The sequence below is a fragment of the Lentzea sp. NPDC004789 genome, from assembly GCF_053601075.1.
In genome coordinates this window covers 112,261-169,931 of the sequence record NZ_JBSGBE010000020.1, presented here as the reverse complement: position 1 = coordinate 169,931, position 57,671 = coordinate 112,261, and the positions used below count along the sequence as shown (strand labels likewise).

The window sequence follows — 57,671 nt, the reverse complement described above, 5'->3', positions numbered from 1 at the left end:
ATGCCGGAATTGACCCGACCGGTGGCAATCGCAACGCCCTCCGCGAGTTTCAGCGAGTCGTTCAGACAGTACCCGAGGACGGTGGCAGCGTGCCCGAGTCGTCGCGCAGCAATTGTGCACAGCGGGTCGACCGGATTCGTCGCGATCACCAGCACTCCCGACCACCCCTGCGGCAGCTCGGAGAGCACGGCGTCGAGCAGCGCGACGTTCTCGGCGAAGAACACCATCCGCTCGACGCCGTCACGATGGCGGACGGACGCCGCGAAAACGATCAGATCCGCCTTCGCGGCCTCCGCTGGGTCACCGACGCGGACTCTCACTCCCGAGCCGGCCAGCGCCGATCTGAGACTCAGGTCCATCTCCAGCACGGCCAGGCGGGCGCTGTCCGTGTCGACCAGGACGAGCTCGTCAACGAACGTCCGCCCGACCAGTTCGGCCGCGCTGGCCGAGCCGACTGCTCCCGCCGCACCGATTACACAGATCCGCATCGTTCACCCGGCCACATCGGACGTGGACATCGGAAAGCGACCGCGAGCCGGAGTACTCAGCTCGTGGTTCAACGCGGCGATGAGCGCCCGCGCCTTGACCCTTGTCTCCTCGATCTCCTCCTCGACGTCGGACTGGGCCACGATGGCACCGCCGACCCCCAGAGTGACCTTCCCCGGCTGCACCACCATCGTCCGAATCACGATGCTCATGTCGACGCTGCCGTTCAGCGACAGGTAACCGAGGGAGCCCGAGTAGACGCCGCGCGCCCCTCCCTCGAGGTCGTCGATGATCTGCATGGTCCGCTTCTTCGGCGCCCCGGTCATGGAGCCACCGGGGAACGCGGCGCGGATGCAGTCGATCGGCGACGAAGCCGGCGAGAGCTTCGAGCGCACCGTGCTGACCAACTGGTGCACGGTGCGGTACGACTCGACGTCGAAGATCTTCGGCACATGCACACTGCCGGTGACCGCGGTGCGGCCGAGGTCATTGCGCACCAGGTCCACGATCATGAGGTTCTCCGCCCGGTCCTTCTCGGCGAACCGCAAACTGTCCCGCAGCCTGGTGTCCTCGTCCGGCTCGTCCGAGCGAGGACGTGTTCCCTTGATCGGTTTCGACTCCACCACGCCGTCCCGGTCGATGGTGAGAAACCGTTCCGGCGACGAGCTGAGCACCGCGAAATCGCCGAAGTTCAGGTACGCGGCGTACGGTGCCGGGTTGAACGAGCGCAGTGTGCGATAGGTGCTCAACGGGTCGACATCAGCCTGTACGGACATCATGTTCGTCAGGCAGATCTCGTAACTCTCTCCGTCGCGGATCGCATCGAGACACGCCATGATCCGCTTGGCGTACTCGTCGAAACTGTGCCGCAGCTCCGGATGTGTCTGCACGGCACCGGGCGAGGGCGAGCTGCGGCCGTGACCGCCGGCACCGTGCAGCTGGTCGACCTCCGCGCGCATTCCCGCGATCCACCACCGCGCCTTGTCCTCGGTCTCCGCGGTGGCCAGCGCCAGCGCCCAGCACCGGCGCTCGACGTGATCGAACACCAGCGCCCGGTCGCTGAACGAGAAGCTCGCGTCGGGCGTGTCCGACCGGTGCACGGCGTCACCACCGGCCTCGGCCTTGAGCTCGTAACCCAGATAACCGACGTAGCCGAGGTTGAACTCGAACGGCAGGCCGGCATCACGGATCCGGCGTTCCCGCAACGAGGACCCGAGATAGTCGAAGATCGAGACCTGGTGGCGTTCCTGCTGTCCGGATGCTGGGTGGAAGACCGTCAAGGTGCGCTGCGGCAGGTCGTACGTGAGCACCTCGCCGTGCGGCCCGCTCGCCGCGCCCATGATCGAATATCGCGAAAGCCCTTCCGCGACATAGCTGCTGTCTAACCAGAACTCGCCCGGCTGGCCCGCGAACAGCCGGAGATAGGTCTCCTCGGTGTCGGGAAACCCAGGAAGCAGCTCCGCCGACAACCGGTACACACCGCCGGTGCCCGCGAACGCGGACCCCTGCACGTCACGGTTGCGCCCCAGGCCGTGTTCGCGGGCGAGCTCCAGGAAGTTCGCCATGAGGGTCCGGCCGTGCTCGGTGCAGATCGACTCGGGGTGGAACTGCACGCCCCAGTGCGGGCGATCCAGGTTGCGGACTGCCATCGGAAGCCCGTCGTCGGTCTTCGCGATCACCCGCAGGTGCTCGGGGAACCGATCGACGATCAGCGAGTGGTAGCGCACCACCGAGAAGGTTTCCGGGATTCCCCGGAAGAGATCGTCACCTGTGTGCTCGACCAGACTCACGCGGCCGTGCCGCGGCTCCGGGGCGTGCACGACCTCCGCGCCCGCGGCATGACACATGCCCTGGTACCCGAGGCAGACACCGAGCAGCGGAATCTCCTCCTGCGTCACGGCCCACCTGCTCAGCCCGAAGTCGGCCGGCCGCTCCGGCCTCCCCGGCCCCGGTGACACCACGATCGCGTCGATCGCGTTCGGGTCGAGCCGCGCCCAGGCTTCCATGTCGTCGTTGGTCATCACCTGGGGCGGCGTGTCGTTCACCTCGGCCAGCAACTGGTAGAGGTTGTAGGTGAACGAGTCGTAGTTATCTATCAGCAGAACGTGCACGATGCCCCCACACTGTCGAGCTGTCACAGATTTCGGTCAACGACCGCCGACGAAGACCTCCGCGGCCCTGAGCAACGGCTGCAGCTTCGGCAGACCGCCGTGGTGATCCGGTAGGTGCACACCGCCGAGCCGATGAGCGCCCTCATATCGATCGAAATGCGAAGCCACGCGGTCGAACGACACGGCGGTTTCGCCTGCCTCCAGCACGACGATCCACGCCACCGGCAGGCCGCGGTGGTCTGCGAGTTCGCCGAGCACCGGCTGGCCGAGCAGCGATTGCCCGCGGCAGCGGAAGACGACCTCACCGTCCGCGCTCCGGCTCGCGAGCAACGCCCGTAGGCCGGACCGCCAGTGGCGGTCGAGTGCGTCCGGGAGATCCACGACCACCGGGGCAGGCCTCGCGCGTGCCAGGAACGCGGGAAGATCAGGCACCGAGGAGATCCTCTCCGGCGACCACACGATCGAGTCGGGCTTGTCCCACCCGGTGTTCCGGCGCGAATGCGGTCGTTCGCTCGAACCTGGCGTGGTCAGGCTGAGGAAGCCGTCGAGCAGGCCCTCCGACTCGCCGGGGTCGCTGATCGCCTCGACGAACCTGCACGCTCGGGCCAGTTCGGTGAGGAGAGCGCTCTCCGGTTCGCGTTCGAGCAGCGCCTGCGTGAGACCGACCGCCCCGCGCATCCAGTTGCCGGTGGAGAACAGCTTCAACCACGCGAGGCGCACATCCCGGCCGGTGTGCCTCGGCTCGATCCAGGTGACCGGGAGGCCGCAGGCGAAACGCGCGATGAGCACGGCCTGGGCCACAGCTTCGATCCACTCCCGGGAAGTGTCGTGCCCGGCGGCCGGACGCCGCGGTCCGGCCCCGAGCAGGAACCGCGTTCCGCGCGCGACCTGTGCGGTGATCGATCGGGTCCACGCCACCGTCTGCGGCGGCCCCGGCGAGTCGTCCGCGCGCTGATTCGCCCCCACCTCCGTCAACCGGACCGACGGCCGCCCGGCCAGCAAGTGCTCCATGCCGGCTACTTCGAACCGCTCGGCCGCGAAAACCGGCCGGTTTCGTCGCACGCGCCCATCAGGACGATCAAAGTCGCCATCACCATCCCCCTGGAAACTCTCGCTGAAAACGTCGAAGCTGACCCGGTTGAAGTGCTCGGTCCCGTCAGACAGCGGAGGCCTGTTCGGTCACCAAGCTCCCGGACAGCAGATCATCGATCTTGGTGAGGACCTCGTCCCCGAGGGTGTCCGCCACGTCCAGCGCGGCGAGCTGAGCCGCCAGCTGGGACGGCCGCGACGCCCCGCAGATGGCGGTGTCCACCGCCGGGTTCCGCAGGACCCAGGCCAGTGCCAGCGTCGCCGGGTGCAGGCCCAGCTCCCCGGCCAGCGCGTTGACCGCGCGAACCCTGGCGAGCACGCCGGTCTCGTCCTGCCCGAAGACCGTCTCCCGCAACCACCCGTACGCCGGATCGCTGAGCCTGGCGTCCTCCGGGAACGAGTCGTCGTAGCGGCCCGCCAGCAACCCGTACGCCAGGGGCGACCAGGTGGTGATGCCCAGACCGAGCCGTTGCCGAACGCCCGCGAAGTCCTGCTCGACCCGGCGGCGTTCGAGGAGGTTGTACTGCAGCTGCTCCACCACGGGCGGCGCCTCACCGCGCTCCGTGGCGAGCCGGTGTGCCTCTTCGACCAGGGACGCCGGCCACTCCGAGGTGCCCCAGTAGAGCACCTTGCCCTGCCGCACCAGGTCGGACATGGCCGACACGGTCTCGGCGAGCGGTGTGCCGGGATCGTGCCGGTGGCACAGGTACAGATCCAGGTGGTCGACCTGCAGGCGGCGCAGCGAGGCATGACAGCCCTCGACGACGTGCTTGCGGCTCAGACCCCATGTGTTGGGCCGTTTGCCGTGCACACCCCAGAAAACCTTGCCGGACACCAGGTAGGTCTCTCGCGGCAGGCCGAGTTGCCGCAGAACGGCGCCGAGCATGCTTTCGGCACCGCCGTCGGCGTAGGTCTCCGCGCTGTCGAAGAAGTTGATGCCCTGCTGGAAAGCCACGTCCACCAGCGCGACGCTCTGTGGCAGGTCGAGCCGCTCGCCGATGGTCCCCCAGCTCCCCAGCGACAGCGCGCTGACCTGCAACCCGGTCGCGCCCAGCCTGCGGTAGCGCATGGTCGTCATCGCTCGCCCCCTGCCGGAGGGAGATAACCGACCTTGACTCCGTGCTCGACGAAACGCGCGACGTACTCCCGGTCCACGACCGGATAGGCCACGCCCAAGCGGTCCAGCCACCGGCTCGTCCACTCGTAATCCAGCCGAACGGCTCGGCCTGTGCGAGGCTCGATCATCGGCAGCATCCGCCCGACGTCCTCGGCCAGATCCGGATCATCGCCGCGCCCCAGGACCGCCTCCGCGAAGCGCTCGGGCTCGACGAGCCGGACCTGATGACCGAGTTCGATCAGCGTCCTGGCCAGGTCGCCGTGCGTGATGCTGTGCGGAGTCTGCACGTGGAAGGTGGCGCCTTCCGCGGCCTCCCGGCCGCTGAGGGCGAACAGCACGTCCGCCATGGCGTCAGCCGGAATGAGGGAGAGCCGCCGGTCCGGCCAGTCCGTTCCCACCCCGAGCGACATGACGGCCCGCAGGTACCGGCTGAAGAAGTGCGTGTCGATGTCGCGCTGGAACCGTCCGCTGACGAAGTGGGGAGCGACGGTGCCGACCCGCAGCACCACCGTGCGGCCGCCCGCCGCGCCGTACGCCCGCACCAGTCGTTCGGCCGCTATCTTGCTCGCCGAGTAAGCCTCGGTGGGCTCCTGGCCGATCTCCAACAGGTCCTCGGTCAGCACGGCTTCCTCGCCATCGGGCATCCGTCCCGCGACACCGATCGTCGAGACGTGGCAGAACAGCGGCGAACCCGTTGCACCGCACAGGTCCAGCAACCGCTGGGTGCCCTCGACGTTCGTGGCGTGAACATCGTCGGAGGCGGCGACGTGCCGGACGTCCGCAGCCGTGTGCACCACCGCGTCGCATCCGCCGGTCACGGTCCTCCGGCCTGATGGGGTCAGTCCCAGGCCGTCGACCCGCAGATCAGCCGCGTGTGCGCGGACGCGGTCGCTGAACTCGTCCTGGGAGATTCGGGAGTCCGGGAAGTACCACCTGTGCTGCTCGGCCAGACGGCGCTGCGCCGCAGTGTCGTCCTCGGCTCGCACCAGGCAGCTGATCGACAGGTCCGGGTACCGGTGCAGTGCCGCGTCGAGCACGTGCACCCCGAGCATGCCGGTCGCACCGGTCAGCAGCACGCGGCCGGTGGTCTCCCACCGGTCCGGGCCGACTAGAGGCACCTCCCGTTCCGGAGTGCTCTCCGGCACCCGCGGCGCCGTGCGCACGGGACCGCGCACCTCCGGGGCTTCGACCTCCTGCTGCTGATCAAGCCATCGGGCCAGCCGTTCGACCGTCGTCAACTCGAAGACCCGCTGCGGTGGCATGGGCAAGCCCCGCCTGCGCAACGCAACGACAAGCCGAATCGCGAGCAGCGACGTACCGCCGACGGTGAAGAAGTCGTCCTCGGCCGACGGGACGTCCCCGCCGAGCACCTCGGCCCAGGCCGCGGTGACCGCCTTCTCCGTCGCGCCCTTCGGCGGGCGTCCGGTCGGATCGGGCACGGTCAAGAGTGCCAGCGCGGCGCGGTCCACCTTGCCGTTGGGGGTGAGCGGAAGCGCATCGAGCACCACGACCGCCGCGGGCATGAGGTAGCCGGCGAGCCGTCCAGCGAGCCATTCGCGGATCTCCACCGCCATCTCGCGCGAGCGGGACAAGCGCGACGGCTCGTGCGAGGTCGGCGCACCCGTGCTCGCGGGACGCGGCCAGTCCGGGTGGGGACGCTGTCCTGGCCGGTGCAGCACCGCGTCGAAGCTGCCGTCTGCACGAGCGGACGCCCAGCTCACCGCGACCTCGAGGCCCGCGCCAGCGGCGATCTCCCGCAGACCCAGCGGGGTGACGGCGGTGGGGTCGTCACTCACCATCGCGTTCGGCACGCCGGTCAGTGCGAGCCGATCCCACGCTGCGGCGGCGAGACCGCCCCGAAGCACGTCCGCGGACCACCCGCCCTCAGTCCAGGACCGCCACTCCAGACGGGTCTCGGTACGAGCGGTCGTGCGCCAAAGCACCACGTTGTAGCGGAACCGCGTCAGCTCGTTGCGCGCCAACTGGAGCCGGGGTTCGATCTCCACCTCGCCGATCTCGCGGTGCCCGGCCGCGTAGTCGCTGAAGTACACCGGGCTGAGCACCAGCTCGTCCTCCCCCGCCAGAGCCGCGGCAGCGCGTGCCCGCACCTGGTCGGGGGTGGCCATGGGATCGCGTGCGGCCGCCACCGAGCTGTGGAACATCTCCAGCAGCGCGAGATTGCGGACGTCGCCGACGAACACCAGACCACCGTCCCTGGTGCGTTGCAGCGCCTGGTCCAGAACACGGGTCAGGTACCGCTCGCCGGGGAAGTACTGGCTCACGGAGTTGATCAGCACGAGATCGAAGTCACCGACGTCCGGCAGTGCATCGGCCTCGGCGAGGTGCAGCTCGACGTGTGCGAGCCCTGCCTCCCGCACCCGCTCTGTCAGGCCGCCGAGTGCCGCTGACGAGAAGTCGGTGCCGACGTAGCGGCCGGCCTCGCTGGCCAGCTCGGTCAGCAACAGTCCTGTGCCACAGCCGATTTCGAGGATGTGCGGGGAGGGCCGGCCGGCCAGTCGGGCACGCACCGCGGCCACGGTGGCGTCCACCCACTCGTCCATCTCGGCGCGCGGCAACGGCGCACCGTCGTAGCTGCTGTTCCAGCCGGTGAAGTCCCGGCCACCGACCTGGGGACCGCTGTGGGTCTGGTCGAACAGCTCCCGCCACGCGGACACCGTGTCCCCGGACGGAGCTTCATCGGATTGCTGGTCCTCCGGCACCACGTACGCGACCAACCGGCGGTCGCTCGGGCTGTCTCCGACGGGCAGCACCACTCCGTGCCGCACGCCGGGTGCCTGAGCCAGCACGGTCTCGACCTCACCGAGCTCGATGCGGAAACCGCGCACCTTGACCTGGGAGTCCGCGCGGCCGAGGAACTCCAGACGGCCGTTCCGCAGCCGCGCGCGGTCACCGCTGCGGTAGAAGCGCGCACCGCCGATGTCCGCGAACCGCGCCGCGTTCTCGTCGGGCCGGTTCAGGTAACCGCGGGCGACGCCGTGCCCGCCGATCCAGATCTCGCCGGCCACTCCGGAGGGCAACGGCCGGCCGTGCTCGTCAGCGACGCGGATCTCCACCCCGGCCAGTGGCGTCCCGATGGGATGTCCACCGAGATCCTCGCCGCGGGCGAACGTGTGGCCCGTGGCGAAGATCGCCGTCTCGGTCGGGCCGTAGGTGACGGAGACGTCGGCGCGCGGGAAGACTTCGTGCAGCGTCTCGATCAGTGCTCCCGGCACCACGTCACCGCCGGTCACGACGACGCGCACGCCGGGCAGCGAACCGGTCCGCGTCTCCTGCAGCGAACCGAGCAGGTGCTCCATCAGGCCCGGTACCGCCTGGAACGCCGTGGCCTCGTTCAGCAGGGCGGACACCCGCGCCGGCTCGAACGTCTCGGCCTTGGTGACCAGGACGCTGCGGCCGCCCGCGAACATCGTCGAGAAGAGCTCGTAGTAGAAGACGTCGAACGTGCTCGGCGCCAGGACGAGTCCCACGTCGTCGGGCCCGAAGCCGAAGCGTCCCTGGCACGCCAGCAGGGTGTTGGCGATGTTGCGGTGCTCGACCGCCACGCCCTTGGGGCGCCCGGTGGTGCCGGAGGTGTAGAGCACGTAGGCGAGGTCGTCCGGTTCCACCGCGACATCGGGAGCCGGATCACCCGCCGAGGCGACAGCGGCGATCGGCAGCGCGACAGTCCGGTCGCTGGTCAGGAGATCCACGTCGTCGGTCAGGACCGCCGCCGCGCCAGAGTCCTCGATCAGGAACCGGCGCCGATCCGCCGGATCCTCCGGGTTGACCGGCACGAACGCCGCTCCTGCCAGCGACACACCCAATGTGGCGACGACGAGGTCAGCCGTGCGGGCGGAGCACACCGCGACCACGTCACCCCTGCCGATGCCCATCCGGAGCAGACGAGCGGCGACCGAACCCGCGCACTCCCAGAGGGCGGCGAACGTCAGCTCACTACCTCCCGCGCTCAGCGCCGTCCGCTCCGGCCACCTCTTCGCGGCCTCGGTGAAGAGGCCGACCAGCGTGCGGGGTCCGCCTGCGGGTGCCGGCGCGCTCAGCACCCCTGCCGCCAGCGCGGCGTCGTCGAAGACGGCCAAGCTGCTCAGCGGGACGTCCGGCGTGTCGGCCATGCGTTCCAGCAAGCGCTCGTAGGCGGCCAGCATGCCGCCCGCGGTCTCCTGGTCGAACATCGAGACGCGGTAGTTGATCCTGACCCGGATCCCACTTGGACGGCGCCACAGCGTGAACTCCAGGTCGAACCGCGCGACGTCGAGATCAGCGGGCATCGGTTCGCCGGGCACCCCGCCCAGGGCGAGCTGATCACTGTCGGCGGTCTGCAGTGCGAACATCACCTGGAACAGCGGGTTCTGGCTGAGCGACCGCTCCGGCTGCAGTTCAGCGACCACCTGCTCGAAGGGGGTGCTCTGGTGCTCCAGCGCGGCCAGCGCGGCACCGCGCACCCTGCTCAACAAGCCTGCCGTACTTGGGTCACCGGTGAGGTCCGTGCGCAGCACCACGCTGTTGACGAGCAGGCCGATGGTGCCGACCAGTCCGGGGTCCTCGCGGTTCGCCACCGGTGATCCCAGCGCGATGTCGGTCTGCCCGGAGTACCGGTGCAGGAGCGCGGCGAGCGCCGCGGCCAGCACCATGTACAGCGACGCCCCGTGCTGCTTGCCCAGCTGTTCGAGCCGGGCGGCGAGGTCCTCGGTGAGATGTGCCTCCAGCCGGCCGCCCGCCGAACTCGCCGTGGCCGCTCGCCTTCCCGCCATCGGCAGCTCGACCTGGGGCAGGTCAGCCAGCTGGCTGCGCCAGTAGGCCAGGCCCAGGTTCCCCTCCTGCCCGGCGGCTGCCGCCTCCGCAGCGGCGAACGCGTCGAAGGTCATGGAGGGCAACGGCAATTGGTGATCCGCACCGGCGCGGTACAGCTCGGCGAGCTCGCGGTGGATGACGCCCAGCGACCACCCGTCGGCGATCAGGTGGTGGACGCTGAGAGCCAGCCGGTGGTCCGACTCGCCGAGCCGTACCAGGAGCAACCGGAACAGCGGAGCGTCGGTGACGTCGAAGGGGCGCCGCAGGTGTGCCCGCACCGCCTCGTCGGCAGCCGTCTGCTGATCGCCCACCGGCAGGTCGCTGACGTCCAGCACGGTCACCGGCGGCACCACCGAAGCCCGGACGTCCCGCACCGGCAGTCCGTCCGGACCGGCGGGGAACCGCGACCGGAGCATGTCGTGCCGTTCGGTGAGCAGGCGCACCGCGGTCTGCAGCCGGTCGGCGTCCACCGGCCCGGACAGCCGCGCGGCGCTGCTGATCTGGTACGCGGGACTGTCCGGTTCCACGGTGTGCAGGAACCACATCCGCTCCTGCGCGGAGGAAAGCCGCCCAGCACCCTCCGTCACCCGAGGAGCGGGCTCGGCGATCCCGGTTGCGGCGCGCCGCAACCTGGTGGCGAGCAGGCGCTCGGCCAGCTCTCGCCGACTGGCGTCACCGGCCTCCGGCCGGGGGTCGATCGACATCCACGTTCTCCTCGAATGCGGAAGGCTGCTGAACAGGACCGGATCGAAGGTCAGTAGACGTCCTCGCGCTCCATGGCGGTGAACAGCTCACGGATGTTGTCGTCGTTGAAGCCCTTGTTCGTCGTGCGGGTGACGAACTCCAGCTGAGTGCCCGCGTTCGGTTCGCGCCTGGTGAAGGACTGGTCCAGCCCAGGGGAATGGATGAGACCGGTCAGCATGTCGGCACCTCGCTCACGCAGTTCCTCGATGAGCTCACCCTGCCCGCGCACGGAGATGGCGATGTGCTGCACGCCCGGCCCGTAGTGCTCGATGTAGCGCGACACATTGGACTTCGGGGAGTCACCCTGGCACAGCACGAAGGTCACGTTGCCGACCCGCAGGGTCGCCGTGTCCATCCCGCTGATCTCACCCTGGATGGTGCGGCGTTCGATCACGCTGAAGCCGTACACGTCCCGGAACAGCCGGATGGCCTCCTGGAGGTCGCGAACGGCGATGGCGACGTGGTCGATGCGCAGCGCACGAGAGGCCAATGCCTCGGTCGGGGTGTCGCCGATGATCTCGCCTTCGATCCGGCAGCTCTCCACCGTGATGGCGTCGTAGACATCGGTGACGAAGTCGACGTCGAGCTCGTTCTCCTGAGCGAACGCGCGAGCCTTCTCGAACACACCGTCGAGCCGGTCCTGGGCCATCATCGCCACACCGTTCGCGGCCTTGTACTCGGCGATCTCACGGCAGATCCGCATCCGGCGGCTCAGCAACTCGAGGAGCTGCGCGTCGGTGCTGTCGATCTCGGTTCGCAACGACTCCAGCCGGTTCGACTCGGTCGTGACGCTCATGGTCTACCTCCTGACGGTCCCGGCCGCCTGCCGGGAGATGGGGTGGTGTCACACGCGGGTATCCGGCATCGCCGCCTCCAAGAGGCGTTGAGGACGAAGCGGGCCCCGGTTCACGCGGAAATGTTTCCGCGAACCGGATTCATTGCGCCGAAGTGAGGGCGAACTCGTTGTCTTCGACGCTAATGCCGGGCGCCGGGTCCCGACAAGGCGAATCCGGAGTTCTGTTGATATTCACTAATGCCGGGCATCGAGGACGCCACGCGCTCCCGTCCGCCTGCCCTGATCCGTTGGAGCAGAAAGGGATTCCAGCGTCTTCAGGCGACGCGGCGAACCCCGATGTCTCGGCGGTGAGGCGAATTTGATTTCTCTCCGATCCGGGACGGTCCCGCCCCGTGCTCACCAGTCCAGTGAGGTCACCCCGTGCGTGATGTCCCGGAAGTCGGCGAGCAGGGTACGGAAGAGATCGGACTCCGAGCCGCTGAACACGTGGTCGTCGATCGACGCGACATCGCGCACCTCCAGCAGTGTCGCCGCGATGAAGGCACCGGAGAAGGACGGGATCTCCTCTGGCCGGACATCGCGCTCGACGACCGGGATGCCGCGCTTCGCCGCGAGAGCCGACACGATGGACCGGGTGATCCCGGGAAACACGTCAGCTTCGAGCGAAGGAGTGACCAGCCCGCCGTTCGAGATGAAGAAGATGTTCGACGTGCACGCCTCGGAGATCCGTCCCCGGCCGTCGAGCATGACGGCCGTGTCGAAGCCGCGTTCGTAGGCATCGTACTGAGCGATCATGCTGTTGGCGTAGGCGCCGGACACCTTCCACCGCACGGGAATCGCGGAACTGGACACCCTGCGCCACGGTGAGAGACAGCAGCGCAGGGGCCGGTCCACGTCCCGCTCGGCACTCACCGCGATCACCACCACGTCGGCCGGCGCGTCGAGCGCGCTGACGTCGTAGAGCTCCGGAGCACGGCGCAGCGCCAGCGGGCGGATGTAGTGGTTGTCCTCGGGAAGCACGCCCAGCAGCTCGACGATGCCGGACTGGAGCTCGGTGACGTCGTGCCGGATCGGCAGGTGCATCCGCCTGGTACCGGCGCGGAACCGTTCGAGGTGCGGAACGACCGCGTGCAGCAGATACCCGGTGTCATTCCAGTAGGCCATGATGCCGTCGAACACGCCGGTTCCCAGGTGCAGGTTGTTGCTGGCGACCGAAGGCGCAGCGACCTCTCTCGGCACGATCTCGCCGTTGAGCCAGGCGACGTCACGGGCGGTGCTCATCAAGTCTCCTCAGTCCTTGACACTCGCGGTCAGCAGGCGTTCCAGCAGACCGGCCTGCTCGCTCAGCGTCGGGTGGTCGAAGATGTCCGAAACCTGCACGGCCACGCCCATGTCCCGGCGCAGCGCCGCGGCCAGCACGATCGCGTGCAGCGAATGTCCGCCGAGCTCGAAGAAGTCGTCGGCGACGTCTTCCGGCGCGGTGCCGAGCCGCTGTTGCCACAACGCGGCGAGCTCGTTCTCCAGCAGACCGGTCGGTGGCCGTGCGGTCGTGCGGCGCGGAGCCTCCGGTGCGGGCAGAGCCGATTGGTCGATCTTTCCGGATGACAGGCGTGGCCAGTCGTCCACCGTGACCAGCACGTCCGGCACTGCCGCCGAAGGCAGTCGCTTCAGCAAGAATGCCCGCAGGTCCCGCACCCCGACGGCGGCACCCCGCGTGCGCACGTACCCTGCGAGCACATCGCCCGTGTCGCGCGAGACCTGCCGCACGAGCGCCTCGGTGACGTCCGGGTGCGAGGTCAGCGCCGCTTCCACCTCCGCCGGCTCAACGCGCACGCCGCGGACCTTGATCTGCCGATCGACGCGGCCCAGCAACGTGATCGTGCCGTCCTCGGTGCGCACGGCGAGATCTCCGGTGCGGTAGATGCGTTCGACACCGCGAGGCGCGGGGACGAAGCGTCGCGCGGTCGCCACCGGGTCGGCGAAGTAGCCCGTCGCGAGGCCGCGCCCACCGATCGCGAGCTCGCCCGCGATGCCGTCCGGTACGAGCCCGCCGCCGGGGTGCAGCACGTACGTGGTGAGGCCGGGCAACGGCAAACCGACCGGCACAAGTGCGGGTTCGTCGGCCGAGACCAAGTGCACGGTGGCATCCGCGCACACCTCAGTCGAACCGTAAAGGTTGTACACCGTGACGTGTGGCAACTTCCGCAGCAACGCGCGAACCAGCTCACCTCGCAGCGGTTCACCGCTGAGATGCCAGCAGCGCACCGACTCCAGCCCGCGGAGATCACCGAGGCGCAGGATCTCGGCGAGAAGTGCGGGCACCATCGTCACCTTGGTGATCCGCGCCTGCGCCATCGCGCTGACGATCTCGGCGGGATCCCGTACTTCATCCGGCAGGATCTCGGTTGTGACGCCACGTAGCAGGCCGTCGAAGAGCTCAGCGACCGAGTCCACGAAACCGATCGGCGTCCGCAACAGGAAGACGTCATCAGGCTGCGCGGGCTCGTGGATTGCCGACCAGTTCAGGCGATTCGCCACCGCGGCGTGCGACAACACGACGCCCTTCGGTGCTCCGGTACTACCCGAGGTGAACACCACCACCGCCGCGGCTTCCGAATCGGTCTGCACGTCAACCGGCACCTCATCGGCGACGACGTCGAACGTCACGGCGATTCGCGTTTGCCCCTGTGGCAACGGTTCTTCATCCGCAGGACCGGTCAGCACCACGTGGCTGCCGACCGCCGTGAGGAGGTCGTGCCGCCTCAGCAACGGTTGCGCCGGGTCAACAGGCGCGTACGCGGCACCCAACCGCAGCACGGCGAGCACGGCCGCCACGTAGGCCAGGGATCTCTCAAGGCACAGCGGTACCACAGATCCCGGCCCCACGTCGTGCGCGGACAGGCGCGCTGACAGAGCTCGTGCGGCGACGGCGAGCTCGGCGTAGGTGACGGACTTGCCTCGGTGGCGCAGAGCTGGGGCGTCTGGTGTGCGGGTGGCCTGTGCGGCGAACCGCGCGAACAGGTTTTCCCCGGAGATGGGCGCAGCAGCGTCCGCTACGGCGGGCGTCACGTCCGGCATCAGCCGATCCAACGGCGTGATCGGCTCGTCTGGTGCTTCTGCGAGCCTGCGCAGCGCTTCGCCGTAGTAGCCGGTGATCTGGTTCATCTGCTCGTCGGTGAGACCGGCGTCGGAGAACTCGAGGAACAGGCCGATCTCGCCGCTCAGCACGTCCTGCCGGAACTGCGCGGTGAGCGGGTGGTATGTCTGGTCGGTGGCGCGCAACGACATCAACGTCAGCCGGCTGTCGTCGGCGAGGTCGCGGTACGGCCGGAAGTGCGTGTAGTTGAACGTTGTGCGCAACGGCGAAGCGATCCCGCTGTCGCGCAACATTTGCGCGTACGGGTACGCACGGTGAGCCAGCGCGTCCGCCTCGGTTGAGTGCACCGCGGTCACCAACTCACGGCCCGAGCCCAAGTCGACATCTACGCGGATCGGCGTGGTGTTGAGGAACATTCCGACAGCGGCGGCACCGTCCACGGTTTCCGGCCTGCTGTTCGCCATCAACCCGGTGAGCACGTCGCAGCTGCCGGTGAGCAGGGCGACAACCTGCACGTGCGCCGCCAGGAGCACGGATTTCACCGGCACGGCGAGCGCGTCGGCAAGCTCCAGCAGCCTGCGCGAGACCTTCTCCGCGATGTCGACGGTTCGGACCTCGTACCCAGGTTTCTCGGCTCCGGGGAGCTTGCCAGGTGGAGGATCCGCGAGCACTCGGCGCCAGTGGTCTCGGGCTCCGGGGTCAGCCAGCGCTCGCTCTTCCTGACGCAGGAACTCGGCCTGTACCTGCACCTCGGGACCTGAGCTGCCGGACGATTCCCGGTAGTAGGTCAGCAGTTCGTTCATCGCCAGCGTGACGCTCCAGCCGTCCAGGAACGGCTCGGTCAACGTCAGCTGGAACTCGTCGTCGGTCATCCGGTGGGCCGTCAGCGCGAGTAGAGGTGGTGCAGCCCAATCGAAGCGCCGGTTGCGCTCGGCGTGGAACCACTCGTCGAACGCGCTCTGCCCTACTGTCCCGAGCGGCCTCAGGTCCACAACGGACAGCGGATCGGGCACGTTCCGATGCACCAGTTGAACCGCCTGGCCGAACGTGTCGAGGTCGACCGAGCTGCGCAGGAACGGATGCCGGTCGAGCAGCAACCGCACCGCGTGCCTGAGTCGCGGCTCGTCGAACTCGCCGCGCAGTCGCAGCGAGGTCGTGTAGACCCGGTAGTCGGGGTTGGTGCGTGATTCGTAGAAGAGACCGGAAAGCAAGCGGGACAACGGAAAAGCGTCCTGCACCCCGGTCGGCAGCAGTTGCCTGGTGTGAGCTGGGACGAGGCAGAAGGGACCGTCGTCGGCCTGTTCGGCCGCGTCGTGCGGCACGGCAACCGCGGCGAGCCCACGCGGAGTCGGATTCTGGAAGATCTTCTCGACGGTCAGCGCGAGCCCGCGGGCACGGGCGGCCACGACGAGCTCAATGCTGCGGATCGAATCCCCGCCGGAGAGGAAGAAGTCGTCCATCGGCGTCGCGGGCCGGGTCCCCAGGGTCGCCTGCCACACATCGCCGATGAGCCGCTCGGTCGCGGTCCACGACTGGTCGCTGGCGGTGGCGACAGGCTGGTGCGGCCGGGGCAGGCGCGTGCGATCCACCTTGCCGGAGGGCAGGAGCGGCAGCTCGTCCAGAAGGGTCCACAGCCGCGGCACCATGTACTCGGGCAGCCGGCGTGTGAGCGCGTTCCGCACGTCGTCCAGCACGTCCGGGTGCTCACAGGTGAGGTACGCGGCGAGCGCGGTAGTACCGGACCCGTCATCCCACAGGACGACAACGGACTGGCTGACACCGTCGACGCCGTTGATCGCCGCCTCGATCTCGCCGAGCTCGATGCGGAAGCCGCGGAGCTTGACCTGGTCGTCGTTGCGCCCCAGGTACTCGATCCGACCGTCGGCGAGCCTGCGCCCCAGATCGCCGGTGCGGTAGAGCCGTTCCCCCGGGCTGATCGGTGAAGGCACGAACCGTTGCGCGGTGAGCGCCGGCCTTCCCGCGTAGCCGCGGGCGAGCCCGACGCCACCGATGTACAGCTCACCCACGACACCGGGCGGCACGGCGGCGCCTGCGGCGTCGAGCACGTGCACCTGGATCCCGGTGATGGGCCTTCCGATCGGCACCACGTCCCGGTGCACCGACTCCGGTGCGAGGTCCTCGGCGGTGACGTCGATTGCCGCCTCGGTCGGGCCGTACAGGTTGTGCAGTTGCGCGGAAGACGACGCGAGGACCGCATCACGCAGCTCAGGGGTGAGCGCCTCACCGCTGCACACCAGGTGGCGAAGGGTGGTGCAGCCGGCCAGCTCTCCCGCGGCGAGGAACGCCCGCAGCATCGACGGGACGAAGTGCACGACCGTGACGCGTTCGGTCTGGATCAGCTCCCCCAGGTAGTCGGGATCGCGGTGGCCACCGGGTGCGGCGACGACGAGGGTGGCGCCAACGGTCAACGGCCAGAAGAGTTCCCACACCGAAACGTCGAAACTCAACGGTGTCTTGTGCAACACCACGTCGCGGTCGTCGATCGGGTACGCCTCCTGCATCCAGCGCAGCCGGTTCTCCAGCGCCTCGTGGGTGTTCATCACGCCCTTGGGGCGACCGGTCGAGCCGGATGTGAAGATCACATACGCGAGCGAGGAAGGCGGGAGGTCGGGCAACGCGCCGGCGGGCCCTTCCGCTGTGAGCGCGGCGAGATCGTCCTCGGACACCACGAGAACGGGCCGCGCGTCCTCGACCATCGCGGCGATCCGCTCCTCGGGCAACGCTGGATCGAGGGGCAGGTACGCCGCTCCGGCCCGGAGAATGCCCACGAGCAGCACGAGCAGTTCCAGCGACCGGTCCAGGTGAACACCGACGACGTCATCCGTGCCCACGCCGCGTGCGCGCAACCTGGTCGCGACCGCGGCACTGCGGGCGTCCAGCTCGCCGTAGGTCAGCGCCGCATCTCCGAACCGGACGGCACATCGCTGCGGGTGTGCCGCCGCGGTGTCGACGATCTGCTCCGGCACGCTCGAACGGGGACCGGTGATCTCCGGCCCGGTGCCGGCGGCGATCGCCTCGACTGTCTCGTCGTCATCCATCAACGGCAGCCGCGAGACCGGCAGCTCGGGCTCGGCCAGCATGCCCTCGAGAAGGCGCTGCAGGTGCCTCAGCATGCGGCGCACCGTCGCCACGTCGAACAGGTCGTCCTGTGCCCACAGCATCACGACCATGTCGTCGCCGTCAGGACGCAGGTAGAACTCCAGATCGAACCGCGCGGAACCGGTGTCCACGATGTACAGCTCAGGGTGCAGGCCGACCACTTCCTGCAGTGGCTGGGCTTTGCCGTTGTAGCCGATCAGCACCTGGAAGACCGGGTGGTGCGCGGTGGAACGCGGCACACCGAGATCCGAGACGAGCCGGTCGAAGCGCAGCCGGTGGTGCCCCGTTCCCGCGAGGACCTCCCGGCGCACGCGGGCGACCAGGTCCACCACGGTCGGGTCGTCGGCGAGCTGGATCCGTTGCAGCAGCGTGGTGATGTGCAGGCCGACCACTTCGGTCTGCTCGCGGCTCAGCCGGTTTGCGAACGGGTATCCGAGCGTCACGTCGTTCTGCCCCGACCAACGCGCGAGCAACATGTGCACGGCCGCGCTGTAAAGCATGAACGGTGTCACGTGCTGCTTGCGGGCAAACGCTTCCAGCGCCGAGTTGAGGTCCGCCGGCAGGCTGTGCTCGACCGGCCTGCCGCGAAACGACGGCACAGCGGGACGCGGCCGGTCGGTGGGCAGGTTCAGCAGCGGAGGCTTGTCCCTCAGGCGTTCCAGCCAATACGCGTGGTGCCGGACGCCCTCGGTGGTCGCCCGCGCGCTGAACTGCTCCGCAATGAACCGGCGGTACGTCGACCGGGGCGCGGCCTGCGACGGCGGCATGCCGTCGACGACCTCCTGGTAGGCGGCGAGCAGCGTGCGGTTGATCAGCGGCAGCGACAGACCGTCGGTGACCTGGTGGTGGACGGGCAGCAGCAGGACGTGGTCCTCCTCTGCCAGCCTCAGCAGCGAGGGCCGGATCAACGGCGCGACCGCGAGGTCGAACGGACGGCTCATCTCCTCCCGGGCCAGGCGCAGCGCCTCTGCTTCGCGCTCGGCCGCGGGCACCGCAGTAAGGTCGGTGACCGGGAGGCCGACCTCGGCGGACGGGGCGATCCGCTGCAGCGTGAGGTCCGCCACAGTGATGATCGACGCACGCAGCATCGGGTGGTGGGCGAGCAGCCGGCGCAACGCCTCGTGCAAGGCGGCGACACGCAGCGGCCCCCGCAACCGCAACGCGTGCGGCACGGTCGTGTTCGAGCGCGCACCCTCCTGATGCGATGAGAAGAGCATGCGCTGCTGCGTCCACGACAACGGCATGACCGTTGTCCCCGCGGGGTGGAGCGCATCACCGAGAAGCGCCAGCACCTCGGCGTCGAGCGAGTGCGACCGTGGGGGCAGAAGTTCGGGCGACACGTCCGGCGGAACGTCGACGACGAGCACGTCGCCGTCGGTGCCGAGCTCGACGCCGACGGCGAGGTAACGAGCCAACGATCCCCTGGCGTCCTGCACGGTCATCGGGACTCCATCCGCACGCGTAGCGACCGTGGGCGCATGTCGGTCCAGTTGGCCTCGATCCACGCCATGCACTCCGCTTCCGTGCCCTGCACACCGGCGGAACGCCACCCGTCCGGACAGGGGTGGCCAGTGCGCCACAACGAGTACTGCTCCTCGTCGTTCACCACGACGGTGTACTCACGTCGCCCGCTCGTTTCCATTTGAGGCTCCGATTTCTTGATGCGCGCGCAACAGAACCCGGCTTGCACTCCGACAAGCCGTCGAAAACGGTTCCCCTATTGCTCTGCGGTAATTTTTTCGTGCGGCGCGGAAATGCGCGGAAGATCTTCGATTTCCCTCGTGTGCCTGATCGAGGAGAACAGCACCGGCAACGCCATCACGCACATGATCGTCGTTGCGACCAGCATCGAGCCGCGACCGCCGAGCAGGTCTCCGAGCCAGCCTCCGGCAAGCGCTCCCACCACGCCGGCGGCGCCGATGCAGAACCGGATGCTCGCGGTCACCGCGCCGAGCTTCTCCAGAGGGCAGGCCGACTGGCGATAGCTGTACTGCGCGATGTCGAACAGCACGAACCTCCACGAGGTGAGCAGCAGGTACGCGGTTGCGAACACCGCGGGCAGTCCGGGAGCAGCCACCACCAGGTACCCGGCCGGGCTGAGGAACACGACCAGCCACATGATCCGGGCGCTGCCCACCAGACGCATGATCCTCGACGCGAAGACCGCAGCGAGCAGTCCGCCACCCTCACCGACGAGGAAGACGAGCCCGACCACCGCGGTGGAGAGCTTGACCTCGACCACCAGGTGATACAGGAAGACGGCGTTCATCATGCTCAGGGCGAGCATCGAGCCGATCGTGGTGAGCGCGGTCCGCGCCAGTGGCGGGTTCGCCACCAGCAACGTGAACCCCTCCTTGACCGAGTCGCGCCACCTCGGCCGCTGGTCAGCGGTGTTCGTCCTGGGCAGGTCCTTCGGTGTGAACAACAGCGACACCGCGCTGGCCAGGTACGACACGATGTCCACGACGAGGCTGGCGGCCACGCCGATCGCGCCGGCGAGGAACGCTCCGATGCCGGGCCCGCTCACCCGCGCGAACGAGTCCGTGGTCTGGATCTTGGCGTTGGCGTCGGCGAGCTGGTCGCGTCGCACGAAGGTCGGGAAGTAGGAGTGGTAGGCGATGCCGAAGGTCACGCTCAGCACGCCGACGACGAAGGCCGCCGCGCACAGCCACACGATCGAGAGCCAGCCGAACCAGGCGAACAGCGGTACCGACGCGAGCACGAGCGCGCGGGCGACGTCGCAAACGAGCATCAACCTGCGCTTGCTGACCCGGTCGACGTAGACGCCCGCGGGCACGGCGGCAACCAGCACCGCGGCCCACGACATCGCCTTGAGAACGCCGAGCTCACCGGGTCCGGCGTTCAGCAGGCTGATGGCGAGCAGCGGCAGCACGATCGTGGTGACGGCGGTCCCGACCTCGCTGATCGACTGGCCGAACCAGAGGAACAAGAAGCTGCGGTCGCGCCACAGGGTGCTCGGGCTGGGTGAAGTCACAGCTTCCTCTCGGACAGATCGCGGGTAGCGGCCGGGTTCACCATGGCACAGCCACAGGCGGCTTGTGTATGGGACGGACGCCAAACGTCGTTGTGAATTGTGTGCAAGCTGTGCGGCTCAACCCGAGAGGTTTGTGAGAAAAACGGATTCGCCTCGGCGTGCTTCCGCGCGGGTCGCAACACGTTCATTGTTTCGATGGCGTCGAACAACGAGGAGCACGAATGCCGGCGGGCTCGTCACCCCGGAATCCCCGGATCTGCCGGACGCTCGCCGACCGGGCTCGCCCAGGGCGCGAGGTGGCCTGATCGGCGCACATGCACCTTCTCCGCGCCGCCGCCAGCCGGCGAATCCGCGACCGGTGGACTGCTCGGGCGAACAGCAAGTGCAGGCACCGCGCGGATGCCGGGAACCTCCCGCATCGCGCAGACCCACAACCACTACTCGTGAGGAGAACTTCGTTGCGTCGCAGGATGCTCAACGCCAAGATCCACCGCGCCACCGTGACCGCCGCCGACCTGAACTACATCGGATCAGTGTCCATCGACCCTGTGCTGATGGAGGCGGCGGGCATCGCGGAGAACGAACAGGTTGCCGTTCTGGACATCGACAACGGCGCCCGCTTCGAGACCTACGCCATCACCGGCGGCCCCGGCGAGATCTGCCTCAACGGCGCCGCCGCGCGGCTGGTGCACACCGGAGACCTCGTGATCCTGGTGACCTACGCCGACATCGAGGACGACGACGTGGCGAGCCACCAGCCCACCGTCGTCCACGTCGACGCCAAGAACCAGATCGTCTCGAGCTGACGAGGCAGTCCGCGATCGGAGAGTTGCTGTGGAGTTCAGTCTTTTCTACTTCGCCGAAGAGGGGAACGGTGAACGCTACCGGCTGCTGCTGGACGGCGCCCGGTTCGCCGACCAGAACGGGTTCACTGCCGTCTGGGTTCCCGAACGCCATTTCCACCCCGTCGGCGGTGTCTACCCGAACCCGGCCGTGGTCGGTGCCGCGGTCGCGGCGGTGACAGACCGAGTGCAGATTCGCGCGGGTAGCGTGGTCACTCCGCTACACCATCCGCTGCGGCTCGCCGAGGAGTGGGCCGTCGTGGACAACCTCTCCGGCGGACGAGTCGGGCTCTCGCTCGCTTCCGGGTGGAACCAGCGCGACTTCGTGCTGCGTCCGGAGAGTTTCGAGAGCCGCCGGGACTCCAACGTAGATGCGGTGGAGACCTTGCGCGGGTTGTGGCGCGGGGAACCGTGGCGTGACGGAGCGACTGAGGTGACGGCGTTCCCCCGTCCGGTGGGACCGCTGCGGCTGTGGCTCACCTCCGCCGGCACGGTGGACACGTTCCGCGCCGCGGGTCGGGCCGGCACCGGGGTGTTGACCCATCTGGTGAAGCAGGACTTCAGCGAACTGGCGAAGAAGGTCACCGAGTACCGCCGCGAGCTCGCCGCGTCGGGATCGTCGTGGCGCGGTCACGTGACGCTGATGCTGCACACCTTCGTCGATGCCGACGCGGACCGCGCCGAAGCCGTAGCGCGCGAGCCGCTGGAGCGCTACCTCGTCGGGGCGCTCAGTCCGTTCCGGCCGGGTTCCGCGCACAGCGCGGGCAGCGACGTCGGAGAGAAGGCGCGAGCGGCAGTCCGTCCGGCCGCTGATCGCTACCTGCGCCACGACGGGCTCATCGGCGGGCCGCGACACGCGGCCGAGGTCGTCGCGAGGTGCCGAGAGGCAGGTGTCGACGAGATCGCCTGCCTGATCGACTTCGGCATCGAGACCGACATCGTCCTCAAAGGACTGGAACAACTCGACGCGGTACGCGCACAGGCAAGCGATCACTGAGGGAAGTGGACATGAGCACCAAGGAACTCGAAGCGACGATTGTCGAGGCGTTCCGCGACGCACTGCAGAAGCCCGCGCTCAGCGTGGAGGACGACTTCTTCGCCGTGGGCGGCGACTCGCTGTTGGCAGTCGAGGTGTCGTACACGATCTCCCAGTCGCTGGGCAAGGAGATCGATCCGCTGATCCTCTTCGTCTATCCCACAGCGTCGAGCTGCGCGGACGCGCTGACCGAAGAAAGCGCCAACTCGTGAACCCGCCCACGGCATCGCCGGGGGTGAGCGGGATGCGGACCGAAGAGATGGACGACTGGCGCTGGTGGAAGCAGGTCCTCGTGCGGGGATCGGGTTTTCCGGCCGACGGCGTGCTGCTGCTGGCCGACGAAGAGCTGGCCCGCAGGGCCGATGCGCTGGCCGGTGAGGAGAACCCCCAGCCCTGGCAAGACTTCCGCGCGGAGTTCGACCGTGCGTGCACGGTGCTGTCGACCCGCCTCCAGTCGATCGCCGAGCGCGACGACTTCCTCAGAGCCGTGACGTGGCAGAACCACAGGCTCGTCGACGGCGCGATCCGGCCCTTCCTGCGCTGGGACGCGGCGACCGACAACCGGCACTCCAAGCACAGGCAGCGTGAGGAGCTCATCGCCAACTACTGGCAGCGGTACTGCGTCAAGAACGACACCATCGGCTTCTTCGGTCCTTCCGGCTGGGGCGTCCTGCACGATGGAGACACCACGCGGTGCCAGCCGGGCAAGCGGCTTCTCCGCAGCAGCGACGTGTTCTTCGAGGCGTGGGCGGTCGATCGCCTGGCCGAGGCGATCGAGGAACTGCCGTCGATGAACACGTGGTTGATGCCACGACGTCTGTCGTTCGTGCGGATGGACGGCGATGAGGTCGTGCCGCCGATCGGGCCGCGCGTGCGTCTGTCCCCAGAACAGGCGCGAGTGCTCCGGCTTTGCGACGGCAAGACTCGGGCCCACGACTTCACCGACAGTGCCGGCCTGGATCTGGAAGCGGTGCTCTCGATCCTCGACATGCTGCGCAGGCGCCGGTGGATCGCGTGGAAGCTGGAGCTGCCGATCGGGCCGTGGCCAGAGCGCGACCTCCGCACGTTCCTCGGCGGCGTCGATGATGACGGCTTGCGAGGTCGAGCCCTGGACTGGCTGGACTCACTTGAAGCCGCCCGCGACCGCGTGCGCAACAGCGATTCCGCAGACGCACTGGCGGACGCGCTGACAGAGCTGGACACGCTGTTCGGTTCGATCACCGGTGCCTCATCGACGCGCAACGAGGGCCGCACGTACGGCGGCCGTACACTCGTCTATCACGACAGCAGCCGCGACCTCGACATCACGGTCGGCCGTGACCTGCTGGACGCTGCCCGTCCGCTGACGCTGCTCGGCCGCGCCGCGCGCTGGTTCTGCTGGCGCCTCGGTCAGGAGGTCCGGGAGACGTTGCGCAACGTGTACAACCAGGCAGTGACCAAGCACGGCGGACCGGTAGACCTCTCCACCGTCTGGTTCGAGTCGTTGCGCCCGTTACACCGGTCGATCGAGTCCTCGATCGAAACCATCGAGGAAGAGTTCGCGAAGAAGTGGGCGGCGATCGTCACCGTCCCAGACGGCACGCGGACGGTCTCGTACTCGTACGACGAACTGCTGCCGTTGGTCACCGAGGCGTTTTCGGCACCGGGTCCAGGCTGGGCGGGAGCGCGCTATTTCTGCCCCGACATGATGGTGTCGGCTGCGGATATCAACGCCCTGCGGGACGGCGACTTCGAACTCGTCCTCGGCGAGGTCCACATGGCCATCAACACCGTGCGCAGCTATTGCTTTGTCACCCAACATCCCGACGAGAATGAACTTTTGTCCTCAGTGGACCAAGACTTCCCGCAGCCGCGGCTGCTGATGGTGCTGCCGAAGGAAAGCCCGCCGCGGCTGTCCGTGCGCACGCACCCGGCTCTGATCCGCGACCGCGACCTGATGGTGGAGTTCAGTCACCACACCGTCGCCGCCGACCGGCCGACCCTCGTGCTGAGCCGCGACGTCGCGGTCCACGACGACGGCGAGCAGGTCGTGGTACAACTGCCCGGCGGAGAGACGTTCGAACTCATCGACGTGTTCGCGGAAATGCTGATGGGCATGGTGATCGACCGGTTCCAGCTCTTTGCCGACCGCCCGTACATGCCACGGGTGAGCATCGACCGTCTGATCGTCGCGCGGGAAAGCTGGCGGTTCGCCTCCGCAGAGCTCGCCTTCGCCACCGGGGCGGACGAGGTCAAGAGGTTCGTCAACACCAGGGCGTGGGCGGCGGAGCAGGGCATGCCCCGCCACGTCTTCGTCAAGTCGAAGGCCGCCGAGAAGCCGGTGTACGTCGATTTCGCAAGTCCTTTCTACGTCAACGCACTGGCCAAGATGATCCGCCGTACGAGCGCCGACGAGCGGCTCGCGGACAAGACCATCACGTTCGTCGAGATGTCACCGACGCACGACGACCTGTGGCTCACCGACCACGAGGGACACCGCTACACCTCCGAGCTGCGGTTCACCTGGGTGGACGACCGCGTGCTCGGTTCCACCACAGACAGCTGAACCAGGAGCCCGTCAGCGCCGGACGCCTGGGAAACCGCGGCATCCGACTGGACCGGCGCGAACGACTGGAGGAACGTCGGGCACCGCCTGCCCCGGAGCTCGTGCCCGCAGGTTTCACCTCGATGCCGGGTGAACTGCGGGCGCTCACCGGTCAACGTGGAGCGGTCTCGCCGGGACGGTGAGACCGCTGTCCGAACGGAGTGCCGCCGTCTCAACTCGCAGCCGAAAGATCCGCCCCTTCGGTGAGCCGCAAGGCGATCGCCGCCACCCCGAGCGTCTGGAGGTCCCTCGGGCGCCACGGCGACAGACCGGTGAGTTCGCGGATCCGCCTCAGCCGGTAGTCCAGCGTGTTCGGATGCACGTGCAGCTCCCGTGCTGCATGTGTGCGATCCTCACCGTGATCGAGGTAGGAGAAGAGCGTCTCCAGCAGTGGCGCACCGCTGCTCGGCAGCGCGGCAAGCCGGGCTGCGAGCAGTTTGGCGGAGTCGGGCGACCTGATCAGCGCGGCCTCGATCGGCACGTCCTCGAGCTGGTAGACGGCCGGATCGCGGTTGAGCGCGTGAACCACGCGCATCACCATCCGAACCTCGTTCGCGGCGCGCGGCACACTGTCCCGAGTAGACGCGACGCTGACGGCGACCATTAAGCCGGCGTTCCGCTCGCGCATGGTGGTGATCACTGCCTCGGCGTTCGCCGGCCGCGGGACCGGGACCAGCACGAACAGGTGCCTCCCACTCGGTGCTACCAAGGCGGTCCTGCGGTTGGCCTGTGAGGGTAACAGGGTATGGACCACGTCTGAGCCACCGACACCGCCATCGACCATCAGCACAACGTGTGCGTCGGCGAGCTGAGTGCGGGTAGCCGCGGCCAGGTCGTCGACGGGCTGGCCGCTCAGGAGGGCCTGGGCGATAGCCAGGCGCGGCTCGCCCTCGTTGTCGTGCTCGGTCGCGAATGCCGTCACCGCCTTGTCGACCGCGCGCTGCACCAGCTTGCGCATCTTCTCGGCGTCGTCACCGAGCGTCCGCTGCATCGGCATGCTCGACAACACCGCCGCAGTCACCTCGGCGACGAACTGAACGCCGTCACCGAGCACATCGGCCCGATGATCGACTTCAAAATGGACGTCGGCTGCTCCGTCGGTCCCCATACTTAGATCCCCCCGCAGGATTTCCTGAACATCAATACCTGAGCTTCGGAGCAGCACGTGTCATGAACCTGATGCTCCACAACCATCGTCTCGAGCCATCCGATCCATGTTGCCGAGATGCGCGAATACGGCCCGCCTCGAACGGCATACCATACGGGAAACGCAATCCCGCCCGCGTCATCAGAATCACGCGTTGAGCTCAAGATACCTCTACAAAATCAGGTCAGTTCATGCATTCAGACGTGACGGCGCACCATTCCAGTCGCTCTTCAGCAACACTCACACCTCCAACCCTCATATTTTCACGGCCGTTCGACGACACAGACCTGCTGTTCGCCACACCGCCCCCGGAAGCCGTGTACCCGCCGTTCGAAGCTCGCCCGTGGACCCTCGAGTCGAATACTGGGCGCGCTCGATGACTGCTCGATGACGGACCGCTGACGCCGTTTGTTACCGGCCGGTGGATACAGTGGGGCGAAAGTGACACCAGGAGGGTTGGAACGCCCTCCTGATTGACGCAGGGCGTTACCTGCACCGCGAGGGGAGATCGTGCGTGGCACTCAAGGTTCGGGGGATCGCGTTGCCGGGGCGCGAGGAGGTTGTCCTGCAGATCGACGGTGACCAGCTTCGGACCGCGCCCGCCGATGGCGGCGAGTTCGTGATCGACGGCGGATGGCTGCTCCCGGGACTCGTCGACGTCCACTCGCATCCCGGCACGGACAAGCCCGGCGACGAGTTCGACCTGGCACTGTTCCGCGAGCACATGATCCAGCACCGGAACGCGGGCGTCCTCGCCGTGCGATCGCCCGGATCCGCCGACCCCCTGTCCCATCGCACGCATGACGACGTCGACCTTCCGCGACTGCGCACCGGCGGACGATGGCTCGCGACCCCTGGCAGGTTCTTCGAAGGGTTCGGCCGCGACGTCAGCGAGGACGATCTCGCCGCAGCGGCCGTCGAGGAAGCGCGGGCGTCCTCGGGCTGGTGCAAGATCATCGGCGACTGGTCGCCCGGCGCGCCACCCGTGCCGCTTGACGCGCTAACCGCAGCGGTGGAGGCCGTGCACGCAATCGGTGGGCGCGTCGCCGTGCACTGCCAGACCGCAGAGGGATGTGCGCACGCCGTTCTCGCCGGAGCGGACAGCCTCGAGCACGGGATGCATCTCGACCACTCCCTGCTCCCTCGGATGGCGGAGCAGGGGACGGCGCTCGTACCGACCTTCACCACGTTCGCCAAGACCGCGGAGCAACTCGGCCGAGGCGAACCCGCGCACATCCGCGACTGGCTGCAGTCCGGGTGGGATGGCCTGGCCCCGATGACGCTGGCGGCGCACGAGGCGGGCGTGACGGTACTGGCGGGAACAGACAGCAAGCCGTGTGGCGAGATCGTGGGCGAGATCGAGTGGCTGATCCGTGCCGGGCTGCCCCCTGCCGTCGCCGTGGGCGCGGCTTCGTGGACCGCGCGGTCCTGGCTCGGACTGCCGGGCCTGACCGACGGAGGGTGGGCGGATGTCGTCGCCTACGACAAGGACCCGACCGAGCACCCAGGGGTGCTGAGCAGCCCGAGCCGGATCATCCTGCGCGGCCGCGTCATCCTCTGAGCAGGCCTTTCCGTCGTCCGCCGAGCAGCGCCGGCCCCAGTCACCATGCGGTAGCGTGGTTGTTCTAAGGGCGGCCGGTGGTGGGGAGGGCACGGCAGTTGGCAGGCGGTGAAGGCACTCCCATCTCGTTCGGGATTCTCGGCACCCTGACCGCGAGCATCGCCGGGACACCTGTGCTGATCAGTGCGCCCAAGATGCGGATCGCTTTGGCGAGCCTCCTGCTGCAGGGCAACCGGCCTCTGTCCTTCGAGGAGCTCGCGGAGCGGCTGTGGAACGACGGTTCCCAGCGCAGCCGGAATGCGGCGCAGACCTACGTCATGAGGCTGCGCAACATACTCGGCGAGGCGGGTGGCCTTATCCGCACGCACCCGGCCGGTTACCTGATCGAGCTGCCGGAGGAGGCGGTCGACCTCAGCAGGTTCCGCGGGCACGTGGCGCGCGCGAAGCAGGCGGGGATCCAGGCGGACCTACGCACCGAGGGGCAGGAACTGCGCGCCGCGCTCGCGTTGTGGCGAGGTGCGCCGCTGGCTGACGTTCCGTCGGACTTCCTCCAGCACTACGAGGTGCCTCGGCTGGAGGAGGAGCGACTGGAGGCGCTCGAACGGCGGATCGAGGTCGACCTCGAACTGGGCCTGCACGCGGGCCTGGTGGCGGAGCTGCAAGGGCTGACCACCGCGCATCCCCTGCGCGAGCGCCTGTGGAGCCAGTTGATGCTCGCGTTGCTCCGCGCGGAGCGCCAGGCTGACGCGCTGGCGGCGTACCGCGAGGTGAGCGGCCTGCTGCGCAACGAGCTCGGCGTCGACCCCGGCGAGCCGCTGCAACGTCTGCACCAGCAAATCCTCAACGGCGAGCTGGCTCCGGCCTCAGGCCGCCAGGCACCGGTCGCGGTCGAGAGAGCGCAGACCGGCCACTGGGTCGTGCCTCGCCAGGTCCCACCGGACGTGGCCGGGTTCGTGGGACGGCGGACACCCCTTCGGCAGATCGAGGAACTCACCGACCCGGCCAGGCCGGACTCGCACGCCGTGCCGATTGTCGTCCTCGCCGGGCCTCCAGGTGCCGGGAAGACAGCCCTGGCCGTCCACGTGGCGCACCGGCTCAGCTCGCGGTTTCCCGACGGCCAGCTGTACATCGATCTTCGCGGCTACTCCACGAACCCGCCGGTGGCACCAGCCGACGCGCTGCCCCGGCTGCTGCGCGCGGTCGGTGTCCCGCCCGAGCAGATCCCCGCTGAGAACGACGACCAGAGCGCCCTCTTCCGGTCCGTTCTCGGTGACCGGCACGTGCTCGTCGTGCTCGACAACGCCGTGAGTCCTGACCAGGTACGCCCGCTGCTCCCCGGCAGTCCGAACTGCGTAGTGCTGGTGACCAGCCGGGACAACCTCAACGGCCTCGTTGCGATCAACGGCGCCCGGCGGTTCCCGGTGGGCCTGCTCAGCGAACAGGAGTCGAGGGACCTGCTGGCCACGCTGCTCGGCGCCGACCGCGTCGAAGCCGACCTCGCCGCCGCCGACGAGCTCGCAGCAGCCTGCGGGTACCTGCCGCTCGCGATCCGTATCGCCGCCGCGAACGTCGACCTCCTCGGCCTGGACCTCGCCGACCACGTGCGCGAGCTTCGCGACAGCGACCGGTTGGCCGCTATGAGCATCGAGGGCGACGAGCAGGCGGCGGTGCACCTGACGTTCGACCTCTCCTACGGCGTGCTGAAGCCGGAGCTGGCGCGGTACTTCAGGCTGCTGAGCCTCATCCCGGGACCAGACTTCGACAAGTACGCGGCCGCAGCTCTCGCGCACGTGCCTCCGGCGTCAGCCGCACGCATGCTCACGCACCTGACCACAGCCAACCTGCTGCAGATCCGGTCGGCGGGCCGCTACCACTTCCACGACCTCATCAACGAGTTCGCGCGGACGAAGTGCCTGGCGCACGACAGCGCCAGCGAGCGAGAACAGGCGATGAGGCGGCTGTTCGGCCACTACCTCGAGACGACGCGAGCCGCAGAAGCCCTGGCGCACGGGACCCGCCGGGAGACTTCCGGCGACGACGCTCCGCCGCCCGATCTCGCGCTTCCACCGCTGTCCACGCCGGACGAAGCACGTCAGTGGCTCAAGGACGAGGCCGCGAACATGACCGCCCTGGTGTGCGACACGGCAGGCCACAGCACGAGGCTCCCGACGTGGAGTCTGGCCAAGGAGCTCAATGCCTACTTCCAGCGGCAGCGGCTCGACACCATGTGGCGTGCGACCCTCACTGCCGCTGCCTCCGCGGCAGGCGAGCGCGGGGACGCACAGGCCAGCGCCGAGATGGAGTCCGGCCTCGCCAGACTCGAATTCAACCAGTCACGGCACGCGTTGGCGCGCGCGCACTTCTCCCGTGCCTCTGGATTGTTCAACGAGATCGCGGACAAGGCGGGCGAGGCACGGGCGCTCTCCGGCGTCGGTTCGGTCACCTTCGACGAAGGCGACTACAACTCCGCGATCAAGTATTTTCGTCAGGCCACGGCATTGTTCGAGAAGGCCGCCGACACCTCCGGCTTCGTAAACGCGCTGCACAACCTCGGCACCACGCTGGTGACGACGGGCAGGACAACGGAAGGACTCCTCCAGTTCGAGGCCGCCAGGAAGCTGACCACCACGCCCGACCTGAAACCGATGGACGCGCGGCTGCTCGCGAGCATCGCGCTGACCGAGCTGTGGCGTGGCCGGTTGGCCAGCGCGCTCTCCCTCTATCAGGACACCCTCGCGACGATGCGGGAGTTCGGTTATCCCCAGTACGCCAGCGAGATCATGCGCAGCATCGCCGAGGTGCACCTGGAGGCGGGGCGGCTCGACCAGGCCGACGCCGTCGGCAGGCAGGCCCTCGAGCTCGCCGAGAAGGTGCAGTCGCCGTGGCTCGCGACGGGATCGAACACCATCCTTGGTCGCATCGCCCTGGGCCTCGGCGACGTGGACCGGGCGTTCGAGCACCTGTCGTCCGCCCAGGAGCGCACCGCCGATCGAGTGCGGCACTGGCGGGCACCAGTGGCTCGCGGACTGGCCGCCTGCTATCGCCGACGTGGCGACCTCGCGGTCGCTGAGGAGCTGGTCTTGCGCGGGATGTCCGACCAACGTCCGCGCGAGGTGGCGCGGGCTCGCCACGAGCTGGCCGAGATCCTGCGGAGTCGCGGTGATCTCGATGCGGCCGTGAGGGAAGCCGAGCTGGCGGCTGACTCGAGCCGCGCCCACGGATATCTCCTCGATACGGCAAGAGCTTTGAGCACTGCGGCCGCACTGCGGTCAGCGCTGGGTGACGACGAGGCCGCGCGCAGGATCACCACCGAGGCGGCCTACCACCTCTCCGAAGCTGATGCCGACAATCCCGACAGGACGGAACCAGCACATGCCTCACGACCTTGACGAGCCGAGCACCCACTACGAGGTGCTGGTTGTCGGTGCGGGAGCAGCGGGCCTCGCGGCGGCTGCGTTCCTGGGACGCTGCAAGCGAAGGGTGGCGGTGATCGGGCTGACCGACCGAGCCAACTCATCGGCGGCGAAGGTGCACAACGTACCGTTCGCCGAAGGGGTCACACCGGAAAACCTCTACGCCACCATGGAGGCGGAGCTGGCGGAGCTCGGCGTCGCCGTTGTGCGGCAGGAGGTCGACAAGATCACGGTCGACGACGACCAGCGCAGCCTGCAGGTGTTCACCGCCGCCGGCCACTTCACCGCAGCGCGCCTACTCCTCGCCACCGGGCTGGACTACGACCTGCCGCCGTGGATACCGGCCGGCGCCTGGGGACGATCAGTCTTCACGTGCCCGTTCTGCCACGCGAGCGACCACGAGGGTGACGCCTTCGCTGTCGTCGGCGCGGACGAACAAGCCGTGCACACCGCTCTGCTGTGCGCCGCACACGCGAGCTCTCTCACGGTCGTGGTCGCCGATCCCAGCGCCACCCGGTCCCCCGAGGCCGATCACATTCGCGCGACCGGCGGCGAGATCATCGCCGACACCGTCGCGGAGGCGGAAACGCTGCCCAGCGGCGAAGTCGAACTGGTGACCGCGGGCGGCAGGCGTGTCCGGGCGGGCGCGGTCCTGCTGCTCGGTGTGCAGCGAGCCAGGAAGACGCTGTCGGAGATGCTCGGCCTGCCGCCATCACGCACCGGACTTCCGGAGGTGAACGGCGAAGGCCGCAGCCAGCACCCGCTGATCTGGGTCGCCGGAAACGCCGCTCTGCCCTACTACCTGCTCGTTGAGGCCATGGGTAGCGGGATTCGCGCGGGCATCTCGATCCACAAGGACCTGACGTCCGAGCTCGTGAGGTGACCGTCAGGCTCCTGGGTGCACCCGTGCCAGATTCAGCGAGACTCCTGGCACGATCACCTTGACCACCGCGATGTCGTCGATCGTGCTGAGGTCGACGAGCAGTGGTTCGCCCCCGGTCACTTCCGCCACCTCCGCCGAGATCCAGCCGAGCTCCGCCTCGATGCCCGTGAACCTCCTCCTGGGGACGTCTGGCAGCTCCTGCCACGGCATTACGACGGACGGTGGCGGCGGTTCCTCGTTCCCGAGCCTGACGGTGCCGTACACGGACGGCAGGTCGTCGCGGGTGCCGACGATGCCGGCCAGCCTGCTCTGCGCGGCCTCGGTGATCGCCCGGGACAGCGCGATCTCCGGCGCGGGGTGGGCGCCCCACCCCAGGCACATCACGGGGAAGTCAGGACTCCAGATCCGCGCTGCGAAGCACGGCACTCCGAAGCGGCTGGGCAGATGACCGATGTCGATGCGGGCACCGGCCGCCCGCACCTTCTCGATCAACTGCGCGCAGCGCTCGTCCTGCACCGAGCCGAGGTCGACGTGCGCCAGCTCGCCGGGCTCGCCGTTGCGGCTGATCGCGTCGCGCTCGACGATCTCGAAGAGGGCGTGCAGAGCGGCCTCCTGCACGGAGTTGCCGGAAGCGAGGCCGTTGCTGCTCCACTCCAGGCCGCAGGGCCGCCATCCCCTGTCAGTCGACCAGCGAACGAGCTCGTCCGGCACGGGGACGGTCCGCCCAGTGATCATGCCCGTCGCGGACACCCAGTCGAGCGGCGTCAGGTCGCTGACCAGCCCACCGGAGCGGGTGACGAGGTCCTCGGCCCGATACGGCAGGGCGAGGGCACGGGACGGAGTCCTGCCGTGACAGAGCTTGAGCTCGACGTTCTCCACGTGCCAGAGTTCGATCGACTCCATGGCTCCGGACACCTGCGCGAGCAGCAAGGTCTGTCCCTTGCCCTGCGAGACGCTCAGACTCTTCGCCCGCGGGCGCACCGCCATCGTCACCGGGATGCCCAGCGTGTCGAGTCCTGTCACGTCCGCGACACGAGTGATGCCGAAGCTCGGCAGGTGCGGCTGGATGATCCGCCAGGTGTCCTCCGGCCGGCGGATCCGGTGAGTGCCTTCGACGAACAGCTTCTTGTCGCACGCGGCCGGGTGGGCTGCGACTTCCCGCGTGCTCATCCCGCCTGGCCAGCGGCAGCCGCGTCCGCGGTGGCGTTGAAGTGCGCCCGCAGGTAGAAGGGCCGCACCGCTCGGATGGCCTCGTCCAACGACCTGAGCCCCCTGTCACGGGCCGCGGCGAGAAGCTCCTCGTCGTCGCCCGGCACCTTCCAGACGCCCGCGAGGTGGCCGCGCAGGACCTCCGGTTTCACATGCTCGATGCTGTGGGTCGCACCCCAGGTCGCGACCTCGCGGTTGATCAGCATCGCCTCCGCCACGGCGTTCTGCACGCTGGCGTCGGTCACCAGGTCCTGATCGGCCGCCATCAGGTCGTGCGCGAGGCTGGGCGAGCGGTACGACCTGCGGAGCACCTTGACGATCTGGTCGTACCCGGACGTTCCGGACCGTTCCGCAGCAGTGAGCCATTCGGCCCGCTGCTCGGCCGTGAGCGCCTCCGGGGTCAGTCCACTCGCCGCCGCGGCCTCGACAGCCCGATCCTCGGCCGACCCACTCGGATCGTCGGCCTGCGACGACGCAGCGACGCGCTCCAGCGCGAACGCCTGCCACCGCCGCGGGAAGTCCTCCAGGTAGACCTGCTGGTACCGCAGGACGTCCCCGTTGCTGACGTGCACGTCGTGAACCAGCACGCCGACGAAGTCCGCGCGCCACTCCCGGGTGAAGACGTTCTCCGCCTCACCGTCGTGCGGGCTCGCGCCGCACGCGAGCTCGTACACCCGGCTCAGGGTGTTCAGCGCGTCAGCGGCTTTGACGTCAAGCTCGGTCCCACGTGCCGACCTGAACTCGTCGATTCCCGAGAACACCTGACTCAGCTCGGGTGCCTCACGCGAGATCACCGCGCCGACCGCACGCCAGCTCCTGGCCGTGTAGGGAAGGTCCCGCGCGAACGCGATGAGGGCGTTCCCTTCCGCGGCTGTGGTAAGGCCTTCCCCGACGGCGCGAGCAACGGCGTACCGGATGGTGATCAGCGGCTCGCTCAGCTTCCGGTACTCAGGTGCCGGTGTGTGCGCGACCGCCACCTCGTCGTCCGCGTCCACAGCACCGTCGCGGAACATCTCGTAGACGTAGCCGTTGCCGACCATGCCGTGCACGTCGAGCTCCGCAGCCCGTAGCGCGCCCATGCTGGAGCAGCCGATCACTCTCACACCGGCGTCGAGCACGGCCAGGATCTCCTTGTGGCGCACGGCCGCGGACTGGTGGTAGTAGCCGTCAACGATCACCACGACGTCTGCTGGCGTGAACGGGATCCGCAGCAGGTCTCCGTGCGCCACAGGTGCATGCAGAACGGCGCTGGGGAGGACTTCGAGTACCGCCTCGCCCGGCAATGTGGGGCCGACGAACACGTGCACAGTCACAGCATTTCCATCCGGGAAATAGAGAGCTCCGCGGCGATCAGGTTCATACTGAAAGGCGGCGTGCCGACCTGCAGCACACCGCCTTCACCACTACCGTCCCGTCAGGGACGCACTTCAACGGGCGACAGTCACCGGCCAGGCACGGACTGGGAGCAACACGCCATCTCACCGGTCGTCTTCGAATCGAAAACCTCGGTCAGATTTGCCTGCTCGCGAAGCGCGTTGACCTTCTCCAGCAGCTCTTCCACGGCTGAGCACCCCCCAATTCAGCGGGCCACCCTAGGCCCGGATCAGCCGCAGCGTAGCAGTGACCGACCAGGTTCACGACGGTTCTGTTGAATTCACAGTCAGCCGAGACGCGCACTTGCGGGCAGCGCCTTGCGTTCTCGTGGCACAGTTGTCCACCGACGGCTGGAACGAGCCGGGTGACACCGTCAGCCGGTCTCACCCGACGGGGGCAATGGGGGCGAGCACAACCGTGACAACAGAGCACGGGATCGACCATCGGCAGGCCGGCCTGCTGCGGCACCACGACTTCAAACTGCTGTGGTTTGGCCAGACCGCCAGCAAGTTCGGCAGCAGTGTCTCCACTGTGGCCGTCCCACTGGTCGCAGTGTCCACATTGGACGCTTCGCCACTTCTTCTGGGTCTTCTGCACGCGGCTTCCTGGCTTCCGTGGCTGATCATCGGACTACCGGCCGGCGCATGGGTGGACCGCCTGCCTCGCCGCCCGGTGATGCTGCTGGCCACCGGGATCGCCATGATGAGCCTTCTCAGCGTCCCATTGGCCGCTTTCCTCACCCAGCTCACGATCGCCCACTTGCTCACGGCAATTCTTCTGGTCGGCACCACCACCGTCTTCTTCGAAACAGCCAGCAGCGCGTACCTGCCGTCTTTACTGGAGAAGGACCAACGCCAGGAAGCCAACGCGAAACTCCAGGGCGCCACGGCTGCCGCACAGGTAGCTGGCCCCGGTGTGGGCGGCCTTCTCGCTCAACTGTTCGGCCCGGTCACCGGTATTCTTGTCGACGTGGCCGGTTACGCCACGTCCTTCGTCTGTCTCGCAAAGATCAAACACCGCGAGAAACGCCGCCCCTCGGCAGCGAAGAAGCACCCGATCTTCCGGGAGATAATGGAAGGAAAGCGATTCGTCGCCTCCGACCCCTATCTCAGCGTGTTCACCTTGTACAGCGCCATCTGCAACCTCGCGACGGCAGGGCTCGCGTCGATGTTCGTAGCCTTCCTCGTCCGCGAAGCAGGCGTCGAAACAGGCGTCACCGGCGTGATCATCGCCGCCACGAGCGCGGGCGGAGTCCTCGGCGCACTGCTCGCGGGCAAAGTAACGCGACGGTTCGGCACCGGGCGCGGCCTGCTCGTGTGTGCCATGAGCACCATGCCGTTCGGCCTTCTGATGCCGTTGGCCACCAACGGCCCGTTGCTCGCGTTCACCGTCATCGGCGGTCTCATGGTCAACGCCGGCGTCGTTTCGGGCAACGTGATCAGGAGCAGCTTCAGGCAGAACTACTGCCCTTCCGAACTGATGGGCCGCGTGACGGTCACGATGCAGTTCCTCAACTACGGCACGATCCCGCTCGGCGCACTGCTCGCCGGAGCCCTCGCCACGTCCTTGGACATTCGGACCACGATGTGGGTCATGACCGGACTCTTGGCCTTGTCGGCACTGATCCTGCTGATTGGTCCCACGAAGGGCGTGCGAGACCTCCCAGACCACCCGCGCGTGCTCTGACGAACACACCCGGCGTGCTGCCGGCTGGTTCCTGACGCTCGAAAGAATGAAATGGTGCTGAGCCTTCACACCTGACCACGGGGAGCGAAGACCGCCGGGCGCGCCGCGAGACGGTCGGCCACCACCCACAGAGGGTCAGGCCGCGCACCTGGCCCTTCACTGAGCCGCACCAACACCGCCACACGTCCCGCTCGGGCGTGACCCCAACGATCACCGCAGCCGACAGCCGACCCGCCACCCGGCGTGTCCACCAATCGTCGAAGCAATCAAGACCCGAGCCGCTGCGCACCAAATCAGCCCAACTCGGAGCCAATACAGATCCAACAAGGACAGTCGGCCATAAGGGTCGGCGGCCACTGCGCCTTGCCCTGCTGGCAAACAGCTCATCACCCCCATAGCGCCCTGGCCGACAATCGGTGAATCACCTCCCACGCACTGGCGCTGGTCGTTCTGCTAGGTGATTCGTCGTCCCAGTCGCCCAGTGGACGACGGCGGGGCCGTTGAAGGCTGGAGCGGAGAACCACCCAGGCGGAGTACGGATTCGCAGTCGCTAACGCGACCCCATTTCGTCGCCGAGAAACGGATCCTCCCAAAATCCTCCCAAAACCTGGGTTACCCACCAGTACAGGCCACTGTGGACGGTCGAGGGAAGATCGTTTCGAGCGCACGAAAAAGCCCACTGACCTGGGTTTTCACCCAGAATCAGCGGGCTGATTCAGACCGTCGGGACGACAGGATTTGAACCTGCGACCCCTTGACCCCCAGTCAAGTGCGCTACCAAACTGCGCCACGTCCCGGCCACACTCCCGGTTCCCCGGCGTGCAGGAAGAATCCTACAACACCCTGAACGGAGATCAAAAACGGCCCCTCGGACAGGCTCCGAGCTGCGGAAACGGGAGAAATACAGCGGGGACCCGGCGTACGGGTCCCCGCGTCCCTCGGTCCGACCGATCCCCCGATCCTCGACCGACACCCAGAACTATGCGTTGGCCGCGTCTCGTGCACCACCGCCGAAAGTCGAGTCTTGTCCGTCAACCTTCGATTTACCGGGTGGTAGGACGGCTGTGACGCTGAAGCCGCCGTCCGCGCGGTAGGAGGTGGTCAGGGTGCCGCCGGCCAGGCGGACGCGTTCGGAGAGGCCGTGCAGGCCCGCGCCGCCTCCCTCGGCCAGGGCGGGTAGGTCGCCTGGGCCGTTCACCACGGACACGCGGACTGGGGAGGAGCGGTCCACGGTCACGGTCACGGTGGCGCCCGGTGCGTGTTTCGTCACGTTGGTCAGGGATTCCTGGACCACTCGGAACAGGGCTCGGGAGACGGCCGGGGTCAGGACGGCGTCGCCGGTTTCGGACAGGGTCACGGACACGCCTGCCACGCGGGCGCGGTCCACCAGTTCTTGCAGGGACGGGTAGGACGTGTCGGAGTTCAGCAGGCCGAGGGCCGCGCGCATCTCGGACAGGGATTCCTTTGCCAGGGCGCGCAGGCGCAGCGCTGTGTCGCGAACCGCGGGGTCGTCGGCGGTGGCGGCCAGGGCGGCCGACTCCACGGCGATCAGGGTGGCGTGGTGGCCTACGGCGTCGTGGATTTCGCGGGCTATTCGGGCTCGTTCCGCGGCTCGGGCGGAGGTTTCCTGGGCTTCCAGTTCGGCGGCTCGGGCTCGGCGGGTTTCGTAGAGCGACTGGGTCAGTTCCTTGCGGGTGGTGACCAGGGCGCCCAGGGCGGTGGGGGCGGCGGCCAGGCCGAAGGCGAAGGCGGTGGCCAGCAGTAGTGGGCCCAGGGGGATGTCCTCGGTGAGGATGACCGGGGCGATCGCGGCCACGGTCAGCAGGACCACCCAGAAGACCTGCACCGGGATGGACTTCTCCTTGCGGCCCAGGCGGTACTGGGCGACCAGTGCCGGAGCCCAGCCCAGGCCGCCGGCTACTGCGGGGACGCACAGCAAAGAGGCCAGCCACGGCCAGCGGCGGCGCACGGACAGCAGCAACGACGCGCCCACTGCGGTTCCCAGTGACCACGGGAACGGGCGGTCCTGGGTCAGCAGGACGACTCCCGTGGTGATGCCCACGGTGAGGACCTCGCGCACGAACGGCTTCACCACACACCGACCTGGTGCGCGACGAGAGCCGCCTGCACCCGGTTCTCCACGCCCAGTTTCGTCAGGACGGTGGAGACGTAGCTCTTCACCGTGGCCTCGGAGAGGCAGAGCTCGTCGGCGATCGAGTGGTTCGAGCGGCCGCCCGCGAGCAGTTCCAGCACCTGGCGTTCGCGGGCCGAGAGGGAGTCGAGCTGGCGGTTGGCGCGGAAGCCGCGCAGCCGGGGCAGCAGGCGGGCGGTGATCCGCGGGTCCAGGACGGCGCCGCCGGCTGCCAGGTCCACTACGGCGCGGACCAGGGTCTCCGGTTCGGCGTCCTTCAGCAGGAAGCCCTGGGCGCCCAGGTCCAGGGCCGTCGCCACGTAGTCGTCGAGGTCGAACGTGGTCAGCACGGCGATGGCGGGCGGGGTGGCCCAGGTTCTCAGCCGCCGCACCGCCTCCAGACCGTCGACGCCCGGCATCTGCACGTCCACCAGGACCACGTCCGGCAGGCAGGCGAGGACCGCGTCGACCAGTTCGGCGCCGTCGGACGCCTCGCCGACCACCTCTACGCGTCCGTCGGCTTCCAGGAGGACCTTGAGGCCCCGCCGCAGCAGGGCCTCGTCGTCGGCTAGCACCACTCGTACGGCCACGAACCCAACCAACCGCACCTCATGCCAAAGGGCAACCAACCGCCCTACTTCTTCGCGGCGCCCGCCTTCTTCTTCTCACGGACGCGCACGGAGATGCGCACCGGGCTGCCCTCGAAGCCGAACTCCTCGCGGAGCTTGCGCTCGATGAACCGGCGGTACGACGCCTCCAGGAAACCGGTCGTGAACAGCACGAACGTCGGCGGGCGGGTCGAGGCCTGGGTCGCGAACAGCACCTTGGGCTGCTTGCCGCCGCGCACGGGCGGCGGGGTCGCGGCGATCAGGTCCGACAGCCACTGGTTGAGACGGCCGGTCGGGACTCGGGTGTCCCACGAGTTCAACGCGGTCCGCAACGCCGGCGCGAGCTTGTGCACGGCGCGGCCGGTCAGGGCCGAGATGTTGACGCGGTCCGCCCACGGCACGCGCACGAGGCCGCGTTCGAGCTCGCGGATCATCTCGTTGCGGCGGTCCTCGTCGACCAGGTCCCACTTGTTGAACGCCAGCACGCACGCGCGGCCCGACTCGACCACCATCGTCAGCACGCGCAGGTCCTGTTCGGACAACGGCTCGTGCGCGTCCAACAGCACGATCGCGACCTCGGCGGTCTCGATCGCTGACTTGGTGCGCAGCGACGCGTAGTACTCGGCGCCGCTCTCGAACTTCACCCGCTTGCGCAGGCCCGCGGTGTCGACGAAGCGCCAGATCTCGCCGTCCAGCTCCACCAGCGAGTCGACCGGGTCGACGGTGGTGCCGGCGACCGAGTCGACGACCGAGCGCTGCTCACCGGTCAGGCGGTTGAGCAGCGACGACTTGCCCACGTTCGGCTTGCCGACCAACGCGACCCGCCGCGGTCCGCCGGACGAGGCGCCGAAGTCGTCGCGCGGGGTCTCCGGCAGCTTCTGCAGGATGACGTCGAGCAGGTCACCGGAGCCGCGTCCGTGCAGACCGGACACCGGGTAGGGCTCGCCCAGGCCGAGCGACCACAGCGACGCGACGTCGGCCAGCAGCCGCTCGTCGTCCACCTTGGACGCGCACAGGATCACCGGCTTCTTGGACCGGCGCAGCACCTTCGCCACGGCTTCTTCCGTGGTGGTCGCGCCCACCGTCGCGTCCACGACCACGAGGATCACGTCCGCGGTCGCCATCGCGAGCTCGGCCTGCGCGGCCACGGCGGCCTGCAGGCCCACCGCGTCCGGCTCCCAGCCGCCCGTGTCGACCACGGTGAACTTGCGGCCGTTCCACAGCGCGTCGTAGGCCACGCGGTCACGCGTCACGCCCGGCACGTCCTGCACCACGGCCTCTCGGCGGCCGATGATGCGGTTGACCAGCGTGGACTTGCCGACGTTCGGCCGCCCGACCACTGCCACCACCGGCTGCGGCGGCGCCGTCTCCTCGCCTTCCGAGCCGTCGAGGTCGTCGAAGGCTGACCAGTCGGCCTCGTCCTCCCAGGTGCCGTCCAGGTCCGTCATCGTCTTCCCTCACTAATACGAAGTCCATCGAGTTCGGCGACCAGTGTCGCCAGGCGATCGCGCACCTGCTCGGTGGCAACGCCGAGGGCCGCCCGCCCCTTCCCCTCGGGAAGGTGGAACGGCTCACCGATCAGCACGTCGACCCGCGGCCGCCAGCCCTTGGCCTGGTGCGTCCCGCGGCACGCCACCGGCAGCACCACGGCGCCGCCGACGCGAGCCAGCCACGCCGCACCGTTCTGCGCCGAGGCCACGTCGCCCTCGCCGCGCGTGCCCTCGGGGAAGACCCCGACCACACCACCGGCCTTGAGCACGGACAACGCGCTGGTCAGCGCGGTGCGATCGGCTTCTCCCCGCTTGACGGGGATCTGCCCGATCTTGAGCAGCAGGTAACCGACGAGGCCCTTGAACATCTCCTGCTTGATCAGAAACGTCACGCGCCGGGGCACGACACCGAACAGGATCGGTCCATCAGCCATCGAGCTGTGGTTGGCGACGACGACCACGCCGCCGCTCAAGGGTACGCGGTCGCGCCCGTGCACCCGAATCCGGAACTGCAACGCGTACGGGCCGCGCGCGATCCAGCGGCCGAGATCGGTCAGCCATCCCAGGCTGCCGGCGGGAACGCTCACCCGGTCACCCGCAGGCCTCGCCGTTCGACGAGGTCCAGCAACGCGTCCACGGTGCCCGCGAGGTCGAGCTCGGTCGTGTCCACCTCGACGGCGTCCTCGGCGGCCTTCAACGGCGACACCGCGCGCGACGAGTCGTAGTCGTCACGCCGCTGCACGTCCTTCAGCACCGCGTCCACAGTGGACTCACGGCCGGCGGCGTTGTCCTGCTTGGTCCTGCGCGCGGCCCGCGCGTCCGCGGAAGCGGTCAGGTACACCTTCAACGGCGCCTCCGGCGACACCACGGTGCCGATGTCACGTCCCTCGACGACGATGCCGCCGACGTGGTCGACCGCGTCCGCGATGATCGCCCGCTGCTGCGCCACGAGCAGCTCCCGCACGTGCCTGGTGGCCGAGACCGGCGACACGGCCAGCGTCACCTCCGGCCCGCGGATCTCGGCCGACACGTCGTCGCCGTCCAGCGTGATGCCGGGCCGCGCGGGGTCGGTGCCGACGACGAGCTTCGCGCCGTCCGCGACCTCGGCGACCTTGACCTCGTCCGTCGGGTCGACCCCGGCGCGCAGCACCGCCACCGTGACCGCCCGGTACATCGAGCCGGTGTCGAGGTAGCGCGCGTCCAGCGCCATCGCGAGGCGCTTCGCGACGGTGGACTTGCCGGTGCCGGACGGTCCGTCGAGTGCCACCACGCCGCGCAACTGACCCTGGCCCACCACAGCTCCCTCCGAGACGCCCACGACCCACATTGTGCCTGGTGCGGAGGCTCACATCGGCAGCGGGACGGTCCACGCGGGTTCCAGGGCGACAAGATCGCCGGTGATGGCCTCCAGATCGTCCGCCGCCCGGGACGCCTCGCGCAGCCCGGGGAACCGCTCCCGCTGGTAGCGCGCGTGGTCCTGCTCGGACGGCCACCACGTCAGGACGAGGTGCTCGGACCCGGTGCACCCGAACAGCCCGCCGCTGGATCCGGACGCCGTCATGCCGGGGTTCCACACCTCGCGCTGCACCTCGGTGAAGTGGTCCTCACGACCCGGCCGCACGCGACAGTGCGCGAGCCTGACCACCGAGCCGTCACCAGGACCGGCGCCGATGGTCAGCTCCCGGTCGAACAGCCGCACGTCGATCCCGTCGTAGGTGCCGGCCTGCGACGCGGCCAGGCGATCGTGCGGGCCGGACAGGAACTCCGCGTGGTCCTCGGCCGAACGCCACCAGGCGAAGACGTGCGCGACGCCGGGATCGCGCAGGCTCCAGCCGCCGCACTGGCCGAGGAAGCCCGCAACGCCCGAGAGCGGCTCCCACTGCCGTTGCCCGGCGGCGAACGCGTCCCGATCGGTCACGCGGCACCGCACCCACTTGATCAGCACGGGCGTCAGTGGTTGAGGTCGGTCCGCAACGCCGCCGCCCCGCGCAGGTAGACGTGCTTGACCGACGCCCGCGGCAGCTCGGTCTCCACGTGCGCCAGCAGCCTGATCACCCGCGGCATCGAGCCCGGTACCGCGATCTCGGTCGCGGACAGCAGCGGCACGTCCGAGAGCCCCGCCTGGCGCGCGGCGTAGGCGGGGAACTCGGACGTCAGGTCGGGTGTGGCGGTGAGCACGACGCTGATCAGGTCGTCGGTGGTCAGGCTGTTGCGGGACAGGACCTCGCGCACCAGCTCGGCCGTGGCCTCCAGCAGCAGGTCGCGCGAGTCCGCGTCGATCTGCGTAGCTCCCCTGATTGCTCGTACCGCCATATGTCCGACCCTAGCGCGGTACGACCTCGTACGCCCGTAGCACCGTGTGCGTTGCTGAGTTGCCGAGAGAGTCGGATACCGACAGACGCAGCGATACGAACGCCTTGCCTTGCGGGTGGCACAACAACGCGTGGTTGCCCACTACGAGAGCGCGTTCCCACGTTTTTCCGTCGTCGTAAGAGACTTCGACGCGTGGCACGCCAACGCGTCCATAGACGGCGCCCTTCTGCTTGTCCACCTTGAGTTCGAGCGGGAACAGACGGCCGGACGGGGCGAGCCCTTCGCTGTCCGTTCGGCCCGACGCGCGGACGACCAGCAACGGCAACGCGGTCCGTTCAGCGGTGGTGCCGGGCGAGTTGAACGTCCACGAAGCCGAGGCGTGCGTGCCGAACGCCGAGTAGGGCGCGGGCCGGTCCGTCACCGTCGAGAGCGTGTAACGGCCGGCGCCGTGCACAGGAGTGGCGATCCACCCGGGATACGGCGAGCTGGCTACCTCCTTGCCGTCCAACGACAACGTGGTCGACGCGTTCGCGTAGGAGCCCCACGACTCTGTGTACGCCCAATCGCCCGCGGTGGAGAACAACGGGATCGAGGCGTTCAGCACGTCCCCGGTCCGCGAGAGACCCCAACCATCCGCATAGGACCCCAGCGACGGCCCGAGCGGAGACCTGTTCCACACCACCGCGTACGGCCGCGCCGAGTACGCCCGGCGAGGCGAGCGCTGGTACTCGCCGAAGCCACCGCCGCGGAACCCGAACGTGCTGTCCCATTCGACGTCCGGTCCCGGCGTGTAGAACTCGGTCCGCGTGGTGGGCACCGGCATGTCCAGCAACACGGTCACGTTGGGCGCCCACCCCTTGTAGTAGCCATAGCCACCACGGACGCCCACGGCGGGTGCACCACCTTGTGACTGATAGGTCGCACGAATCCGAGCCAACGAGGAGTCGTGCGCCACCAACGAAGCAGGGTCCGGAATCGCCCCGTCGCGCACGAACAACAGGTTGTACACGGCATCGGAGGCCACCAGCACCGGCTGGTACCAGAACTGGAACACCCGCCCGGAAATTCGAGGCGTCGGCGTCACGAACGTGTCCCCGCCGACCGACGAGACCAGGCCGATGCCGGTCGACTTCGTGGCATTGCCCGAATACAGTGACAGGAAGAACATCCCCGCCTTCGCGCCCGGCCGATCCACTTTGGGCAACAACGAAGACGCCGACCGTGCGTCGAACCGCACCGTGGTGTCACCACCGACGACGACCTCAGGCGACGACATCAAGGTCGTGTCCCTCTTGTACCCGAACACCATCGCGTGCACGTCGTAACGCCCCTTGGGCACGCGCACGGACCCATGAGCGCCATCGGTGAAGAAGTACCCGTGCGAGACACCAGTGGCCACGTCGATCACCTGCACGGTCGCGAACCACGGATCGGCACCGTCGCGGCCCACGACGTCCAACGACAGCGTGTACTTCTCGTCCTCGACCACCGCGCCCACCGGCGTTCGAACCACAACACCCGGACCGGACGCGACCAACGAACCACCGAACTCCCCGCCGGAAGAACCAGGAGTCAGCGTCACGTCAACGGAAGCCGTGCCACCGGCCGGCACCACCACGGCAGAAGCGCTCAACGAGAACGGTCCCGCGGGCGCCTTCAACGTCAGCGAAACCGGCGCGGCGCCGGCGTTCGAGTAGGTGACCGTCCGCGTCAAGATCCCGGTGTGCGGCCAAGCGGCGTAAGGAAAAGACAGCGAGGCGGGCGAAGAGGTCACGGACTGCCCCAGAGCACGCGCCACGTCCAGCCGCCCGGCGCCCTGCTCGTACACCGAGAGACCCAGCTCAAGAGAAGAAGCCAGCAACGCGGCCTTCAACTCCGCGGCACGCCAGGACGGATGCGCCTGCTTCAGCAACGCCGCCGCACCTGTGACGTGCGGTGTCGCCATCGACGTACCGGACGCCGACGTGTACAGCTCGTCCACCGGCGTGCCCATCGACGTTCCGGCGGCCCGGGCGGCCACGATCGACGAGCCCGGCGCCGCGATGTCCGGCTTCACGGCGTAGTCCCCCACACGCGGCCCACGAGAGGAGAACGGGCTCAACGCGTCCTGCTTCGTCACGGACCCCACGGTCAGCGCCGCATCGGCCGCACCAGGCGCACCGACCGACCCCGGAACACCCGAGTTGCCCGCCGCCACGACGAACAACGTCCCGTACTGCGCCGTCAAAGCGTTGACCGCCAACGACATCGGATCCGTGCCGTCGGTGGCAGGGCCGCCCAGCGACAGGTTCACCGCAGCGGCACCCGATGCGGCCGCCCACTCCATCCCGGCGATGATCGCCGATTCCGGGCAGCTGCCGTCGTCGGTGCACACCTTGCCCACCAGCAACCGCGCGTCCGGCGCGACACCGCGGTACCTGGCGCCCCGGCCCGCGATGATCGACGCCGTGTGCGTGCCGTGCCCGTAGCCGTCGCGAATCCCCGTCCCGGTGAAGTCGCGCGTCTCGGCCACGGCGCCGAGGTCCGGATGGCCGGGATCCCAGCCGCCGTCGAGGTCCGCGACCGTCACGCCCTTGCCGGTGATCCCCGCCTCCCACGCCGCGGGCGCCCCGATCTGCCGCGCGCTCTGGTCCAGCACGACGTGAGCCCGCCCGTCGAGCCACACCCTGGCCGACCCGGTCACCGCCGCCCGCCACACCTCGGCCGAGGCCGGCAGGACCGCCGCGTTCAGCGACGACAACGTCCGCACGCCCGGCAGACCGGACACGATCAGCGGCAACGGACGGCCGGCGAACCCCTGCCGGGCCAGCTCGGAGACGTTGAACAGCCTCGGGTCCACCCGCCCGTCCCGCAGCAGCGGCGCCGCGTCGGACGGCACGACGGTGATGTCCGGGGTCCCCGGCTGTTGCAGGAAGCTCACGTCCGACCGTCCGGGACCGGGCCGGACCGCGACCCGCGAGGACCCGGTGAGCACCACCTCGTCACCGGTGACCAGCGTGATCACCCGATCGGCGGGTGCGGGAGCGGCGGAGGCCACCGCCGGTGGTCCCAGAAGAGCCAGGGCCAGCACGAAGAGCACAGGTCTGCGCATGAACGTCCCATCACTCGGTGGAACATCCAGCGACCCGCGGCAAGCGGAAAACTAACGCGTCAGTCAGTTTTGAGGAAGCCTCATTCGTCCACCACGATGTTGGGATACCGCAGGGTGAGACCGAGCAGGTTCACGACGTAGACCGCCCACCCGCCGCCGAGCAGCACCAGCCGCCGCTCCCCCAGCGTCGTCGCGGTCTCGATCAGCACGTGCAGGCCGCTCGACCCGATGAACGTCAGCTCGGTGAAGTCGACCACGACGTCCCCCGCGCCGTCCCCAAACGCGCAGGCCAGAGCCAGCTCGGACCGCAGCAGGTCGCTGGTGGTCAGGTCGACCTCACCGGCGAGCGTCACCACCGCGCCCCGGCGACGCACCTCCAGCAGGCCAGGTTCGGGTTCCATTCTGTGCGCCTCACGAGTCGGGAGACAGCAGGTCGCGCACCGCAGCGAGCACACGCAGTGGGTGCGCCGGTTTCGGTAAGTAAGCATCGGCGACGTGAGTGGCCGGCTCGATCGCCGAAACGGCTACAACCGGCACTCCGAACGTCCGTGCGGAAGCTGCGAACCGCGTCCCTTCACCATGAGACGTCAGCAGGTCGACGACCGCCAGTGCCGGAGGGCTCTCCAATGCGGATTCGGCGGCCCCTACCGTCGTCACGAGCGTCACGTCGTACCCCTCGTCGTGCAGGAACGCGGCCAGCGACTGGCCGGAGAACCGGTCGCCGTCCACGAGCAGCACGCGTGGGGCTCCGGCGGGCAGATCCGGAGCTCCCACGCGTGACCAGACCCGGACGAGCGCTCGCACGACCGTGCCGGGCCAGGTCGGTTTGCCGGGTCGCACCTGCACCTCGTCGGCGATGCCGAAGAGCAGCCGCAGCCCCAGCGGGCGGGCGGACGTCCCAGCTTCGAGGTCGAAGACGCCGTCGTCCTCGATGGTCAGCAGCACGGCGTGGTCGCGCGGCTCCCACGTCACCCCGACGACCGACGCGCCCGCGCGCCGCACCGCGTTGTCCGCCGCCTCGGAGACCACCAGCAGCACGTCCCGCACGTCGTCACCGCGCAGGCCGGACTCCCCGGCGAGGTCGCGCACGAACGCCCGGATCTCGGGCAGGGACGCCGGGATCGCCGGAAACCATCGGGTCTGTGCGCTCATCACGCGGCGTGCGACGGAGCTGCCAGCAAGGGCGTGATCAACTCCTTCAGCCGGGTGGCGCGGCGTCTGCCCGCTTCGGCGTGCAACGGTTCGAGCTTCTTGCGCATGCGTGCGGACATGATGTCGCCGGATTGCGTCACGGCCAGCGCCGCGACCGCCGCCGCCTCGTCCGCATCACCGTCCACGAGCTGGCTGAGCGACAACGCGATGAGAGCGAACGTTCTGCTGCGCGCCATGTCATCGCGATAACCCGTCACGGACTGTCTCAACGCCGTGATGGCCGGCCGCGCGAAATTCGCGTCCACCGTGCGCGCGAGAGTCGTGTAGACGGCACCGGTGATGCCCGCGAGGTCGTTCTCGTCGAAGAACGCCGCCCACGGCGCCGCACTGTCCACATCCGCGCGTGCGAACTCGTCGTGCGCATGTCCCAGCGACGCCAACGCCGGCACCCGTTGCCCCAGCTCGGCGTAGCACCACGCCTGGTTGGCGGCGAGGATCGCGTTCGTGTGGTGATTGGTCGCCACGAGACTCGCCAGCCGGAACATGCCGAGCGCCTCGGCGGGTCCACCGTGGTGCAGGTGGACCCGCCCCATCCGATAGCGGATGTTCGCCACCATGTCCTCGTCCTGGGCGAAGTCCAGGGCGAGGTGGAAGTGGCGGTGCGCGGACCCGCCGAGTCCGGCGTCGAAGGACGTCCACCCGGCGAGCGCGTGCAGTTCGGCGATGGCACCGCGGAACTCGCGGCGCACCGAGGAACTGGCCGAATGGGCGAACGCCTTGTCACACCACGACAACAACGCCTGCACCTGGGTGCGGCACGACCCGCCGCCGTAGCGGTAGTCCACCGCGCGCAAGGCAGCGGTCATCGCCCTCAGATGCCTGACGTGCCCAAGTCCGATCTTGGAGTGAGGCGGCGGCAACGAGGGTGACCCGTCATGGCGCATGCACCGAGTCTCGCCGCGAGGTTGACCGGTCAACAGGGCCGAACGAATCCGCCCGGCAGGGCCCTACGGGCGGACATCGGCGAGCAGCAGCCCGCTGCGCGGCTTGGGTGTGAAATACGTGCTCTTGCGCGGCATCTTGGTGCCCGCCAGCACTTCCGCGAGCGGCACAGGTGCGATGAGCAGCACCGCCTCCGCCTCCACCGACGGGTCCACAACGGGCCGCACGCAAGGACTTTCAGGATCCAGGCCGAGCGCCGCGTCCAGCAGCAACGACTCCACCACGGCGTGGTCGATCCCTTGTCCCGCAGGCAGTTCAACCCGCAGCACCGCGTCGGGGCAGCGCACCACGACCACACCGGGTTCCGGTTCGACGACGTAGGGCAACGACGACACCGTCAGCCCGACCCGTTCCCACGCCGTCACCAGATCGGACGCGCCCAACCCGGTACCCGCGATCGCCCGGTGGATCGGCCCGACCCGCAACCCCGGCCCGGACGTCACCAGCGCGAGCAGCCCGGACAACCCGGCCGACCGCGCCGCCGCCACCCGGTGGTTGCCGTCCGCCACGAGCAGCGGATGCGCGCCCGCCGCCTCCAGGAACGCGTGCTGCAGCTCCCCCGGCCCGACCAGCCACACCCAGTGCCTGCGCCCGCCGGAGTCCACAAGGGACACCGCGGGTTCGCCGGTCATCCCGAGCACGAGCGACGTCAGCGCGGCGTGTGGTGTGATCGGGATGAGCATCGCGGCGCTCGTGGCGATGCCGAGCGAGGCGAGCACCTGACCGCGTTCGGCGACGACGTCCGGGTAGACGTCCTCGGTGTGCGCGATCGCGTCCGGGTCGACGAGGCACAGCAGCCCGCACGCGGTGCCGTCCGGTCCGTCCACCCGGTACGGCGCGACGACGTCGGTCACCTCGCGGTACGCCCGCCGCACCAGCGCGGCCAGCTCGGCGCGGGCGTGCGGCAGCGCGTCGAGCAAGCCCGTGCCCGCCGCCAGTGCCGCCGGCGTGCGGTGGGGGTGCTGGACGGCCAGCAGCGTGCCGTGCGGTGCTCTGGCGAGCGCCCCGATCACCTGACCGGGCTCGGCGAACTCGTCCACGTCGGGACCGGGGACGCGTTCGCGCACCACCCACCCGCGTCTCACTGGGCGTACTCGTAGAGACATCCACGTATCATGATCGGTGTGAACGTCGAGATCACGCCTTTGCCGGGAATCGGGACGCGCCAGGACTTCATGATCCGCGCCGGGCGCCGGATCGGTGTGATCACCTACCGGGACGGCCGGTTCGAGCTGATCCTCTCCAAAGCGAGCGATCCGGACTCCTGCTCCGCCTCCATACCCCTTTCACCGGAAGAGGCGAACACGCTCGCGGGCCTGCTCGGCGCACCGCAGCTGGTCGCCCACCTGCGCGAGGAGCACCGCGACATCACCGGCATCACCACGCGTCAGCTGCCGGTGACGGCGTTCGCGAACCGCACGCTCGGTGAGACCGCTCTGCGCACGAGGACGGGTGCGTCCATCGTGGCCGTCGTGCGCTCGGGCAACGCGCATCCGTCGCCCGGCCCCGACTTCCTCTTCGAGAACGGCGACCTGGCGGTCGTCGTCGGCACCGCGGAGGGCCTCGACGCCGCCGCTGAGATCCTCCACGGCGGTTAAGCACAGTGCACGAGACGACTATCGCCATGATCCAGCTCGGCGCGGTGTTCTTCGGCCTCGGTCTGCTCGGCCGCGTCGCCTGGAGGATGGGCATCTCGCCGATCCCGCTCTACCTCATCGGCGGTCTCGCCTTCGGCGTCGGCGGTTTAGTTCCGTTACACGGCATCCAGGAGTTCACGCACCTCGCCAGCGAGATCGGCGTGGTGCTGCTGCTCCTCCTGCTCGGCCTCGAGTACTCGGCGTCCGAGCTCACCACTGGCCTGAAGCGCTCGTGGATGGCGGGCGTGCTCGACCTCGTGCTGAACGCGGCACCGGGCGCGATCGCCGCGTTGCTGCTGGGCTGGGGCCCGGTGGCCGCGCTCGCGATGGCGGGCGTCACCTACATCTCGTCGTCCGGCATCGTCGCGAAGGTCCTCGGCGACCTCGGCCGGCTCGGCAACCGCGAGACGCCGGTCGTGCTGTCCGTGCTGGTGTTCGAGGACCTGGCGATGGCCGTGTACCTGCCGGTGCTCACGGCCGTGCTGTCGGGCGTGAGCTTCCTCGGCGGGCTCACGTCGGTCGGCATCTCGCTGCTCGCCATCACCGTGGTCCTGGTGGTGGCGTTGAAGTACGGCCGGTTCATCTCGGCCATTGTGGACAGTCCGGACCACGAGGTGTTCCTGCTCAAGCTCCTCGGCTCCGCGTTGCTGGTCGCGGGTCTCGCCTCGCAGCTGCAGGTGTCGGCGGCGGTCGGCGCGTTCCTGCTCGGCATCGCGATCTCCGGCTCGACCGCCGAGAACGCGACGCGCCTGCTGGAACCGTTGCGCGACCTGTTCGCGGCGATGTTCTTCGTCGTGTTCGGACTCAACACCGACCCGAACTCGATTCCACCCGTTCTCGGAATCGCCGTGGCGCTCGCCGCCATCACCACGCTGACCAAGGTCGTCACGGGCTGGTGGGCGGCCAGACGGCAGGGCATCGGCAAGATGGGCCGCATGCGCGCGGGCGTGGCCCTCGTGGCGCGCGGCGAGTTCTCCATCGTCATCGCCGGCCTCGCCGTGGCGTCTGGTCAGGTGGACGGGCAGCTCGCCGCCCTGGCGACCGCCTACGTGCTGCTGATGGCGATCCTTGGTCCGATCGCGGCCAAGTACGTTGAGCCGATCGGGGAATTCTTTCAGCGAAGAAGGCAAACGGCCTGAAACAAGTGCCCCGAACTGACGACTCTCTCTAGTAGAGCTAGACGGAGAGTGGGGCGATCGTCATGACCGAACCAGCGGAAGTGGAAACCACCGGCAGGTTCCTGGTGCTGCTGCAGGAGGACGCCGTCGAGGAGGGGGTGGCCGAGCTCGGCGCGATCGCCGGGTTCGACCCGAACAGCGGTGACCTGGACCCGGACGCCGTGCAGGTGTTCCCCGAGCTCGGCGTCGCGGTGGTGTCCGCGGACCCGAACGTGCTGGCTGAGCTGAACGGCGCCGTCGAGCGCCCTGGACCGGTGCAGATCGTCGAACCGGAACGCGTCGTGCACCTGTACGACGCCGCACCGGCGCACGACCCGGCGGCGCAGGCCGACGAGTCCGTGCTGACCTGGGGCCTGCAGGCGGTCGGCGCGGACGTCAGCACGGCGACCGGCAAGGGCGTCCGGATCGCCGTGCTCGACACCGGCTTCGAGCAGAACCACCCGGACTTCGCCGGCCGCACCATCACCACGAAGTCGTTCATCACCGGCGAGGACGTCCAGGACGGCCACGGCCACGGCACGCACTGCATCGGCACGTCCGCGGGCCCGCGCAAGCCCGCCACTGCCCCCGGCTACGGCATCGCCTACGAGGCGGAGATCTACGCGGGCAAAGTCCTGTCCAACGCGGGCTCCGGCTCCGACGGCGGCATCCTCGCGGGCATCGACTGGGCGATCTCCAACGGCTGCGCGGTCATCTCGATGTCCCTGGGCGCCGACGTCCCCGCGGGCACGCCGTACTCGCAGGTCTACGAGACCGTGGCCCAGCGCGCCCTGGCCAAGGGCACCCTGATCGTCGCAGCCGCGGGCAACGCCTCCATGCGCCCGGCCCGCATCGCACCCGTGGGCCACCCGGCCCGCTGCCCGTCCATCATCGCGGTGGCGGCCATCGACGTGAACCGCGCGATCGCCCCGTTCTCCTCCGGCAGCGCGGACAAGATCGGCCAGATCGACGTGGCGGGCCCCGGCGTGGACGTCTACTCCTCGTTCAAACTGCCGGAGAAGTACGCCCGCCTGCGCGGCACGTCCATGGCCACCCCGCACGCGGCCGGGGTGGCGGTCCTGATCGCCGAGAGGACCGGCGCCAGGGGCTTCGAGCTGTGGGCGCGCCTCGCCCTGTCCGCACTGCGGCTGCCACTGCCGTCCACCGACGTCGGCGGCGGCATCGTCCAGGCGCCATGACCACATCGGTGGACCAGGTGATGGTCTCCGTGGCGGAGGGCAGCCTCCCGAAGGTCCTCGACGACCTGAGGGAGGCCGGCCTCGTCGTCGACACGGTCCTGGAGGCCCTGGGCGTGGTCACCGGCACCGTTGAGGTCAGAGCCATCCCATCGCTGCTCTCGGTGCCCGGCGTCCTGGACGTCGAGCGGCAGTGGCGCGTGCAGCTCCCGCCCTACTGACTAGGCTCTGCGTCGACCCCATTGCCGTTCGATCGAACACGTGTTCTAGGATTGTGCGCGGGGTCACGTCGTTGCGCAGAGAGGAAACCTGATCGTGTCGGACACGCTCACCGAGGTGCAGGCAGTCGAGGAGACCGACGTGGAGGAGACTCCGACGCCGGCCCCCGAGGCCACGAAGCCGGTCGAGGCCCCCAAGGCCGAGGCTCCGAAGACCGAGCCTTCGAAGACCGAGAAGCCGAAGGCCGGCCGCCCCAAGAGCACGGCGAAGAAGACCCGCACCGTCGAGCTCACGCTCACGGTGACCGGCACCGCCGAGGGCGAATGGCAGGCCGACCTGGTCCACGGCACGCAGCGAGTCGTGTCGGGCCTGGTCATCCCGGCCATCGCCGTCGCCAAGGCGGCCAAGGAACTGCACTCCGACATCGCGGAGGGCATCGAAACGGTGCTAGAGGCGGCGCGCGACCAGCACCGCACCCGCATGGAGGAGCTGGAGGCCGAGCTGGCCAGGGTGAAGGCCCAGCTCGCCGAACTCTCCGAGTAACGCAGCACGACGGAAGGGGCGGTCCGCACGAAGCGGACCGCCCCTTCCTGCTTTGATCAGATTGGCGGAGCCGGAGAGCAACGGGACCAAGTCAGCGGGACGGATCCAGCAACAACTTCCCAGCAGTACGACGAGACCGCAGATCCTCGTGCGCCTGCCGGATCTCACCCATGCCGTACTCACCACCGGGAACCGCCTTGAGCTTGCCGTCGACGACGAGCTGGAACAGCTCGGCCATCGCCCGGTGAGCAAGAGTCCCGTGCTCGGCGTCGCGCACCTTCAGGGCGTGCGGCAACCACATACCCGCAACGGTCGTGGAGTGCACGAGCAACGCCCCGAGATCGACCGGCTTCGGCCTTTCCCGCGAGGCCATCCCATAAAACGCAAGCCGCCCAAACGGAGCCAACGCCACCAACGACTGATCAGTGGTAGCACCCCCAGTCATGTCCAGCACGACGTCGACCCGACGCCCGTCGTTGGCCTCGATCAACGCCGCGGTCATGTCGTCAGCACGCGAGTCGATCGCGACATCCGCCCCGAGATCCAGCGCCAGCTTCCGCTTGTCATCGGAAGAAGCCGTCGCGATGACCCGGCCGGCACCCCACAACTTGGCCAGCTGCACGGCGATCGTGCCCACACCACCGGCGGCAGCGTGCACGACAACCGACTCACCGGGCTCCAGGTGAGTCGACTTCCGCAGCAGCAACCAAGCGGTGGCCCCCTGCACGATCAGCGACAACGCCGTCAGATCGTCCACTTCGGAGGGCACGTCGAAGGTCGTCAGCGCGGGCGCGACGGCCTTCTCCGCGTAGCCGCCGGAGTTCTTGGTCAGCGCCACCACGCGCCGGCCGTCCGCGGTGGTGCCGACGACCTCACCGCCGGGCACCAGCGGCAGGGTCATCCGCGCCAGGTAGGAGTTCTCCGCCTGGTGCGTGTCCGCGTAGTTCAGCCCGGCCCGCGAAACGTTGATCAGCACCTCACCGTCGCCCGGCACCGGGTCGGGCAGCTCCACCTGCTGGAGCACCTCGGGCCCACCGAACTCGGTGATCTGAATGGCACGCACGTCAGCTCTCCTTGAGCGCGATCGAGATGGGATCCTTGCGGGCGGCTTCGAGCCGCGAGCCGTCCGCGGCACGAGGTCCGGGCGGGTTGCGGAACCCGAACGGCTCCGACGCGCGCCCGGACTGCACGAACCAGGCCTCACCGGTTCCCGAACCCTCCACAATGGACATGAACGCGTCCACCACGGCGGACACCGGCAGGATCGGCATGCCGATGTCCTCCAGCGTCGACCGCAGCGGCGTGATGATGTTGGTGTCGGCGAACGCGGGGCACAGCGCGTTCACGCGCACGTCCGGGTACGCGCCGGCGAGCGCACGGACCAGAGCGACGACGGCGGCCTTGTTGGCGCCGTAGACCGGATCGCCGGGCATGGGCATGAGGCCGGCCATCGAAGCCGTAGCCACGATCTGCCCACCACGCTTCCGCACCTCGGGCAACGCGTAGTGCGCGCCGTAGACGACGCCGTCGAGGTTGATGGCCATGGCACGCCGATACGTCTCGACGTCGAAGTCGTCGCCCAACGAGCATCCGGTGCCGATACCGGCGTTCAGGAAGGCGATGTCCAGGCCGCCGAACTCGCGCACGGCCGTCTCCACCGCGGCGGCGGAGTCCGCGGGCGAGGTGACGTCGCAGCGCACGAACACGCCGCCGACCTCGTCCGCGACGAGCTTGCCCTGCTCGGCGTCCACGTCAGCGACCACGACGCGCGCACCGAGCGAAGCCAGCCGCCGGGCGGACGCGGCGCCGATGCCGTTGGAGCCGCCGGTGATGAGCGCGACCTTGCCGGTGAGTTCCACGGGCACCTGCCTCCTCTGTTGCCACATTCCGACCAGTCGGTATGGTCGTCCGCACAGCGCTGGACGTCAAGCGGACTGATAGGTACGTTACTAAGCGCTTGCTTAGCTCACCATCCCCCAACGAAGGAGGACCCGTGGCCGACAGGGTTGCCATCGTCACCGGCGCGGCTCGCGGAATCGGTGCCGCCGTCGCGCAGCGTCTCGCCGCGGACGGCCTGGCCGTCGCATTGCTCGACCTCGACGAGCAGGGTGTGCTCGACGGCGCCGACAAGATCGTCGCGGGCGGTGGGCGCGCCATCGGCCTCAAGGTCGACGTGTCCGACGAGGAGCAGGTCAACGCCGCGGTGGCCAAGGTCGCCGAGCAGCTCGGCGCGCCGACCGTGCTGATCAACAACGCCGGTGTGCTGCGCGACAACCTGCTGTTCAAGATGACCGCGAGCGACTGGGACACGGTCATGAACGTGCACCTGCGCGGCGCGTTCCTGATGAGCAAGGCGGTCCAGGCCTACCAGACGAAGGAAGGCTTCGGCCGCATCGTCAACCTCAGCTCGACCAGCGCGCTCGGCAACCGCGGGCAGGCCAACTACTCCGCCGCCAAGGCCGGTCTGCAGGGCTTCACCAAGACCCTCGCGATCGAGCTCGGCAAGTTCGGCGTCACGGTCAACGCGATCGCGCCCGGCTTCATCGCCACCGAGATGACCAAGGCGACCGCCGAGCGCATGAAGATCTCGTTCGAGGACCTGATCAACGGTGCCGCCCAGACGATCCCGGTCGCGCGCGTCGGTCAGCCCGAGGACATCGCGCACACCGCGTCGTTCCTCGTGAGCGAAGGCGCCGGGTTCGTGTCCGGCCAGGTCATCTACGTCGCCGGCGGACCGAAGGACTGAACGCCCATGCGCACCTTCGAGAACATCGACGAGCTGGTCGCCGCCAAGGGCGAGCACCTCGGTTTCGGCGAGTGGCACGAGGTCACGCAGGACCAGGTCAACCTGTTCGCCGACGCGACGCTGGACCACCAGTGGATCCACATCGACGTCGAGAAGGCCGCCAAGGGCCCCTTCGGCGGACCTGTGGCGCACGGCTACCTGACGCTGTCGCTGGTGCCGTTCCTGGTGCGTGACATCTACACCGTCAAGAACATCAAGATGGGCGTGAACTACGGCAGCAACAAGGTCCGCTTCCCGCAGCCGGTGCTCGTCGGCTCCCGCGTGCGGGCCGGTGTCGAGCTGCTCGACGTCTCGGACATCGCACTGGGCAAGCAGCTCGTGACCAAGGTCGTCGTCGAGATCGAGGGCAACGAGAAACCCGCGTGCGTCGCCGAGATCGTCAGCGTGATCGTGCCCTAGGAAAGGCTGTGGATCAGCAGATCCGCGAAGTGCTCAGCCAGCCGCCCGGCCGGGATCTCCCCGTCCGGGCGGTACCACGTGCCGAGGTGGTGCAGCGAGCCGAAGAAGTAGTGCGTGGCGAGATCCGCGGGCACGTCGGTGCGGAAGGTCCCCTCGCGCTGCCCTTCCTCGACCAGGCCGCGGAACTTCTCGTGGTAACGCCGCCGTTCCGCGCGCACCTCCTTCTGCTTCTCGGCCGACAGGTGGTCGATCGAGCGGAAGAACACCCTGGCGGCGTCGTAGTTGTCGACGCTCGTGATGATCACGTCGATGGCCGCCTCGCGCAGCCGATCGGTGATCGGGCCGTCACCCGAGGCGATCTTCTCCAGCCGTTCGGTCTGCATGCGCAGCAACCGCCCGTAGATCTCGTGCAGAAGGTCGTCCTTCGACCCGAAGTAGTGGTACATGGCGCCTTTGGTGACTCCGGCGCGTTCCACGATCTCCTGCACGGCGACCCGCTCGTAGCCCTTGTCCGCGAACAGGGTGGTGGCGGCGTCGATCAGTCTTTCAGGCACGGTCACGACCGGAGCGTACCTCCCGACCTAGGAGAATCCTGGCAATGATCAGTCGCTGGACCGTTGTCGTCGACCGCGACGACCTCACCAAGACCGAAGTCCTGCACGACGAACTCTCCCCGGGGCTGGGCGACTGCGAGGTCCTCCTGCGCACCAGCCACGTGGGTCTCACCGCCAACAACGTCACGTACGGCGTGGTCGGCGAGCGCATCGGCTACTGGAACTTCTTCCCGGTGCCCGCCGAAGGCCGCGGCGTCATCCCGTTGTGGGGCTTCGCCGACGTGGTCGACTCCACTTTGGACGCCATCCCGACCGGCACCCGCGTCTACGGCTACCTGCCGATGTCGAGCCACCTGGTCGTGCGCGCCAAGCTGACCTCGTCCGGCTTCGTCGACACCGTCGACCACCGAGCGGCGCTGCCGGCCGTCTACAACAGCTACCTGATCGCCACCGACCCGGAGACGGAAGACCTCCAGGTGCTGTACCGGCCGCTGTTCATGACGTCGTTCCTGCTCGCGGACCAGCTGGCGGACAACGACTTCCACGGCGCCCGCACGGTCGTGGTCTCCTCGGCCTCCAGCAAGACCGCCTTCGGCACCGCCCAGTGCCTCCGCGGCTCCGGCGTGCGCCTGGTGGGCCTGACCTCACCGCGCAACGTCGAGTTCACCGAGAGCCTCGGCCTCTACGACACCGTGCTCCCCTACGGCGCTCAGGTCGACGTCGAGCCTTCCGTCTACCTGGACTTCAGCGGTTCGGCCGACGTCCGCTCGGCCCTGCACGACCGCCTCGGCCCGGCACTGGTCAAGGACATCTCCATCGGCCTCACCGGGCAGAAGTCGTCGGCGGACCCGCGCTCGCAGTTCTTCTTCGCCCCGGACCAGCTCCGCAAGCGCACCGCCGACTGGGGTCCTGCGGGCTTCGCGGAACGCTTCGGCACGGCCTGGAGCGCCTTCACCGCCCAGGCGGGCGACTGGGTCGCCATCGCGCACCACAGCGGCCCGGACGGGCTGGTCGAGGTGTGGCAGGCCGTGCTGGCGGGCAAGACGAACCCGGACACGGCCGACGTGATCACCTTCTGAGCAGCCCGGCCAGCAGTCCGGCGATGTTGTGGGCGTCGTCGTGGCCGCGGTGGTGCGTGCCGTCGAGCTCATGCCCGGCGATGCGCACCGCCTCGGCCATGCCGACCTCGCGCGGCAACGCGTGCGCCAGTGCGAAGAGCGTCTTCACGTTGACGTGCCGCGGTCCGAACGGGTATCCCACGCCCATGTCCTTGC

The 57,671-nt window shown here is 68.8% G+C and carries 45 protein-coding genes and 1 tRNA gene (2 of these 46 only partly in view); 16 read left to right on the top strand and 30 right to left on the bottom strand.

From position 1 onward, the window contains the following. The 10 genes from ACWEIJ_RS36065 to ACWEIJ_RS36020 form a co-directional block, all read right to left on the bottom strand. Positions 1–488, bottom strand: partial view of a lactate/malate family dehydrogenase gene (locus ACWEIJ_RS36065; RefSeq protein ID WP_449841732.1) — the 5' portion only. It extends 412 nt beyond the left edge of the window; the window shows 488 of its 900 coding nt (coding positions 1–488); it begins with the start codon at positions 486–488; the stop codon falls past the left edge of the window. Between the two features lie 3 nt (positions 489–491). Then, complete coding sequence (pabB, locus tag ACWEIJ_RS36060; RefSeq protein ID WP_449841731.1) at positions 492–2,597, bottom strand: aminodeoxychorismate synthase component I; 2,106 nt, start codon at positions 2,595–2,597, stop codon at positions 492–494. A gap of 36 nt (positions 2,598–2,633) precedes the next feature. Next, positions 2,634–3,608 carry a hypothetical protein gene (locus ACWEIJ_RS36055; RefSeq protein ID WP_449841730.1) on the bottom strand — a complete coding sequence of 325 codons (975 nt, stop codon included), beginning with the start codon at positions 3,606–3,608 and terminating at the stop codon, positions 2,634–2,636. 145 nt (positions 3,609–3,753) lie between these two features. Beyond that, a complete protein-coding gene (locus ACWEIJ_RS36050; protein WP_449841729.1) occupies positions 3,754–4,764 on the bottom strand; it encodes an aldo/keto reductase in 1,011 nt (336 codons plus the stop codon). Beyond that, positions 4,761–10,316: an amino acid adenylation domain-containing protein gene (locus tag ACWEIJ_RS36045; protein WP_449841728.1), complete on the bottom strand. Its 5,556-nt coding sequence runs from the start codon at positions 10,314–10,316 to the stop codon at positions 4,761–4,763. Before ACWEIJ_RS36045 ends, ACWEIJ_RS36050 begins: the two co-directional genes overlap by 4 nt. Positions 10,317–10,366: 50 nt before the next feature. Continuing rightward, positions 10,367–11,152 carry a chorismate mutase gene (locus tag ACWEIJ_RS36040; RefSeq protein ID WP_449841727.1) on the bottom strand — a complete coding sequence of 262 codons (786 nt, stop codon included), beginning with the start codon at positions 11,150–11,152 and terminating at the stop codon, positions 10,367–10,369. Between the two features lie 396 nt (positions 11,153–11,548). Next, the gene (locus ACWEIJ_RS36035) at positions 11,549–12,433 is read right to left on the bottom strand and encodes an aminotransferase class IV (RefSeq protein WP_449841726.1); all 885 of its coding nucleotides are present in this window, start codon (positions 12,431–12,433) and stop codon (positions 11,549–11,551) included. A gap of 9 nt (positions 12,434–12,442) precedes the next feature. Next, the gene (locus tag ACWEIJ_RS36030) at positions 12,443–18,811 is read right to left on the bottom strand and encodes an amino acid adenylation domain-containing protein (protein WP_449841725.1); all 6,369 of its coding nucleotides are present in this window, start codon (positions 18,809–18,811) and stop codon (positions 12,443–12,445) included. Next, the gene (locus tag ACWEIJ_RS36025; RefSeq protein ID WP_449841724.1) at positions 18,808–19,011 is read right to left on the bottom strand and encodes an MbtH family protein; all 204 of its coding nucleotides are present in this window, start codon (positions 19,009–19,011) and stop codon (positions 18,808–18,810) included. The genes ACWEIJ_RS36030 and ACWEIJ_RS36025 overlap by 4 nt, the downstream gene beginning before the upstream one ends. Before the next feature lie 75 nt (positions 19,012–19,086). Next, positions 19,087–20,364 (bottom strand): MFS transporter, encoded by a 1,278-nt coding sequence (locus ACWEIJ_RS36020; protein ID WP_449841723.1) that lies wholly within the window; start codon positions 20,362–20,364, stop codon positions 19,087–19,089. A gap of 458 nt (positions 20,365–20,822) precedes the next feature. Here ACWEIJ_RS36020 and panD point away from each other — a divergent pair, with 458 nt between their 5' ends. Genes panD through ACWEIJ_RS36000 form a run of 4 tightly spaced genes read left to right on the top strand, consistent with a single transcriptional unit; the run spans position 20,823 to position 24,787 of the window. Beyond that, on the top strand, positions 20,823–21,170 hold the full coding sequence (gene panD / locus ACWEIJ_RS36015) for an aspartate 1-decarboxylase (RefSeq protein WP_449841722.1): 348 nt from the start codon (positions 20,823–20,825) through the stop codon (positions 21,168–21,170). Between the two features lie 28 nt (positions 21,171–21,198). Then, positions 21,199–22,203 (top strand): MupA/Atu3671 family FMN-dependent luciferase-like monooxygenase, encoded by a 1,005-nt coding sequence (locus ACWEIJ_RS36010; RefSeq protein ID WP_449841721.1) that lies wholly within the window; start codon positions 21,199–21,201, stop codon positions 22,201–22,203. Positions 22,204–22,214: 11 nt separating this feature from the next. Beyond that, the gene (locus ACWEIJ_RS36005; RefSeq protein WP_449841720.1) at positions 22,215–22,454 is read left to right on the top strand and encodes a phosphopantetheine-binding protein; all 240 of its coding nucleotides are present in this window, start codon (positions 22,215–22,217) and stop codon (positions 22,452–22,454) included. A gap of 32 nt (positions 22,455–22,486) precedes the next feature. Then, the gene (locus ACWEIJ_RS36000) at positions 22,487–24,787 is read left to right on the top strand and encodes a lantibiotic dehydratase (protein ID WP_449841719.1); all 2,301 of its coding nucleotides are present in this window, start codon (positions 22,487–22,489) and stop codon (positions 24,785–24,787) included. Positions 24,788–24,998: 211 nt separating this feature from the next. Here ACWEIJ_RS36000 and ACWEIJ_RS35995 read toward each other — a convergent pair whose 3' ends face one another. Next, entirely contained in the window at positions 24,999–25,934 is a 936-nt protein-coding gene (locus tag ACWEIJ_RS35995; protein WP_449841718.1) for a PucR family transcriptional regulator, read from the bottom strand. Positions 25,935–26,487: 553 nt separating this feature from the next. Here ACWEIJ_RS35995 and ACWEIJ_RS35990 point away from each other — a divergent pair. From ACWEIJ_RS35990 to ACWEIJ_RS35980, 3 genes are all read left to right on the top strand, one after another. Then, the gene (locus ACWEIJ_RS35990) at positions 26,488–27,534 is read left to right on the top strand and encodes an amidohydrolase family protein (protein ID WP_449841717.1); all 1,047 of its coding nucleotides are present in this window, start codon (positions 26,488–26,490) and stop codon (positions 27,532–27,534) included. Between the two features lie 98 nt (positions 27,535–27,632). Continuing rightward, the gene (locus ACWEIJ_RS35985; RefSeq protein ID WP_449841716.1) at positions 27,633–30,923 is read left to right on the top strand and encodes a BTAD domain-containing putative transcriptional regulator; all 3,291 of its coding nucleotides are present in this window, start codon (positions 27,633–27,635) and stop codon (positions 30,921–30,923) included. Beyond that, on the top strand, positions 30,907–31,830 hold the full coding sequence (locus ACWEIJ_RS35980) for an NAD(P)/FAD-dependent oxidoreductase (RefSeq protein WP_449841715.1): 924 nt from the start codon (positions 30,907–30,909) through the stop codon (positions 31,828–31,830). Before ACWEIJ_RS35985 ends, ACWEIJ_RS35980 begins: the two co-directional genes overlap by 17 nt. A 3-nt stretch (positions 31,831–31,833) precedes the next feature. Here ACWEIJ_RS35980 and ACWEIJ_RS35975 read toward each other — a convergent pair whose 3' ends face one another. Then, positions 31,834–33,000, bottom strand: a complete 1,167-nt coding sequence (locus ACWEIJ_RS35975; RefSeq protein WP_449841714.1) for a YcaO-like family protein — start codon at positions 32,998–33,000, stop codon at positions 31,834–31,836. Then, complete coding sequence (locus ACWEIJ_RS35970; protein WP_449841713.1) at positions 32,997–34,352, bottom strand: TfuA-like protein; 1,356 nt, start codon at positions 34,350–34,352, stop codon at positions 32,997–32,999. Before ACWEIJ_RS35970 ends, ACWEIJ_RS35975 begins: the two co-directional genes overlap by 4 nt. Before the next feature lie 397 nt (positions 34,353–34,749). Here ACWEIJ_RS35970 and ACWEIJ_RS35965 point away from each other — a divergent pair, with 397 nt between their 5' ends. Continuing rightward, a complete protein-coding gene (locus ACWEIJ_RS35965; RefSeq protein ID WP_449841712.1) occupies positions 34,750–36,099 on the top strand; it encodes an MFS transporter in 1,350 nt (449 codons plus the stop codon). 723 nt (positions 36,100–36,822) lie between these two features. Here the strand turns inward: ACWEIJ_RS35965 and ACWEIJ_RS35960 are convergent. From ACWEIJ_RS35960 to ACWEIJ_RS35900, 13 genes are all read right to left on the bottom strand, one after another. Next, a tRNA-Pro gene (locus ACWEIJ_RS35960) sits at positions 36,823–36,896 on the bottom strand. Positions 36,897–37,078: 182 nt separating this feature from the next. Then, positions 37,079–38,191: a sensor histidine kinase gene (locus ACWEIJ_RS35955; protein WP_449841711.1), complete on the bottom strand. Its 1,113-nt coding sequence runs from the start codon at positions 38,189–38,191 to the stop codon at positions 37,079–37,081. Next, positions 38,188–38,820, bottom strand: coding sequence for a response regulator (locus ACWEIJ_RS35950; RefSeq protein WP_449841710.1), 633 nt, complete (start codon positions 38,818–38,820; stop codon positions 38,188–38,190). Before ACWEIJ_RS35950 ends, ACWEIJ_RS35955 begins: the two co-directional genes overlap by 4 nt. 44 nt (positions 38,821–38,864) lie before the next feature. Continuing rightward, complete coding sequence (gene der, locus ACWEIJ_RS35945) at positions 38,865–40,286, bottom strand: ribosome biogenesis GTPase Der (protein WP_449841709.1); 1,422 nt, start codon at positions 40,284–40,286, stop codon at positions 38,865–38,867. Beyond that, entirely contained in the window at positions 40,283–40,915 is a 633-nt protein-coding gene (locus ACWEIJ_RS35940) for a lysophospholipid acyltransferase family protein (RefSeq protein WP_449841708.1), read from the bottom strand. Before ACWEIJ_RS35940 ends, der begins: the two co-directional genes overlap by 4 nt. Beyond that, a complete protein-coding gene (gene cmk / locus ACWEIJ_RS35935; protein ID WP_449841748.1) occupies positions 40,912–41,598 on the bottom strand; it encodes a (d)CMP kinase in 687 nt (228 codons plus the stop codon). Before cmk ends, ACWEIJ_RS35940 begins: the two co-directional genes overlap by 4 nt. Before the next feature lie 75 nt (positions 41,599–41,673). After that, a complete protein-coding gene (locus ACWEIJ_RS35930; protein WP_449841747.1) occupies positions 41,674–42,258 on the bottom strand; it encodes a DUF4937 domain-containing protein in 585 nt (194 codons plus the stop codon). 20 nt (positions 42,259–42,278) lie between these two features. After that, positions 42,279–42,641: a chorismate mutase gene (aroH, locus tag ACWEIJ_RS35925; protein ID WP_449841707.1), complete on the bottom strand. Its 363-nt coding sequence runs from the start codon at positions 42,639–42,641 to the stop codon at positions 42,279–42,281. 10 nt (positions 42,642–42,651) lie between these two features. Beyond that, entirely contained in the window at positions 42,652–45,732 is a 3,081-nt protein-coding gene (locus ACWEIJ_RS35920; RefSeq protein ID WP_449841706.1) for a S8 family peptidase, read from the bottom strand. 80 nt (positions 45,733–45,812) lie between these two features. Next, a complete protein-coding gene (locus ACWEIJ_RS35915) occupies positions 45,813–46,133 on the bottom strand; it encodes an STAS domain-containing protein (RefSeq protein ID WP_449841705.1) in 321 nt (106 codons plus the stop codon). A 10-nt stretch (positions 46,134–46,143) separates the two neighbouring features. Next, entirely contained in the window at positions 46,144–46,884 is a 741-nt protein-coding gene (locus ACWEIJ_RS35910) for an ATP-binding protein (RefSeq protein ID WP_449841704.1), read from the bottom strand. Then, on the bottom strand, positions 46,884–47,750 hold the full coding sequence (locus tag ACWEIJ_RS35905) for a hypothetical protein (RefSeq protein ID WP_449841703.1): 867 nt from the start codon (positions 47,748–47,750) through the stop codon (positions 46,884–46,886). The genes ACWEIJ_RS35910 and ACWEIJ_RS35905 overlap by 1 nt, the downstream gene beginning before the upstream one ends. A gap of 141 nt (positions 47,751–47,891) precedes the next feature. Continuing rightward, positions 47,892–48,992: a DUF1015 family protein gene (locus tag ACWEIJ_RS35900; RefSeq protein WP_449841702.1), complete on the bottom strand. Its 1,101-nt coding sequence runs from the start codon at positions 48,990–48,992 to the stop codon at positions 47,892–47,894. Positions 48,993–49,010: 18 nt separating this feature from the next. Between ACWEIJ_RS35900 and ACWEIJ_RS35895 the strand changes: the two genes are divergently transcribed. The 5 genes from ACWEIJ_RS35895 to ACWEIJ_RS35875 all read left to right on the top strand — a co-directional run bounded on the left by ACWEIJ_RS35895 (position 49,011) and on the right by ACWEIJ_RS35875 (position 52,638). Then, positions 49,011–49,484 carry a cation:proton antiporter regulatory subunit gene (locus ACWEIJ_RS35895; protein ID WP_449841701.1) on the top strand — a complete coding sequence of 158 codons (474 nt, stop codon included), beginning with the start codon at positions 49,011–49,013 and terminating at the stop codon, positions 49,482–49,484. Between the two features lie 26 nt (positions 49,485–49,510). Next, on the top strand, positions 49,511–50,662 hold the full coding sequence (locus ACWEIJ_RS35890) for a cation:proton antiporter (protein ID WP_449841746.1): 1,152 nt from the start codon (positions 49,511–49,513) through the stop codon (positions 50,660–50,662). Between the two features lie 62 nt (positions 50,663–50,724). After that, complete coding sequence (locus tag ACWEIJ_RS35885) at positions 50,725–51,879, top strand: S8 family peptidase (protein ID WP_449841700.1); 1,155 nt, start codon at positions 50,725–50,727, stop codon at positions 51,877–51,879. Then, positions 51,876–52,097, top strand: coding sequence for a hypothetical protein (locus tag ACWEIJ_RS35880; protein ID WP_449841699.1), 222 nt, complete (start codon positions 51,876–51,878; stop codon positions 52,095–52,097). Before ACWEIJ_RS35885 ends, ACWEIJ_RS35880 begins: the two co-directional genes overlap by 4 nt. Positions 52,098–52,191: 94 nt before the next feature. Continuing rightward, the gene (locus ACWEIJ_RS35875) at positions 52,192–52,638 is read left to right on the top strand and encodes a DUF6319 family protein (RefSeq protein ID WP_449841698.1); all 447 of its coding nucleotides are present in this window, start codon (positions 52,192–52,194) and stop codon (positions 52,636–52,638) included. Between the two features lie 91 nt (positions 52,639–52,729). On the opposite strand, the gene ACWEIJ_RS35870 is transcribed toward ACWEIJ_RS35875, so the two are convergent. Together ACWEIJ_RS35870 and ACWEIJ_RS35865 are read right to left on the bottom strand one after the other, a co-directional pair. Further along, a complete protein-coding gene (locus tag ACWEIJ_RS35870) occupies positions 52,730–53,701 on the bottom strand; it encodes a quinone oxidoreductase family protein (RefSeq protein ID WP_449841697.1) in 972 nt (323 codons plus the stop codon). 1 nt (position 53,702) lies between these two features. Continuing rightward, positions 53,703–54,503, bottom strand: a complete 801-nt coding sequence (locus ACWEIJ_RS35865) for an SDR family NAD(P)-dependent oxidoreductase (protein ID WP_449841696.1) — start codon at positions 54,501–54,503, stop codon at positions 53,703–53,705. A gap of 128 nt (positions 54,504–54,631) precedes the next feature. On the opposite strand from ACWEIJ_RS35865, the gene ACWEIJ_RS35860 reads away from it, so the two are divergent. Both ACWEIJ_RS35860 and ACWEIJ_RS35855 read left to right on the top strand, forming a co-directional pair. Then, on the top strand, positions 54,632–55,384 hold the full coding sequence (locus ACWEIJ_RS35860) for an SDR family oxidoreductase (protein ID WP_449841695.1): 753 nt from the start codon (positions 54,632–54,634) through the stop codon (positions 55,382–55,384). 6 nt (positions 55,385–55,390) lie between these two features. Continuing rightward, entirely contained in the window at positions 55,391–55,843 is a 453-nt protein-coding gene (locus tag ACWEIJ_RS35855) for a MaoC family dehydratase (protein ID WP_449841694.1), read from the top strand. Here the strand turns inward: ACWEIJ_RS35855 and ACWEIJ_RS35850 are convergent. Next, complete coding sequence (locus tag ACWEIJ_RS35850; RefSeq protein ID WP_449841693.1) at positions 55,840–56,403, bottom strand: TetR/AcrR family transcriptional regulator; 564 nt, start codon at positions 56,401–56,403, stop codon at positions 55,840–55,842. The genes ACWEIJ_RS35855 and ACWEIJ_RS35850 overlap by 4 nt on opposite strands. A 38-nt stretch (positions 56,404–56,441) precedes the next feature. Between ACWEIJ_RS35850 and ACWEIJ_RS35845 the strand changes: the two genes are divergently transcribed. Further along, positions 56,442–57,476: a DUF2855 family protein gene (locus ACWEIJ_RS35845; protein WP_449841692.1), complete on the top strand. Its 1,035-nt coding sequence runs from the start codon at positions 56,442–56,444 to the stop codon at positions 57,474–57,476. On the opposite strand, the gene ACWEIJ_RS35840 is transcribed toward ACWEIJ_RS35845, so the two are convergent. Next, a protein-coding gene (locus ACWEIJ_RS35840) for an exonuclease domain-containing protein (RefSeq protein ID WP_449841691.1) crosses the window boundary here: on the bottom strand, positions 57,466–57,671 show its final stretch. Its footprint extends 337 nt past the window's final position; 206 of the gene's 543 nt are visible here — the last part of the coding sequence; its start codon lies beyond the right edge, outside the window; its stop codon occupies positions 57,466–57,468. The genes ACWEIJ_RS35845 and ACWEIJ_RS35840 overlap by 11 nt on opposite strands.

Excerpts from the sequence above, each read along its gene's own strand:
- ACWEIJ_RS36055 (WP_449841730.1), bottom strand. The coding sequence starts at position 3,608 with ATGGAGCACTTGCTGGCCGGGCGGCCGTCGGTCCGGTTGACGGAGGTG.
- ACWEIJ_RS36050 (WP_449841729.1), bottom strand. The coding sequence starts at position 4,764 with ATGACGACCATGCGCTACCGCAGGCTGGGCGCGACCGGGTTGCAGGTC.
- ACWEIJ_RS36045 (WP_449841728.1), bottom strand. The coding sequence starts at position 10,316 with ATGTCGATCGACCCCCGGCCGGAGGCCGGTGACGCCAGTCGGCGAGAG.
- ACWEIJ_RS36040 (WP_449841727.1), bottom strand. The coding sequence starts at position 11,152 with ATGAGCGTCACGACCGAGTCGAACCGGCTGGAGTCGTTGCGAACCGAG.
- ACWEIJ_RS36035 (WP_449841726.1), bottom strand. The coding sequence starts at position 12,433 with ATGAGCACCGCCCGTGACGTCGCCTGGCTCAACGGCGAGATCGTGCCG.
- ACWEIJ_RS36030 (WP_449841725.1), bottom strand. The coding sequence starts at position 18,811 with ATGACCGTGCAGGACGCCAGGGGATCGTTGGCTCGTTACCTCGCCGTC.
- ACWEIJ_RS36025 (WP_449841724.1), bottom strand. The coding sequence starts at position 19,011 with ATGGAAACGAGCGGGCGACGTGAGTACACCGTCGTGGTGAACGACGAG.
- ACWEIJ_RS36005 (WP_449841720.1), top strand. The coding sequence starts at position 22,215 with ATGAGCACCAAGGAACTCGAAGCGACGATTGTCGAGGCGTTCCGCGAC.
- ACWEIJ_RS36000 (WP_449841719.1), top strand. The coding sequence starts at position 22,487 with ATGCGGACCGAAGAGATGGACGACTGGCGCTGGTGGAAGCAGGTCCTC.
- ACWEIJ_RS35995 (WP_449841718.1), bottom strand. The coding sequence starts at position 25,934 with ATGGGGACCGACGGAGCAGCCGACGTCCATTTTGAAGTCGATCATCGG.
- ACWEIJ_RS35980 (WP_449841715.1), top strand. The coding sequence starts at position 30,907 with ATGCCTCACGACCTTGACGAGCCGAGCACCCACTACGAGGTGCTGGTT.
- ACWEIJ_RS35975 (WP_449841714.1), bottom strand. The coding sequence starts at position 33,000 with ATGAGCACGCGGGAAGTCGCAGCCCACCCGGCCGCGTGCGACAAGAAG.
- der (WP_449841709.1), bottom strand. The coding sequence starts at position 40,286 with ATGACGGACCTGGACGGCACCTGGGAGGACGAGGCCGACTGGTCAGCC.
- aroH (WP_449841707.1), bottom strand. The coding sequence starts at position 42,641 with ATGGCGGTACGAGCAATCAGGGGAGCTACGCAGATCGACGCGGACTCG.
- ACWEIJ_RS35920 (WP_449841706.1), bottom strand. The coding sequence starts at position 45,732 with ATGCGCAGACCTGTGCTCTTCGTGCTGGCCCTGGCTCTTCTGGGACCA.
- ACWEIJ_RS35915 (WP_449841705.1), bottom strand. The coding sequence starts at position 46,133 with ATGGAACCCGAACCTGGCCTGCTGGAGGTGCGTCGCCGGGGCGCGGTG.
- ACWEIJ_RS35910 (WP_449841704.1), bottom strand. The coding sequence starts at position 46,884 with ATGAGCGCACAGACCCGATGGTTTCCGGCGATCCCGGCGTCCCTGCCC.
- ACWEIJ_RS35905 (WP_449841703.1), bottom strand. The coding sequence starts at position 47,750 with ATGACCGCTGCCTTGCGCGCGGTGGACTACCGCTACGGCGGCGGGTCG.
- ACWEIJ_RS35900 (WP_449841702.1), bottom strand. The coding sequence starts at position 48,992 with ATGTCTCTACGAGTACGCCCAGTGAGACGCGGGTGGGTGGTGCGCGAA.
- ACWEIJ_RS35890 (WP_449841746.1), top strand. The coding sequence starts at position 49,511 with ATGATCCAGCTCGGCGCGGTGTTCTTCGGCCTCGGTCTGCTCGGCCGC.
- ACWEIJ_RS35885 (WP_449841700.1), top strand. The coding sequence starts at position 50,725 with ATGACCGAACCAGCGGAAGTGGAAACCACCGGCAGGTTCCTGGTGCTG.
- ACWEIJ_RS35880 (WP_449841699.1), top strand. The coding sequence starts at position 51,876 with ATGACCACATCGGTGGACCAGGTGATGGTCTCCGTGGCGGAGGGCAGC.
- ACWEIJ_RS35855 (WP_449841694.1), top strand. The coding sequence starts at position 55,391 with ATGCGCACCTTCGAGAACATCGACGAGCTGGTCGCCGCCAAGGGCGAG.
- ACWEIJ_RS35845 (WP_449841692.1), top strand. The coding sequence starts at position 56,442 with ATGATCAGTCGCTGGACCGTTGTCGTCGACCGCGACGACCTCACCAAG.